Source organism: Deltaproteobacteria bacterium, from assembly GCA_029210625.1.
In the GTDB taxonomy this organism is placed as follows: Bacteria; Myxococcota; Myxococcia; order SLRQ01; family SLRQ01; genus JARGFU01.
The window spans coordinates 1-57,112 of record JARGFU010000009.1; the positions used below are offsets into that span (position 1 = coordinate 1).

General features: G+C 71.3%; 52 protein-coding genes (1 of these 52 cut by a window edge). 42 read left to right on the forward strand and 10 right to left on the reverse strand.

The genetic code is table 11. From position 1 onward, the window contains the following. The first annotated feature begins 168 nt into the window (after window positions 1-168). From ccsA to P1V51_09940, 4 genes are read left to right on the forward strand one after another with little or no spacing between them, the layout of a single operon-like run. On the forward strand, window positions 169-990 hold the full coding sequence (gene ccsA, locus P1V51_09925; GenBank protein MDF1563353.1) for a cytochrome c biogenesis protein CcsA: 822 nt from the start codon (window positions 169-171) through the stop codon (window positions 988-990). Window positions 991-1,003: 13 nt separating this feature from the next. Next, window positions 1,004-2,488, forward strand: a complete 1,485-nt coding sequence (gene hemA / locus P1V51_09930) for a glutamyl-tRNA reductase (GenBank protein MDF1563354.1) — start codon at window positions 1,004-1,006, stop codon at window positions 2,486-2,488. Next, window positions 2,485-3,420, forward strand: coding sequence for a hydroxymethylbilane synthase (gene hemC / locus P1V51_09935; protein ID MDF1563355.1), 936 nt, complete (start codon window positions 2,485-2,487; stop codon window positions 3,418-3,420). The genes hemA and hemC overlap by 4 nt, the downstream gene beginning before the upstream one ends. Next, window positions 3,417-4,148 carry a uroporphyrinogen-III synthase gene (locus tag P1V51_09940; GenBank protein MDF1563356.1) on the forward strand — a complete coding sequence of 244 codons (732 nt, stop codon included), beginning with the start codon at window positions 3,417-3,419 and terminating at the stop codon, window positions 4,146-4,148. The genes hemC and P1V51_09940 overlap by 4 nt, the downstream gene beginning before the upstream one ends. A 155-nt stretch (window positions 4,149-4,303) precedes the next feature. Here the strand turns inward: P1V51_09940 and P1V51_09945 are convergent, their stop codons facing one another. Then, window positions 4,304-5,407 (reverse strand): hypothetical protein, encoded by a 1,104-nt coding sequence (locus P1V51_09945; protein ID MDF1563357.1) that lies wholly within the window; start codon window positions 5,405-5,407, stop codon window positions 4,304-4,306. 65 nt (window positions 5,408-5,472) lie between these two features. Beyond that, on the reverse strand, window positions 5,473-5,808 hold the full coding sequence (locus P1V51_09950; protein ID MDF1563358.1) for a DciA family protein: 336 nt from the start codon (window positions 5,806-5,808) through the stop codon (window positions 5,473-5,475). A gap of 187 nt (window positions 5,809-5,995) precedes the next feature. Between P1V51_09950 and P1V51_09955 the strand changes: the two genes are divergently transcribed. After that, a complete protein-coding gene (locus tag P1V51_09955) occupies window positions 5,996-8,236 on the forward strand; it encodes a hypothetical protein (GenBank protein MDF1563359.1) in 2,241 nt (746 codons plus the stop codon). A 172-nt stretch (window positions 8,237-8,408) separates the two neighbouring features. On the opposite strand, the gene P1V51_09960 is transcribed toward P1V51_09955, so the two are convergent. Both P1V51_09960 and P1V51_09965 read right to left on the reverse strand, forming a co-directional pair. Further along, a complete protein-coding gene (locus P1V51_09960) occupies window positions 8,409-9,803 on the reverse strand; it encodes a lysophospholipid acyltransferase family protein (protein MDF1563360.1) in 1,395 nt (464 codons plus the stop codon). 19 nt (window positions 9,804-9,822) lie between these two features. Continuing rightward, window positions 9,823-10,863, reverse strand: a complete 1,041-nt coding sequence (locus P1V51_09965) for an NAD-dependent epimerase/dehydratase family protein (protein MDF1563361.1) — start codon at window positions 10,861-10,863, stop codon at window positions 9,823-9,825. 104 nt (window positions 10,864-10,967) lie between these two features. On the opposite strand from P1V51_09965, the gene mutL reads away from it, so the two are divergent. From mutL to aroA, 6 genes are read left to right on the forward strand one after another with little or no spacing between them, the layout of a single operon-like run. Then, complete coding sequence (gene mutL / locus P1V51_09970) at window positions 10,968-12,815, forward strand: DNA mismatch repair endonuclease MutL (protein ID MDF1563362.1); 1,848 nt, start codon at window positions 10,968-10,970, stop codon at window positions 12,813-12,815. A gap of 10 nt (window positions 12,816-12,825) precedes the next feature. Then, the gene (gene miaA, locus P1V51_09975) at window positions 12,826-13,800 is read left to right on the forward strand and encodes a tRNA (adenosine(37)-N6)-dimethylallyltransferase MiaA (protein ID MDF1563363.1); all 975 of its coding nucleotides are present in this window, start codon (window positions 12,826-12,828) and stop codon (window positions 13,798-13,800) included. 9 nt (window positions 13,801-13,809) lie between these two features. Then, entirely contained in the window at window positions 13,810-14,949 is a 1,140-nt protein-coding gene (locus tag P1V51_09980; protein ID MDF1563364.1) for an Hsp70 family protein, read from the forward strand. Window positions 14,950-15,009: 60 nt separating this feature from the next. Beyond that, entirely contained in the window at window positions 15,010-15,975 is a 966-nt protein-coding gene (locus tag P1V51_09985; GenBank protein MDF1563365.1) for an acetyl-CoA carboxylase carboxyltransferase subunit alpha, read from the forward strand. A gap of 15 nt (window positions 15,976-15,990) precedes the next feature. Continuing rightward, window positions 15,991-17,094 (forward strand): histidinol-phosphate transaminase, encoded by a 1,104-nt coding sequence (gene hisC / locus P1V51_09990; GenBank protein MDF1563366.1) that lies wholly within the window; start codon window positions 15,991-15,993, stop codon window positions 17,092-17,094. After that, window positions 17,091-18,437: a 3-phosphoshikimate 1-carboxyvinyltransferase gene (aroA, locus tag P1V51_09995; GenBank protein MDF1563367.1), complete on the forward strand. Its 1,347-nt coding sequence runs from the start codon at window positions 17,091-17,093 to the stop codon at window positions 18,435-18,437. The genes hisC and aroA overlap by 4 nt, the downstream gene beginning before the upstream one ends. Before the next feature lie 29 nt (window positions 18,438-18,466). On the opposite strand, the gene P1V51_10000 is transcribed toward aroA, so the two are convergent. Then, on the reverse strand, window positions 18,467-19,495 hold the full coding sequence (locus P1V51_10000; GenBank protein MDF1563368.1) for a hypothetical protein: 1,029 nt from the start codon (window positions 19,493-19,495) through the stop codon (window positions 18,467-18,469). A gap of 79 nt (window positions 19,496-19,574) precedes the next feature. On the opposite strand from P1V51_10000, the gene cmk reads away from it, so the two are divergent. The 25 genes from cmk to rsmI all read left to right on the forward strand — a co-directional run bounded on the left by cmk (window position 19,575) and on the right by rsmI (window position 42,841). After that, window positions 19,575-20,249 carry a (d)CMP kinase gene (gene cmk / locus P1V51_10005; GenBank protein MDF1563369.1) on the forward strand — a complete coding sequence of 225 codons (675 nt, stop codon included), beginning with the start codon at window positions 19,575-19,577 and terminating at the stop codon, window positions 20,247-20,249. Window positions 20,250-20,411: 162 nt separating this feature from the next. Continuing rightward, complete coding sequence (locus P1V51_10010; GenBank protein MDF1563370.1) at window positions 20,412-22,208, forward strand: 30S ribosomal protein S1; 1,797 nt, start codon at window positions 20,412-20,414, stop codon at window positions 22,206-22,208. Between the two features lie 238 nt (window positions 22,209-22,446). After that, on the forward strand, window positions 22,447-23,358 hold the full coding sequence (gene sppA, locus P1V51_10015; GenBank protein MDF1563371.1) for a signal peptide peptidase SppA: 912 nt from the start codon (window positions 22,447-22,449) through the stop codon (window positions 23,356-23,358). Then, window positions 23,358-23,666 (forward strand): integration host factor subunit beta, encoded by a 309-nt coding sequence (locus tag P1V51_10020; GenBank protein MDF1563372.1) that lies wholly within the window; start codon window positions 23,358-23,360, stop codon window positions 23,664-23,666. Before sppA ends, P1V51_10020 begins: the two co-directional genes overlap by 1 nt. Further along, window positions 23,663-23,992, forward strand: coding sequence for a hypothetical protein (locus P1V51_10025; protein ID MDF1563373.1), 330 nt, complete (start codon window positions 23,663-23,665; stop codon window positions 23,990-23,992). Before P1V51_10020 ends, P1V51_10025 begins: the two co-directional genes overlap by 4 nt. Next, entirely contained in the window at window positions 23,985-25,169 is a 1,185-nt protein-coding gene (locus tag P1V51_10030; GenBank protein ID MDF1563374.1) for a tetratricopeptide repeat protein, read from the forward strand. Before P1V51_10025 ends, P1V51_10030 begins: the two co-directional genes overlap by 8 nt. A 207-nt stretch (window positions 25,170-25,376) precedes the next feature. Continuing rightward, window positions 25,377-27,077, forward strand: coding sequence for an arginine--tRNA ligase (gene argS, locus P1V51_10035; protein MDF1563375.1), 1,701 nt, complete (start codon window positions 25,377-25,379; stop codon window positions 27,075-27,077). After that, window positions 27,078-27,809 carry an SPOR domain-containing protein gene (locus P1V51_10040; protein MDF1563376.1) on the forward strand — a complete coding sequence of 244 codons (732 nt, stop codon included), beginning with the start codon at window positions 27,078-27,080 and terminating at the stop codon, window positions 27,807-27,809. A gap of 24 nt (window positions 27,810-27,833) precedes the next feature. Beyond that, window positions 27,834-28,196, forward strand: coding sequence for a cupin domain-containing protein (locus P1V51_10045; protein MDF1563377.1), 363 nt, complete (start codon window positions 27,834-27,836; stop codon window positions 28,194-28,196). Further along, on the forward strand, window positions 28,193-28,537 hold the full coding sequence (locus P1V51_10050) for a hypothetical protein (protein MDF1563378.1): 345 nt from the start codon (window positions 28,193-28,195) through the stop codon (window positions 28,535-28,537). Before P1V51_10045 ends, P1V51_10050 begins: the two co-directional genes overlap by 4 nt. Window positions 28,538-28,547: 10 nt before the next feature. Next, window positions 28,548-29,210 (forward strand): RNA pseudouridine synthase, encoded by a 663-nt coding sequence (locus P1V51_10055; protein MDF1563379.1) that lies wholly within the window; start codon window positions 28,548-28,550, stop codon window positions 29,208-29,210. Continuing rightward, window positions 29,207-30,538, forward strand: a complete 1,332-nt coding sequence (locus tag P1V51_10060; GenBank protein ID MDF1563380.1) for an MBL fold metallo-hydrolase — start codon at window positions 29,207-29,209, stop codon at window positions 30,536-30,538. The genes P1V51_10055 and P1V51_10060 overlap by 4 nt, the downstream gene beginning before the upstream one ends. 21 nt (window positions 30,539-30,559) lie before the next feature. Then, a complete protein-coding gene (locus P1V51_10065; GenBank protein MDF1563381.1) occupies window positions 30,560-31,897 on the forward strand; it encodes a DUF5939 domain-containing protein in 1,338 nt (445 codons plus the stop codon). A gap of 135 nt (window positions 31,898-32,032) precedes the next feature. Next, the gene (alr, locus tag P1V51_10070; GenBank protein ID MDF1563382.1) at window positions 32,033-33,229 is read left to right on the forward strand and encodes an alanine racemase; all 1,197 of its coding nucleotides are present in this window, start codon (window positions 32,033-32,035) and stop codon (window positions 33,227-33,229) included. Between the two features lie 145 nt (window positions 33,230-33,374). After that, window positions 33,375-34,157: an ABC transporter permease gene (locus P1V51_10075; protein ID MDF1563383.1), complete on the forward strand. Its 783-nt coding sequence runs from the start codon at window positions 33,375-33,377 to the stop codon at window positions 34,155-34,157. Next, on the forward strand, window positions 34,157-34,906 hold the full coding sequence (locus P1V51_10080) for an ABC transporter ATP-binding protein (protein MDF1563384.1): 750 nt from the start codon (window positions 34,157-34,159) through the stop codon (window positions 34,904-34,906). The genes P1V51_10075 and P1V51_10080 overlap by 1 nt, the downstream gene beginning before the upstream one ends. 6 nt (window positions 34,907-34,912) lie before the next feature. Further along, the gene (locus P1V51_10085) at window positions 34,913-36,499 is read left to right on the forward strand and encodes an MlaD family protein (GenBank protein MDF1563385.1); all 1,587 of its coding nucleotides are present in this window, start codon (window positions 34,913-34,915) and stop codon (window positions 36,497-36,499) included. A 134-nt stretch (window positions 36,500-36,633) separates the two neighbouring features. Next, a complete protein-coding gene (gene rpsP, locus P1V51_10090) occupies window positions 36,634-36,894 on the forward strand; it encodes a 30S ribosomal protein S16 (protein ID MDF1563386.1) in 261 nt (86 codons plus the stop codon). A 106-nt stretch (window positions 36,895-37,000) separates the two neighbouring features. Then, window positions 37,001-37,234 (forward strand): KH domain-containing protein, encoded by a 234-nt coding sequence (locus tag P1V51_10095; protein ID MDF1563387.1) that lies wholly within the window; start codon window positions 37,001-37,003, stop codon window positions 37,232-37,234. A gap of 32 nt (window positions 37,235-37,266) precedes the next feature. Further along, window positions 37,267-37,788: a ribosome maturation factor RimM gene (gene rimM / locus P1V51_10100; protein MDF1563388.1), complete on the forward strand. Its 522-nt coding sequence runs from the start codon at window positions 37,267-37,269 to the stop codon at window positions 37,786-37,788. A 4-nt stretch (window positions 37,789-37,792) separates the two neighbouring features. Then, window positions 37,793-38,545, forward strand: coding sequence for a tRNA (guanosine(37)-N1)-methyltransferase TrmD (gene trmD, locus P1V51_10105; protein MDF1563389.1), 753 nt, complete (start codon window positions 37,793-37,795; stop codon window positions 38,543-38,545). A gap of 71 nt (window positions 38,546-38,616) precedes the next feature. Next, window positions 38,617-39,084 carry a 50S ribosomal protein L19 gene (rplS, locus tag P1V51_10110; protein ID MDF1563390.1) on the forward strand — a complete coding sequence of 156 codons (468 nt, stop codon included), beginning with the start codon at window positions 38,617-38,619 and terminating at the stop codon, window positions 39,082-39,084. A 151-nt stretch (window positions 39,085-39,235) separates the two neighbouring features. Next, complete coding sequence (locus P1V51_10115) at window positions 39,236-41,278, forward strand: hypothetical protein (protein ID MDF1563391.1); 2,043 nt, start codon at window positions 39,236-39,238, stop codon at window positions 41,276-41,278. A 7-nt stretch (window positions 41,279-41,285) separates the two neighbouring features. Continuing rightward, window positions 41,286-41,996 carry a ribonuclease HII gene (locus P1V51_10120; protein MDF1563392.1) on the forward strand — a complete coding sequence of 237 codons (711 nt, stop codon included), beginning with the start codon at window positions 41,286-41,288 and terminating at the stop codon, window positions 41,994-41,996. Next, window positions 41,993-42,841 carry a 16S rRNA (cytidine(1402)-2'-O)-methyltransferase gene (rsmI, locus tag P1V51_10125; GenBank protein ID MDF1563393.1) on the forward strand — a complete coding sequence of 283 codons (849 nt, stop codon included), beginning with the start codon at window positions 41,993-41,995 and terminating at the stop codon, window positions 42,839-42,841. The genes P1V51_10120 and rsmI overlap by 4 nt, the downstream gene beginning before the upstream one ends. 36 nt (window positions 42,842-42,877) lie before the next feature. On the opposite strand, the gene P1V51_10130 is transcribed toward rsmI, so the two are convergent. From P1V51_10130 to P1V51_10140, 3 genes are all read right to left on the reverse strand, one after another. Further along, on the reverse strand, window positions 42,878-44,266 hold the full coding sequence (locus tag P1V51_10130; protein ID MDF1563394.1) for a hypothetical protein: 1,389 nt from the start codon (window positions 44,264-44,266) through the stop codon (window positions 42,878-42,880). A 98-nt stretch (window positions 44,267-44,364) separates the two neighbouring features. Then, window positions 44,365-45,789: a sigma-54 dependent transcriptional regulator gene (locus P1V51_10135; protein ID MDF1563395.1), complete on the reverse strand. Its 1,425-nt coding sequence runs from the start codon at window positions 45,787-45,789 to the stop codon at window positions 44,365-44,367. A gap of 192 nt (window positions 45,790-45,981) precedes the next feature. Continuing rightward, the gene (locus P1V51_10140) at window positions 45,982-48,195 is read right to left on the reverse strand and encodes an ATP-binding protein (GenBank protein MDF1563396.1); all 2,214 of its coding nucleotides are present in this window, start codon (window positions 48,193-48,195) and stop codon (window positions 45,982-45,984) included. 113 nt (window positions 48,196-48,308) lie between these two features. On the opposite strand from P1V51_10140, the gene P1V51_10145 reads away from it, so the two are divergent. From P1V51_10145 to P1V51_10165, 5 genes are all read left to right on the forward strand, one after another. After that, complete coding sequence (locus P1V51_10145; protein ID MDF1563397.1) at window positions 48,309-50,438, forward strand: transglycosylase SLT domain-containing protein; 2,130 nt, start codon at window positions 48,309-48,311, stop codon at window positions 50,436-50,438. Further along, a complete protein-coding gene (selA, locus tag P1V51_10150) occupies window positions 50,438-51,841 on the forward strand; it encodes an L-seryl-tRNA(Sec) selenium transferase (protein ID MDF1563398.1) in 1,404 nt (467 codons plus the stop codon). Before P1V51_10145 ends, selA begins: the two co-directional genes overlap by 1 nt. 85 nt (window positions 51,842-51,926) lie before the next feature. After that, complete coding sequence (locus P1V51_10155) at window positions 51,927-52,517, forward strand: HNH endonuclease (protein ID MDF1563399.1); 591 nt, start codon at window positions 51,927-51,929, stop codon at window positions 52,515-52,517. Between the two features lie 27 nt (window positions 52,518-52,544). After that, window positions 52,545-52,811, forward strand: a complete 267-nt coding sequence (locus tag P1V51_10160; protein ID MDF1563400.1) for a hypothetical protein — start codon at window positions 52,545-52,547, stop codon at window positions 52,809-52,811. Continuing rightward, window positions 52,811-53,773 (forward strand): RluA family pseudouridine synthase, encoded by a 963-nt coding sequence (locus tag P1V51_10165; protein MDF1563401.1) that lies wholly within the window; start codon window positions 52,811-52,813, stop codon window positions 53,771-53,773. The genes P1V51_10160 and P1V51_10165 overlap by 1 nt, the downstream gene beginning before the upstream one ends. Window positions 53,774-53,792: 19 nt before the next feature. Here P1V51_10165 and P1V51_10170 read toward each other — a convergent pair whose 3' ends face one another. Next, entirely contained in the window at window positions 53,793-55,076 is a 1,284-nt protein-coding gene (locus tag P1V51_10170) for a hypothetical protein (protein MDF1563402.1), read from the reverse strand. A gap of 12 nt (window positions 55,077-55,088) precedes the next feature. After that, on the reverse strand, window positions 55,089-56,930 hold the full coding sequence (locus tag P1V51_10175; protein ID MDF1563403.1) for a HEAT repeat domain-containing protein: 1,842 nt from the start codon (window positions 56,928-56,930) through the stop codon (window positions 55,089-55,091). 37 nt (window positions 56,931-56,967) lie between these two features. On the opposite strand from P1V51_10175, the gene P1V51_10180 reads away from it, so the two are divergent. Further along, a protein-coding gene (locus P1V51_10180; GenBank protein MDF1563404.1) for a hypothetical protein crosses the window boundary here: on the forward strand, window positions 56,968-57,112 show its 5' portion. Its footprint extends 683 nt past the window's final position; the window shows 145 of its 828 coding nt (coding positions 1-145); the start codon lies at window positions 56,968-56,970; its stop codon lies beyond the right edge, outside the window.

The following is a 57,112-nucleotide window of genomic DNA, read 5'->3' on the forward strand; positions in this document are numbered from 1 at the left end:
GGCCGCGCCGGCCGCGCCGGCCGCCCCGGCGGTCGAGGCCGCCCCGGCGGTCGAGCCGGCACCGGCGCCCGCGCAGGCCGCCGAGCCCGCCGCCGAGGAGGAGACCGAGGGGAAGAGCGACGCCGATCTCCTCACCGACTTCCTCCTTAAGAACCTGCGCTGATCGTCATGCCGCACCTGCTGCTCAAGCTCTGCACGGTCTTCTACGTGACCTCGGCCTTCGCCTACCTCGGGGTGCTCCTGGCCCCCAAACTGCGGCTGGACCGGCTGGGGATCTGGGCGCTCGGGGGCGGCATCACCCTGCACCTGGCGAGCATCATCGACCGCTGGATCGAGCTCGAACTCACGCCGGTGACCAACTTCCAGGAGGGCCTCTCGGCCTTCGGCCTGGCCCTCTCGGCGGTCTTCCTCTTCATGAACTGGCGCCTGCGGCGGCCGGTGATCGGCGCCTTCGTCACGCCCCTGATCGCGGTGATGATGATCACCGCGCTCCTGGTGCCCTCCGGCGGCGGCGCGATCCCCGAGAGCCTGCGCAGCATCTGGCTGCCCATCCACATCTCGATGGCCTTCCTCGGCGACGCGTCCCTGGCCATTGCCGCCTCGGCCGGCGTCCTCTACCTCCTCCTGGAGCGGAAGATGAAGCGGAAGGAGTTCGGCGGGATCTTCGGGCGGATGCCCTCCCTCGAGACCCTCGACTCCCTCTCCTACAACCTGGTGCGCTTCGGCTTCGTCCTCCTGACCCTGGCCATCCTCACCGGCACCATCTGGGCCGGGCAGCAGTGGAAGAGCTACTTCTCCTGGGAGCCGCGGCAGACCAGCGCGATGGTGGTCTGGGTGATCTTCGCCGCGCTCATCACCTCCCGCTGGATGGTGGGCTGGCAGGGCCGGCGCACCGCCGTCATCACCATCGTCGGCTTCGGTCTGATGCTGGGCTCCTTCCTGATCCTGCGCTTCCTGCAGATCGGCCGGCACTTCGGCAGCTACACCTAGACCCGTCGTATCCATGCAGCTCTTCGTCACCGGTCTCTCGCACAAGACGGCGCCCATCGAGGTGCGCGAGCGGCTCGCCTTCTCGGGAGACGCCCTGGCCCTCGGCCTGGGCGCCCTGCGCAAGCTGCCGGACGTGCGCGAGGCGGTGATGGTCTGCACCTGCAACCGCACCGAGATCTACGGGCTCTCCGGGTCCCCGGAGGAGGCCGCGGCGCAGGTCAGCGACTGGATGGGAGATCACTCGGCGGCGGACCTCTCGGCCCACCTCTACGGCCACACCGGCCGGGACGCGCTGGTGCACCTCTTCCGGGTCGCCTCCTCCCTCGACTCCATGGTCGTGGGCGAGCCGCAGATCCTCGGGCAGGTGAAGAAGTCCTTCTCCGAGGCCCAGCTCCACCGCGCGGCCGGCCCGCGCCTGGAGCGGATCTTCAGCCGGGCCTTCCAGTGCGCCAAGAAGGTGCGCAGCGAGACCGGCATCGGCGAGTCGGCGGTCTCCATGTCCTTCGTGGCGGTGGAGCTCGCCCGCAAGATCTTCCAGGACCTGGTGGGCCGGAAGGTGCTGCTGGTCGGCGCTGGCGAGATGTGCGAGCTGGCCGCCGCTCACATGATGCAGAACGGCGCCAGCGAGGTGGTGGTCGCCAACCGCTCCCACGAGAACGCCCTGGCCCTGGCCGAGCGCTTCGACGGCGAGGCCGCCTCGCTCTCGGAGGTCGAGCGCCTGCTGGGCGAGGTGGACATCGTCCTCTCCTCCACCGCGGCCCCGGGCTACCTCGTCACCAAGGAGCAGATGGCGCGGGCGGTGAAGGCCCGGCGCTACCGCCCGATCCTCGTCATCGACCTGGCCGTGCCCCGGGACATCGATCCCGGCGTCAACTCCCTCTCCAACGTCTACGCCTACGACGTCGACGACATGCAGAAGGTCGTCGAGGACAACCTGCGGCAGCGCAGCGACGAGGCGAACCGGGGCGAGCGGATGGTGCGCCTGGAGGTCGCCGCCTTCCTCGAGCAGGAGCGGGGCCGGGCGGTGCTGCCGGTGGTCGCCGCCTTCCGCCACACCGCCGATCGGATCGCGCGGGAGCAGGCCGAGAAGACCCTGGCCTACCTCGAGCGCGAGGAGCTCTCGGACGAGGGGCGCGCGCGCATCGAGGCGCTGGCCCACGCGGTGGTGAAGCAGGTGCTCCACCAGCCGACGGTGCTCCTGCGCTCCAGCGCCTCCACCGACGACGGAGAGCAGCTCGCCGCGACCCTGGTGAAGCTCTTCGGGCTGGACGTCCAGAAGATCAACGACGAGATCACCGAGGAGAAGGCCCGCCGCCGGGAGGAGCGCCTCGCCGCCCTCCAGGCCGAGGCCGCCGAGGCGAAGGTCACCGAGAAGAAACCATCACGCATCCTGCCACCGAGCCCCCCCGCGGGGGACGAGCGCCCGGCGGCGCAGGAGGAGGGCATCGCCAAGGTGCTCCCCCTGCGGCCGACGGGGAACGATCGAGGAGAGGAATGAGCCGCACCCTGAAGATTGGAACCCGCAAGAGCCCCCTCGCGCTCTGGCAGGCCGAGCACGTCAAGGCCGTCCTGGAGGCCACCCACGCCGATCTGCGGGTCGAGCTGGTGAAGGTCGTCACCAAGGGCGACAAGATCCTCGACGTGCCCCTGGCCAAGGTCGGCGGCAAGGCCCTCTTCGTGAAGGAGATCGAGGATCAGCTCCTCAACGGCGAGATCGATCTGGCCGTGCACTCGATGAAGGACGTGCCCACGGTCCTGCCCGAGGGGCTGGGCCTGGTGGCGACCTCGCTGCGCGCCGATCCCCGGGACGCCTTCGTGGCCCGGGACCCGGCCGCCACCCCCACCGTCGCCTCCCTGCCCGAAGGGGCCCGGGTGGGCACCAGCAGCCTGCGCCGCTCGGTGCAGCTCCTCTCGGAGCGCCCGGACCTGGTGATCGTCCCGGTGCGCGGCAACGTCGGCACCCGCCTCTCGAAGCTCGAGGCCGACGATCTCGCCTGCGTGATCCTCGCCTGCGCCGGCCTCGACCGCCTGGAGGAGGGCGACAAGATCACCGAGCGCATCGCGCCGGAGACCATGCTGCCGGCCATCGGCCAGGCCGCCCTCGGCCTCGAGGCCCGCCTCGACGACGACGTCACCCGCGAGCTGATCGCGGTCCTCCACGACGAGGAGACCCACGACTGCGTCGCCGCCGAGCGGGCCTTCCTGACCCGCCTGGAGGGCAGCTGCCAGGTGCCCATCGGGGGCTACGCCCTCATCGAGGAGGGCAGGCTCTGGATGCGCTCCCTGGTCGGCACCCTCGACGGCTCGAAGATCCTCCGGGCAGAGGCGAGGGGCGATCGCGCCGACGCCGAGGCCCTCGGCGTCTCGCTGGCGGAGAAGCTCCTCTCGGAGGGCGCCGACGCCATCCTGGCGGAGATCTTCGACACTTGAGCCGGAGGGGGGTGGTGCTCACCGGCCGCAAGGCCGGGGAGGCCCGCGACCTGCTCGAGGCCGCGGGCCTGGAGGTCCACCACCTGCCCGCCATCGCCCTCTGCCCGCCCGCCGATCCGGGGGCCCTCTCCCGGGCCGTGGCCGAGCAGTCGGAGCACGACGATCTGGTCTTCACCTCCGCCGCGGCGGTGACCGCCTTCGTCGAGGCCGCCGAGGCCCTCGGAGTGCCGACCTTCGGCAGCGCCCGGATCGTCGCGGTGGGAATGGCGACCGCCCGGGCCCTCGAGGCTGCCGGCGCCGAGGTCGCCCTGGTGGGGGAGGGTGGAGGTGCCGAGCTGGCCGCCGCCTATCCCGAGGGGAGCCTGGTGGGGCGGAGGATCCTGCTTCCCCGGGCCGAGGCCGGGAGGGAGGAGTTTCCCGAGGCCGCCCGGGCGGCCGGGGCCGAGGTCACGGTCGTGGCGGCCTACTGCACGCTGCCTCGCCCGGAGGTGGGGGAGGCGATCGGTGAGCTGATCGCTTCGGGGGGAGTGAAGGCGGTCTGCTTCGCTTCGCCTTCGGCGGTGGAGGCCGTCGCGGCGGGGCTCTCGGAGTCATCCTGGGAGAGCTTCACCGCCGTGGCGATCGGGGAGACCACCGCGTCGGCGCTGCGGGCGATCGGGGTCGAGCCGGTGGTCGCTGGCGAGCCGTCGGGGACCGGGCTCGCGGAGGCAGTCCTCTCCCTGAGCTGAGTGCTCCTGGGAGAGGCCGTGTACGTGTACGTGGACGTGTACGTCCACGACCTGATCACGCAGGCTCCCTGCGCTGACTCCAGGAGAACTTGCCGTGCACGTACACGTACACGTACACGTCCACGTACACGGCTTTTCCTACGGCTCGCTCTGCCCTAGGGAAGGGCTCCCTGCGGCGAGAACAGAGTCACCGAGTCCGGGAACACCGGAACGGTGTACGTCGCCAACGTCTCGACGGTCCCGTTCAGGGTGTGCTTCAGGGTCAGGGTCCGGGTCCCGGCCTTGATGTTGATGGCCGCGAAGACGCCGTCGATGTTGGTGGCGCTGCGGCGGACATCGGGGTTCTCGTTGCCGTCGGTGAAGGCCAGCCGGCCCTCGACGCCCGCCTCGCTGTCCACGATGCGGCTCGCGTCCATCCCGTCGATCTCGACGATGATGTTGGCCATCTCCCGCCGGTTGCAGGCGGAGATGGTGCCGGCCAGGGCGGCCCGGCCCACGCCGTCGGTGAGATCGTCGGCGCCGTCGATGCCGGCGCTGATGCCCGCGGTCTGGGGGAAGACCTGATAGGTCGAGACGGCGATCACGGTGGCCGGCTCCTCGATGGCCTGCAGGCCGGCGGGATCCGCCGCGGCCCGATCGGCCCGCAGGACGACCCCGTACTCGTAGGTGTCGGCGAACTCGCCGGTGGCGTCGGTGACCTTCACGATCAGGGTGGTGTTGGTCGGGACCACCTCGGCGCCGAGGTCGAAGGCGCCGCCGTTGCTGCAGTTCAGGCCGGTGAAGGCGCTGTCGACGTCGGAGGTCGCGGTGCCCAGGGGGGTGCCGGTGGCGCCGTCGGACATCCGGTAGACGGTGACGACGAGGCCGCCGGAGGTGTCGAGGTCGAGGCCGAAGACGTCCACGCAGCCCCGGAAGTTCACCATCGCCGGGCCGGCGGGGGTGGCGGGGGTGGCGTAGCAGCTCACGTCCGGCACCTCGAAGTCGCCCGAGCCGGGGATGGCCAGGGACTCGAAGGTGCACATCCCGTCGCCGCCGCGATCGGCCAGGTTGCAGATCGTGCCGCCCCGATCCTCCTCGCAGACCGAGCGGGCCTTGCAGTGGAAGTGCTCGGTGCAGCTGGTCTCGGCGCCGGCGGTGCATTCGTCGCCGCCGTCGGGGGTGCCGCCGCCGCCGTCGGTGCCCCCGCCGCCACCGTCACAGGCGGGCAGGAGGAGGAGACCGGAGAGCAGGGCGAGGGAGAAGAGCCGGGCGAGCTTCATGACCACTCCTTGGCAGTGGAAGTCGTGCAAAGTTGGCGCACTTTGCTCGGGAGAGGGCGATCTGGTCAAGGGCCGTCCACGGGTCCGGGGATCACCCGGAGCTCCAGGGACCTCACCTTGCCCTCGCCGAGCACCCCGGCCAGCCGCTCGAGGATCGCCTCCTCGTGGCGGCGGATCTCGGCGGCCCAGGACTCGGCCTCCACCCGCAGGACCAGCGTCTTGCCCTCCAGGCGCAGGGGGCGGGCCCGCTGACGCAGGCGGGCGTCGGCCACCTGGGCCCAGGCGAGGCCCAGGCCCAGCGGGGTGCCGCCCAGGCTGCGGGCCAGGCTGCCGAGGGCCTCACCGGCCGCGACGTTCTGGCGGATCCGGTCGGGCCGGTTGGTCTTGCGTCGGGAGCTCATCTGCGATCGAAGGGGGTCATGGCGCGGTGCGTCGGAAACCGGGAGCTTACGTCACCGGAGGCCGCTTGACACCCGCATTTTCAGCGTGGGAACAATGCGCCACTTCGTCGCGGTGATCACCGCGCAAGGTATTCAATTCTGGATCGAAACTCCGGTCTCACAACGCAGGGCCGGAAGAGGAGGGACGATGCGTAGGCTTCAGACTCTTGCTCTCATTCCGGTGATGGCCTTCGGGCTGCTGCTGACCGCCTGCCCGGGTGAGCCCGGCGATCCGGATGGGGGAACCCCGGACGGCAGCACCGTGTGCAATCTCGGCGAAGAGAACTGCTGCACCCGGAACCGCGACTGCTCGCACCTGACCACGAGCACCTACACCGCGGTCTGCGGGGAGAACGACGCCTGCGAGTTCCTCTGCAACGTCGCCTCCGACTGCGCCGGCGCCGACTTCGAGCCCGTGGCCTGCGCCGCCGGCGACTGCGTCTGCGACCTGGGCACCTGCACCCTGCCTTCCTGCTCCAACGACGCCGACTGCGGCGGCACCGGCCTCTGCGTCGGCGGCTCCTGCGAGGCCGGCGAGGCCGCGCCCGACGGCTGCGTGCTCGCCCCGAACCCGATCTTCACCCAGACCGGCGCCACCGTGCAGCTCTACGGCTACGCCACCAAGGGCGGCGAGTTCGTGGTCTCCGACGGCACCTGGAGCTACGCCTCGGGTGACACCGCCATCGCCGACGTGAGCGCGGCGGGCGTGGTCACCGGCGGCGCCTCCGCCGGCACCGCCCAGATCACCGCCACCATCACCGGCAGCGGCGGCACGGGCACCTGCACCGTGGCCGTGAACAACTACGTGACCGCCGGCGCCGACGAGGTGCAGGTCGCCGTCTTCGACGAGCTCTCCCGCACCCCGGTGGAGGGCGCCGTGGTCGTGGTCGAGGATGCGTCCAACGGCACCGAGGTCGGCCAGGGCGCCACCGCCACCGACGGCTCGGTGACCCTCTCGGGCATCACCGCCGCCAGCATCAACGTCCACGTCTTCACCGAGGTGGACGCGACCTCCGCCATGGCGCCGAACGGCTACGCCTACATCTCGGCCATGAGCATCAGCGACAAGGACGTCGCCGTCTACCTGCCCCGCAACGCCAACGGCTCCAAGGCCGGCGGCTACCAGGGTGAGATGACCGTCCAGGACTTCATGGCCATCAGCGGCGACGACGTCCACGTCATGCTGGCCGGCGTCTCCCTGCCCGGCAACTTCATCGACCTCGACCTCGAGGTGCTCATCGGCGAGATGATCCCGACCCACGTGGTCTTCGGCAGCCTCCTCGACGACACCCTCCCGCTCCCCTCCGGCCTCGTGCTGGGCGTGGGCTCCGAGTTCTTCAAGGCCGACTACAAGCCCCTGGGTCACCCCGGCACCCGCACCGCCTGGGCCCTCGGCGGCAACCTGCCCATCCAGGACGTGACCAACGTGCTCGGCCCGGTCGTCGGCGGCGGCACCTCCGACCTGCCCATCGGCCAGCTCCTCGGCGCGCTGCTCCCGCTCTTCAACGGCTTCAACTCCGCCGTCGAGCCGGGCGTGGCCATCTCCGAGTACGACCGCGTCGCCGGCACCGATCCGGACGGCAACCCGATCATGGTCCCGGACTTCGGGCAGTTCCCGCAGCAGGACGTGAACCTCGACACCAAGCTCGCGCTCAAGGGTGAGGTCTCGATCCCGAACCTGCCGCAGCTCCCCGACGGCACCTACCTCGACGGCACCGTGATCCTCGCGGGCGTGCTGGTCGACGGCCAGGGCCTCGTGCCCCTGGGCATCACCGCCGGCCTCGACGTGGCCGACGCCACCACCCAGACCCCCAACGGCATCGTCAACGACGAGGGCGACGACGCGACCCCGGGCAAGGCCATCATCCGGATGGCCCCGCAGCACGGTGGCATCGAGGGCAGCCGCTACGTCCTGGTGGCCCTCTCCCTGGGCTTCGACAGCATGGGCACCACCGGCGGCGGCACCCAGGCCCTCTCCGGCGCCGTGCACTTCTTCGACGGCCTCAGCTGGGAGGAGAACATCTCGCTGGGCTCGAGCTTCCTGACCTTCGCCGACTCGGCCACCTACGATGCCGGCACCCGCGCCTACACCCCGGCCTCCGTCACCGGCGCCGACTTCTACCGCCTGGCGGTGGACGGCACCGACGACCGGACCTGGATCATCTACCACGACGGCACCACCGCCATGACGCTGGTCGATCCGGCCGGCTACACCTGCGGCGCCGGCGCCTGTGAGGACCGGGCCATCGCGGGCGCGAACCTCGACGCCCAGGCCGTCGGCAGCGGCGGCGTGAGCGCCAGCGACCTCTTCGGCTGGAACGGCACCAACCTCGACGGCCTCGTCGAGACGGTGCAGAGCTTCAGCACCATCGACGTGACCGTGCCTTGATCTAGGCCGGACGCTCGACGAGTTTCAGGGCGCTCTCCTTCGGGGGGGCGCCCTTTCTCGTTTCGGGCTACGAGCTTTGAGCTTTGAGCCCTTGGCTCGAGGGATCAGCTCCGGTGACCCGGTGATCCAAGCTCACAGCTCCAAGCTCACAGATCAAAGCTCGCAGCCGAAATCAGAAGTAGGGGTTGCCCCGGCCCTCGTTCAGCTCGTCGATCATCAGCTGGATCCGGTCCCGGACGCCCTCGGCGAGGTGGTTCACCTTGAGCCGGCTCTTCGCGTCCTCGGGGGTCGCGCCGTCCAGCTCGAGGGGCTCGCCGATCTTGATCTTCCACTTGCTCGGCAGGGGCACGAGCCCGAGGGGGCCCAGCAGCGGGAAGGTCGGGGTCACCGGCACGAAGGGCAGGCCGAAGGGCCGCGCGACGGCGGTGGTCTTGCACAGGATGGGGTGGGCGTCGTCGGCGCCGACGATCGCCACCGGGATCAGCGGGGTGTTCGTGCGCAGGGCCAGCTTGACGAAGCCGCCGCGGCCGAAGCGCTCGAGCTGGAAGCGGCGGCGGTAGAGCTTGCCCAGGCCCCGCAGGCCCTCGGGGAAGACCCCGACCACCGCGCCGGTCTCGAGCAGCCGCTCGGCGTTCTCGGGGCAGGCCCGCACGCCGCCGAAGCGGTTGAGGAAGGTGCCCACGAAGGGGAAGTGGAAGACGAAGTCCTCCAGCAGGGGCCGGAAGGGGCGGGCCTCGGGGTGCTCGAGGCGCAGCGCGGTCGCGAGGATCAGGCTGTCCCAGGGCACCGCGCCGGAGTGGTTGGCCACCAGGAGGCAGCGCCCCGTGGCCGGCACGTTCTCCATCCCCTCGAGCTCCACCCGGAAGTACCGCCGGTAGAGGGTCTCGAGGGGCCCGGCCAGGCTCTCGGCCAGCGCGGGATCCATCCCGAAGGGATCGAAGTCGGTCTGCGGGGCCACCTCGGCGCGGGAACCCGTCCGGCGCCGGGAGGTGTTCACCACCCGCCGCCCCACCTCCGAGAGGTCGGTGATGGCCGCCTGCAGATCGGCGGTGAGGGAGGGCCCCACCAGCGCCCTCACCGAGCGCTCGACCGTCCCCACGGTGCGGACGATCTCCTCGCCCATCTCCAGGGCCGCCACGCCCGCGCCCGCGGCCCGGATCGCGGCCGTGAGCCGGTCCAGGGCCTCGCCCCAGTCGCTGACGTCCGTGAAGTCCTCCGTCTGCCGCTGGGTCCTCGGATCATTCGCGGTCGAGAACGAAGGCCGCTTCGCCTCGTCCACGTCCACGTCCACGTCCACGTGCACGGGTTCTCCCGGATCCCGCTCGACCCCGACCTCGGCTTCCGCCTCGGCCTCCGCCTCGGCCTCCGCCTCCGCGGCCTCTCCCCGCTCGTACCCGGGCACCCCGAACTCATCGTGCGCGATCGCCGGCTCGATCTCGGCCTCGAGCTCGAGCTCGGGCTCGACCGCCTCCACCGGAAGCTCCACCTCCGGCGCGACCTCCACCGGACGCGCCGCCGCCCCCCTGCGGAAGGGATCGTTGCCCAGGACGCTGTTGCGCTTCGCCATGGCTACTTCCAGTGCTCCTTCAGGACTCGGCCCGGACCAGATCGCCGAGCTTCCGTCCGCCGGCGAAGGCGATCAGGGCGTCGCGGGTGGAGTAGCGGGGCCGGAAGCCCATCTCCTCCCGGGCGCGCCGGCCGTCGGCGACACAGACGTACTTCAAGAGGTTCACGAAGGTCGGCGGCGTGCTGACCAGCTGGGCCAGCCAGAGGGTCCTCACCCAGCCCCGGGCCAGGGGACCGGGCAGGGGCATGCCCACCCGGCCGCAGGCCTTGAGGGCCGCCGAGAGGGGAAGCACTCCGTCCCCCGAGAGGTTGAAGGCGCCGTCGTGATCCCGGTGGACCGCCAGCGCGAGGGCGTCGGTCACGTCGGTCTCGTGCACCAGCTGGATCAGCGGATCGAAGCCGAGGACCGTCAGGGGGGTGGGGAAGGTGAGGTAGCGGGTGATCCAGTTGCGCACGGTGGGGCCGACCACCGGCGCGAAGCGGAGGGAGGTGCAGACGGTGTCCGGGTGCTCCTGCTTGAAGCGCTGGAGCTGCCGCTCGTTCTCGATCCGATCGCCCACGTAGCGCGATCCCTGCAGGCCTCGCAGGGGCGCGTCCTCGGAGAGGTAGTTCGGGTTCTTGGAGTGGGGGCCGTAGACCAGGGTCGAGGAGAGCAGGACGAACTTGCGGACCCGGTGCTCGGCGCAGGCGTTGAGCACGTGCACCGTCCCGATCGCCTCGACCTCGTGGGCCCAGGCCGAGTGGTGGCTCGGGGAGGAGAGGAGGGCGAGGTGCACCACGGTGTCGATGGCGTGGTTCTGCAGGTGGATCAGCAGCTCGGAGCCCGCGCTCGGGCGGGTGAGGTCGACGGCGCGGTAGAGGATCTTCTCGTCGTGGATGTGCGGTGCGCGGTGATCGATCGCGAGGATCAGCTCACAGCGCTCGCTGCCCACCAGGCGCTCGAGGAGGGCGCGGCCGAAGAAGCCAGCGGCGCCGATCACCGCCACCCGGCTGCGCTCGGGGCGCACCAGCTCGCTCGCCGAAGAACCGGCGGTGCTGCCATTTCCGGTCTCTGGGCTCATCGCGAAGGAGTCCTCCCTCTCCCAGCCCGGGGAAATAGAACAAGGGCTGCCGCCGGTCAAACCCGCTTGCCGCTCCGCGCACCGGGAGCGTACCTTGCAACGCCGTGAAAGAGCAGCGAGCCAGCGACGGGCGCGTGAAGCGCCTCCCCGACGAGGTCGTCAACACCATCGCCGCCGGCGAGGTGGTCGAGCGGCCGGCCTCGGTGGTCAAGGAGCTGATCGAGAACAGCCTGGACGCGGGGGCCACCGAGATCGAGGTCGTCCTCGAGGCGGGGGGCACCGAGCGGATCACGGTGATCGACGACGGCTGCGGGATGGGCTTCGAGGACGCCCGGGCCTGTCTCGACCGCCACGCGACCTCGAAGATCCGGGACGCGGAGGGGCTCTTCGCCCTGAAGACCCTGGGCTTCCGGGGCGAGGCCCTGCCGAGCATCGCGGCGGTCTCCCGCTTCAAGCTCGTCAGCCGCCTCGAGGGCGCGGTCGAGGGGGTGCGGGTCGAGGTCGAGGGGGGCGAGCTGAAGCGCCACGAGGCCGCCGCCGCGGCCCCGGGGACCCGCATCGACGTCGAGGAGCTCTTCGTCAGCGTCCCGGCCCGGCGGAAGTTCCTGCGGCGCCCCTCCACCGAGCTCGGCCACGTCAGCGAGACCGTGGGGCGCCTGGCCCTGGCCCACCCCGAGGTGGGCTTCACCCTGCGCCACGAGGGAAGGGTGCTCCTGGCGACGCCCCCCGGCGCCGACCCCCTGGAGCGGCTGCTGGCGGTGCTGGGCAAGGACGCCCGGGGTCAGCTCTTCCCCTTCGCGGGGGAGCACCACGACATCCGGGTGCGGGGCCACTTCGGCGCCCCCTCCCTCACCCGGCGCAGCGCCGGCCAGGGGATCCACCTCTTCGTGAACGGCCGCTGGGTGCGGGATCGGCAGGTGGGCCACGCCATCGGGCGAGCCTTCGCCAGCCTGGTCGATCGCGGCCGCTCCCCGGTGGCGGTGGTCTTCCTGGAGATCCCGCCCGAGGCCGTCGACGTGAACGTCCACCCCCAGAAGCTGGAGGTGCGCTTCTCGGAGGGCCGGCGGGTCTACGACGCCATCCTGCGGGTGCTCGGCCCCGCCGTGGCCGCCGCGCCCTGGGCCGGCGGCGCGACCCGCAGCTACGCCCTGGGGGCGGAGGCCCGGGCCGGGACCCCCGCCGGCGCCGGCCAGGCCTACGAGGAGCACCGGGCCCGGGTCCTCGCGGCCCTCGAGCGCTTCGGCAGCGGCCGCCCGGCCGCGGCCCGGGAGGGCGGCGCGCCCCTCTTCGAACCTCGCCCGGGCGCCGGCGCCGGGGAGGAGGCCGCGCCCCTGCCGCCGGGGAGCTCCGCCGCCGAGGGCTTCTTCGACAACCTGCGGGTCGTGGGGCAGGTCGCCCGCAGCTACATCGTCTGCGAGGGCCCCGAGGGCCTGGTGGTGATCGACCAGCACGCCGCCCACGAGCGCCTGGAGTTCGAGCGCCTGCGGCAGCGCTGGAAGGAGGGCAGCGTGGCCGTGCAGCGCCTGCTCGTGCCCCGGACCCTCGAGCTGGGGGTCGGCGAGATGGCGCGCCTCGAGCCGCACCTCGGCGCCCTGGAGGAGGCCGGCTTCGACGCCTCGTCCCTGGGCGAGGAGACCCTGGCGGTGCGGGCCGTCCCGGCGGCCCTGGCCGACCGGCGGATCGACGAGGTGCTGCGCGACTTCCTCGACGAGCTGGGGGAGGGGGGCGAGGCCGGCGCGGCCCTCGCCATCGAGCGGGCGTTGGACCGCCTCCTGGCGACGGTGGCCTGCCACTCGGTGGTGCGCGCCGGCGATCCCATGAGCCGCGAGGAGATGGAGGCCCTGGTGGTGCAGATGGACCGGGTGCCCCGGGGCGCCAACTGCCCCCACGGCCGCCCCGTGGCCTTCACCCTCTCGCACCCGGAGCTGGAGCGGCGCTTCGATCGCCGCTAGGGCCGCCCCCGTGTCCGCCGCGCGAGAGCCCCGGTCCCCGATCGTCGTCCTGGCCGGACCGACGGCGAGCGGCAAGTCCTCGCTGGCCCTCCTCCTGGCGGAGCGCCTCGGCGCGGAGCTGCTCTCGGTCGACTCCCAGCAGGTCTACCGGGGCATGGACATCGGCACCGCCAAGCCCAGCGCCGAGGAGCAGGCGAGGGTGCCCCACCACGGCATCGATCTGGTCGAGCCCGACACCCAGCTCACCGCCGCCGACTTCGTGGCCCTGGCCGACGAGGCCATCGAGGGGATCGCCGCCCGCGGCGGCCGGACGCTGGTCGTGGGGGGGACCGGCCTGTGGGTGCGGGCGCTCCTGCGGGGCCTGGCGCCGGCGCCGCCGCGGGACGAGGCCCTGCGCGCCGAGCTGGAGGCGACCCTCGAGCGCGAGGGCTCGCCGGCCCTCCACCGCCGCCTCTTGTCCCAGGATCCCGAGACCGCGGCGCGCCTCCACCCCAACGATCACGTCCGGATCATCCGGGCCCTGGAGGTGGCGGCCTCGAGCGGCGAGCCGATCTCCCGCCACCAGGCCCGGCACGGCTTCCGGGACTTCCGCTACCGCCACCGCTACCTGGCGTTGCGCCTGCCCCGGGAGCTGCACCGGGCGCGGATCCGCCGGCGGGTGGAGGAGATGCTGGCGGCGGGCTGGAAGGCGGAGGTGGAGCGCCTGCTGGCGGCGGGCCACGGGGCGCGGCTCCGCAGGGTGCTCGGCTACGCCCAGCTCGTCGATCACCTCGAGGGGAGGCTGGCCGGGGGCGAGCTGGTCGACCGGACCACCTCCCGGACCTGGGCCTACGCCAAGCGCCAGCTGACCTGGCTCCAGGGCGAGCCGGGGGTGGAGTGGCTCGCGCCCGAGCCCCCCGACGCCGCGGGGCTCGAGGCCCTCGCCGGGAGGCTGGCGCCCGAGCTCGAGGCCTGGTTCGTTGGGTCGGCCCCCGAGCGATGCTAGAGTCGCCGCGTGACGACGCGCGTTGCCCTCGACCTCGGAACCACCAACACCTCCGCCGCCGTCGTCTGGAAGGAGCGGAGCCGGCTGGTGCCGGTCCGCAACCGGGCGACCTCGATCCCCACCGCGGTGGCCGTGGATCCGCAGGGCCGCTGGCTGGTGGGGCGAGAGGCCCGGGCCCAGCTCATCTCCCGGCCGGCCGACACGGTCGTGGGCCTGAAGACCTTCCTGGGGCGGGACCACACCTCCACCGCCTTCCGGCAGGCGCAGCAGGCCGTGCCCTACGAGATCCTGGACGCCGGGGGGAAGGTGAGCGCCCGGGTGGGCGGCAGCGTGGTGGGCCTGGTCGAGATCGCCGCGATGGTGCTCCACGAGACGAAGGACCAGGTGCAGAACACCCTCGGGCAGAAGCTCGACGCCGCGATCATGCCGGTGCCCGACTACTTCACCCAGAGCCAGCGCGACGCCTTCGCCCTCTCGGCCCGGACGGCGGGCTTCAAGGACACCCGGGTGGTCGACGAGTCCGCCGCGGTCACGGCGCTGGTCGAGTGCGCCGGCCGGGGCCGGGACACCCGCCTGGTCTTCCTCTACGGGCTGGGCGGGGGCGCCTTCACGGCCACGGTGCTCGAGCGCACCAGCGGGGGGCACTACGAGATCGTCGCCTCCACCGGTGAGGATCTGGGCGGCCAGCTCTTCGACCGGGAGATCGCCCGCCACCTCTATCACCGCTTCCTCCAGTCCCGGGGGATCCCCGCCCTCGAGGATCCGGTGGGCCTGCAGCGGATCCTCGACGCCGCCGAGGGCGCCAAGTTGGCCCTCGACGCGGCCGAGCAGACCGCGGTCTCGGTGCCCTACCTCCTGGCGGACGCCAACGGGCAGCCGATCGATCTGGTCGACCAGCTCGGCCGGCCGGAGCTGATCGATCTGAGCGGCGATCTGGTGCGGCGCACCCTGAAGATCAGCGAGTCGGCGCTGCGCGCCGCCGGCGTGGTCCGCAGCCAGATCGACGCCGTCTACCTCTACGGGCGGCCCTGCGGGGCGCAGGAGGTCGCGGCCGCCACCTTCCGCTTCTTCGAGCAGACGCCCATCCGGCTGCCGGTCGGCGCGCCGGCGCTCGGGGCCGCGATCCTCGCCAAGCGCGAGGCGTTCTAGCCGCACTGCGTCGTAGACCCGGGTGGCCACGGGCCGGCTTCCGGTGTAATCACCGCTGCGATGGCCGGCGCCCGCACCATGCCCCTGGAGTTCGAGAAGCCCCTCGTGGAGCTCGAGCAGAAGATCGAGGAGCTCCGTCAGCTCTCCGAGAGCGGAACGATGGACTTCGAGTCCGAGATCCGGAAGCTCGAGAAGAAGGCGGCGAAGCTGCAGAAGGAGATCTACGCCGATCTCGACCGCTGGCAGATCGTCCAGCTCTCCCGGCACTCGGCGCGGCCCTTCACCCTCGACTACGTCGGGCACCTCTGCACCGACTTCGTCGAGATCCACGGCGACCGCCGCTTCGCCGATGATCCCTCGATGATCACCGGCTTCGCCTTCTTCCGGAACGAGCCGGTCTGCGTGATCGGTCACCAGAAGGGGCGCACCACCAAGGAGAACATGGTGCGCAACTTCGGGATGTCCCGGCCCGAGGGCTACCGCAAGGCGGCCCGGGTGATGCAGCTGGCCGAGCGCTTCGGCCGGCCGATCCTCACCTTCGTCGACACCCCCGGGGCCTACCCCGGGATCGGCGCCGAGGAGCGGGGACAGGCCGAGGCGGTGGCCGAGAACCTCGAGCTGATGGCGGGCCTGAAGGTGCCCATCGTCAGCGTGGTGATCGGGGAGGGCGGCTCGGGGGGCGCCCTGGCGATCGCCGTGGCCGACCGCCTCCTGATGCTCGAGTACAGCACCTTCAGCGTGATCACCCCCGAGGCCTGCTCGTCGATCCTCTACCGGGATCCGGGGCAGGCGAAGAAGGCCGCCGAGTCGCTGAAGCTGACCGCGCGCGACCTCGACGGCTTCGGCATCTGCGACGAGGTGCTGCCCGAGCCCTCGGGCGGCGCCCACCGCGACCCCCTCGCCATCGCGAAGACCGTCGGCGACGCGCTGAAGAAGCACCTGACCTCCCTCCAGGAGCTGCCCCTCGAGCAGCTCCTCGAGACGCGCTTCGAGAAGTACCGGAGCATGGGCGAGTTCATCAGCTGACCGAAGGAGGTCGCCATGGCCCTCGTCTCCGAGAACATCGAGACCCTCTTCCCCTACGTCCCCGGTAAGCCCATCGAGGAGACCGAGCGGGAGCTGGGCATCTCGGGCGTCGCGAAGCTGGCCTCGAACGAGAACGCCCTGGGGCCCTCGCCGAAGGCGGTCGCCGCCGTCCAGGAGGGCGTGCGCAGCGCTCACCTCTACCCCGACGGGAGCTGCTACTACCTCAAGAACCGCCTGGCCGAGCACCTGGACGTCTCCCCCGAGGAGCTGGTCGTGGGCAACGGCTCGAACGAGGTGATCGTCCTCCTGGTCCGCACCTTCCTCCAGCGCGCGGGCAGCGGCGCGGTGGACCACGAGGCGATCATCTCGGACGGCAGCTTCATCGTCTATCGCCTCGCCCTCCAGGCCCACGGCGTGAAGACCGTGCGGGTGCCCCTCGGCGCGGACCGGCGCTTCGACCTCGACGCGATGGCCGCCGCCATCACGCCGGCCACCCGGATGATCTTCATCGCCAACCCGAACAACCCGACCGGCACCTACGTCGGGCGGGCGGCGATGGAGGCCTTCCTGAAGAAGGTGCCCGAGGAGGTCATCGTCGTCCTCGACGAGGCCTACACCGAGTACGTCGAGAAGGAGGACTACCCCGACGGCCTGCAGCTGCGAAAGCTGCACCCCCGGGTGGTGGTGCTGCGCACCTTCTCCAAGATCCACGGCCTCGCCGCCCTGCGGGTCGGCTACGGGGTGATGTCCGCCGAGCTGGCGTCCTACCTCAACCGGGTGCGCGACCCCTTCAACGTCGGCGCCCTCGGCCAGCTCGCCGCCCGGGCGGCCCTCGACGATCCCGAGCACGCCAGCAAGAGCCGGGCGCTGAACAGCGCCGAGCTCGCGCGCCTCGAGGCGGCCCTGCCCGGCCTGGGCGTGACCGTCACCCCCAGCGTCTGCAACTTCGTCCTCTGCGACTTCGGCCGGGAGGGGAAGGGGGTCTACGAGGCGCTCCTCCACGAGGGGATCATCGTCCGGCCGATGGCGGGCTACGGCTTCACCGAGAGCGCGAGGATCACCGTCGGGCTCCCCGGAGAGAACGAGCGCCTGCTGGCCGCCCTGAAGAAGGTCCTGTGAGCAGCAGCCCCGCGCAGCGCCTGAAGGTCGAGCCCGCGCAGGCCCCCCTGCACGGCGAGCTGCGCCTGCCCGGGGACAAGTCCATCGCCCACCGCGCGCTGATCCTGGCGGCGCTGGCCACCGGCGAGAGCACGGTCGCCGGGCTGCCCGACGGCGAGGACGTGGCCTCGACCCGGCGGGTCCTCCAGGGGATGGGCGTCGAGATCCTCGAGGACGGGCCGGGGGTGCTGCGGATCGAGGGCGTCGAGATCGGCGGCCTGCGTCCCGGACCCGCGCCCCTCGACTGCGGCAACTCCGGGACGAGCGTCCGGCTGCTCGCCGGCGCCGTGGCCCAGGGGGAGGGGACCTTCGTCTTCACCGGGGACGTCTCGCTCTCCCGGCGCCCGATGGAGCGCATCGCCGCGCCGCTGCGGGCGATGGGGGTGCAGGTCGAGCCCGGCCCGGGCGGCGGGCTCCCCCTTCAGGTGAGCGGCCCGGTCCGGCAGGCCCTGGACCACACCTGCCCGGTGGCCTCGGCCCAGGTGAAGTCGGCGGTGCTCCTGGCCGGCCTCGCCGCGCCCGGACGGACGATCTTCCGGGCCCCGGCGGCCTCCCGGAACCACACCGAGCGGATGCTCCGCTCCATGGGCTGGCCGGTGGAGGAGAGCGAGGAGGGCCGCGTGGTCTCCCTCGTGGGGCAGGCCGGGATCCTGCGGCCCCTGGACCTGAAGGTCCCGGGGGATCCCTCCTCGGCGGCCTTCCACCTGGTCGCGGCCTCCCTGCTCCCCGGCAGCGAGCTCAACCTGGAGGGCGTCCTCGCCAACCGAGGGCGCCTGAGCTTCCTGGACTGGCTGGTGCGGATGGGGGCGCCGGTCGAGGCGCGCAACGAGTCGGACGCCGCCGGCGAGCCGGTGGCCACCCTGCGGGCGAGCTTCGCGGGCGGCCTCTCGGCCGTCGAGATCCACGCCGGGGCCCTGCCCTCGGTGATCGACGAGGTCCCGATCCTGGCGGTGGCCGCCGCCCACGCGGAAGGGACGACCGTCTTCCGGGGCGCGGGGGAGCTGCGGCACAAGGAGTCGGACCGCCTGCAGGCGGTGATCGACCTGCTCGGCACCGCGGGGATCGCGGCCCACGCCGAGGGCGACGATCTCTTCGTCGAGGGTGAACCCGGCCTGCGGGAGCGGGCCCCGACCGGGACCTACGAGGCCCGCGGTGACCACCGCCTCGCCATGGCCGCCACCGTCCTCGCCCTCACCACCGGCGGCGGCGAGGTGAGCGGCGCCGAGTCGATCGCCGTCTCCTATCCCGCCTTTGTCAGCGACCTGTCACGCCTGGGCGCGCAGCTCGAAGCTCACGGCTCGTAGCTCACAGCCCGCGGCGGCGGACGCCGCCGCTACTCCAGCGCCGCGCAGTCCAGGGGCGAGAGCTTCTCGACGCCGCTGATCTCGAAGGGCGTGTAGGCCGTCTGCCCGCGCTCGCGGCTGGTGTAGTACCAGACCCGCTTCAGCTCGCACTTGCCCTCGGGGCTGCGGGTGCCCAGCAGGGCCGGGAGGCTCTGGCGCTCGGCCCCGCTCTTGGCCTCGATCCAGAGGGCCGGCTGCTCGGGGAAGGTGAAGCGCTTGATCGAGCTCATGGGATCGCGGCGGTAGTAGGCCGCCTTCAGCTCGTCCTTGAAGCGCGCGAGGGAGGCCTGATCCGCGTCGGGGAAGAGGCGGGGGAGGGCCTTGCGGCGGCTCAGATCCTCGTAGCGCTTCTGGTGGTAGGCCCCCAGGCGGGTGATGAGGGCCATCATCTCGCCGTTCTCGGGGTCGAGGGCGCGCACCTGCAGGAGGCTCACGTGGACCGCCGGCGGGACGGCCTCCTCGCGCGAGACGGCGAGGTCGAACTGCTCGTTGGCCTGCCGCAGCCAGGCCGCGGTGGCCCGGCTGCGCTCGGCCTCGAGGTTCTTCCGGGCGCTGGCCAGCTTCTTGATGGGCGGGCTCTGGTCGGCCTCGGAGAAGGCCTTCACGTAGGAGGCCGAGAGCTTCTCGGCCTCGTCGAGGCGGCGCAGCAGGTCGGCGTACTTCTCGAAGCGCTCCTTGCCGCCCTGGAAGAGGCCCAGGTTCCAGGTGCCGGTCGCCAGCTCGTCGGCGGTGGTCACCAGCTCGGCGTAGAAGTTCAGCTGGGGGTCCAGCCACTTGCGCAGCCGGGCGACCCGGTCCCGGGTGGCCCGGGTGTAGGCGTCGCTCTCGGAGAGGAAGCCCATCTGGACCCGCCGGCCCAGCTCCTGGTGGATCAGATCCAGGGACAGCTTCAGGTTCGCCAGATCACCGATCTTCTGGTGCTTCTCGACGGACTTCCAGTGGAGCTCGATCTCCTGGATCGAGTCCGCGCCTCTGGCGGGTCCGGCGCCGAAGAGGAGCGCCAGGACCGCCACCCTCATGAGCAGAGTCCCTCTCATAGCCCCTCGAAGTTAGATCGTGAGCGGGGAGGGGCTCAAGTTCGTGCTAGATCTACGACCCATGGCCACCTTCATCCTCGCCATCGACGGGCCCGCCGGCGCGGGCAAGAGCACCGTGGCCCGGCGCTGCGCCCAGGCCCTCGGCTACTGCCTCGTGGACACCGGCGCCATCTACCGGGCGGTGGCCCTGCGGGCCGATCGGGCCGGGGTGGCCTTCGAGGACGAGGCCGGGGTGGCCTCGGGCCTCTCGGACCTGGCCCTGCGCTTCGAGCTGCAGGGGGAGACGAACCACGTCTTCCTGGAGGGCGAGGACGTCTCCCGGGACATCCGGACGCCCCGGATCTCCATGGGCGCCTCGACGGTCAGCGCCCACCCGGCGGTGAGGGCCGGCCTGCTCGAGCTCCAGCGCCGCCTGGCCCGGGAGACCGATCTGCCCGGCTCGGTCCTGGAGGGCCGGGACATCGGCACCGTGGTCTTCCCGGACGCCGACCTGAAGATCTTCCTCACCGCCAGCCCCGAGGCCCGGGCCGAGCGCCGCTACCTGGAGCTGAAGGCCCGGGGGGAGGCCACCACCTTCGAGGACGTCCTGGAGGAGCAGCGGCGGCGGGACGCCCAGGACAGCGGCCGGGAGGTCGCGCCCCTGAGGGAGGCCGAGGACGCGGTGCGGGTCGACACCACCGGTCTGGGCATCGACGAGGTCGTCGGCCGGATCGTCGAGCTGGCCCGGTCCGCTTGACCTTGGGGGGGCGTCCCCATAGGTTGCGCCCTCCAATACGAGCCCCGGGACGTCCCGGTGCTTGGCCCCGGGTCGAGTCGATTCCCTGCTCGACCGGGAAGAATCAACCAAGGGGACTGCAGTTGCATTCGTAGAGGAATACGTATGACTACGGCCGACAACATGTCGCCTGATCAGGCGGCGGCCACCGAGGGCAGCGAAGACTTCGCTGCCATGTTCGAAGCCTCCCTCAAGCAGACCGAAGAGATCAAAGAGGGAGAGATCGTCAAGGGCAGGGTGATCCAGATCACCAAGGACTTCGCGATCATCGATATCGGCTTCAAGAGCGAGGGGCACGTCTCTCTCTCCGAGTTCCGTGATGCCGAGGGGAACGTCTCGATCGAGGAGGGGAACGAGGTCGAGGTGCTCGTCGAGTCCCTCGAGGGTCGCGACGACGTCATCGCCCTCTCCAAGGAGAAGGCCGACAAGATGAAGGTCTGGGACGAGATCTCCGCTGCCTGCGAGCGTGACGAGATCATCCAGGGCGTCATCATCGGACGCGTCAAGGGCGGCCTCTCGGTCGACATCGGCGTGAAGGCCTTCCTCCCCGGTTCCCAGGTCGATCTGCGGCCCGTGCGGAACCTGGAGAAGATGATCGGCCAGACCTACGACTTCAAGGTCATCAAGTTCAACAAGCGTCGGGGCAACATCGTGCTCTCGCGGCGCGTCCTGCTGGAGAAGGAGCGCGAGGCCCAGAAGGCCGTCACGCTGACCCGGATCCAGGAGAACGCGATCATGGAGGGCGTGGTCAAGAACCTCACCGACTACGGTGCGTTCATCGACCTCGGCGGCATCGACGGCCTGCTCCACATCACCGACATGAGCTGGGGCCGGGTGGGTCACCCCTCCGAGCTCTTCAACGTCGGCGACGCGGTCAACGTGATGATCCTCAAGTTCGACGCCGACTCCGAGCGCGTCAGCCTGGGCCTCAAGCAGATCCAGGAGGATCCGTGGCTCAAGGCCGACGAGAGCTACCCGCCGGGCACCCGCGTTCGGGGCAAGGTGGTCAGCCTCACCGACTACGGCGCCTTCATCGAGCTCGAGCAGGGCATCGAGGGCCTGGTGCACGTCTCCGAGATGAGCTGGACCAAGCGGGTGAAGCACCCCTCCAAGCTCGTCAACGTCGGCGACGAGGTCGAGGCCATGGTGCTCGACATCGACACCGAGCAGAAGCGCATCAGCCTCGGCATGAAGCAGCTCGAGGCCAACCCCTGGACCCTCCTCGAGGACAAGTACCCCATCGGGTCGGTCATCAAGGGCCAGGTGCGCAACGTCACCGACTTCGGCGTCTTCGTGGGCGTCGAGGCGGGCATCGACGGTCTGGTGCACGTCTCCGACGTCTCCTGGACCCACCGGGTGAAGCACCCCGGCGAGCTCTACAACAAGGGTGACGTGGTCGAGGCCGTCGTCCTCCACATCGACGTGGAGAACGAGCGCTTCTCGCTGGGCATCAAGCAGCTCCACCCGGATCCCTGGGATACGCTCCCCGAGCGCTTCCCCGTGGGCAGCCGGATCAAGGGCAAGGTCACCAAGGTCACCGACTTCGGCGCCTTCGTGGAGATCGAGCCTGGCATCGAGGGCCTGGTGCACATCTCCGAGATGCGCGAGGGCGAGCGAGTCGAGGATCCGAGCGAGGTCGTCAAGGACGGCGAGGAAGTCTTCGTGAAGATCATCGACATGGACTCCATGGAGCGCCGGATCGGCCTCTCCATCAAGGCCCTCCAGGCCGCCGGTGAGGAGGAGTACCAGGAGTTCCTCGAGAGCCAGGGCAAGGCCACCGCCAGCCTCGGCGACCTCATGGGCGCCAAGTTCGGCGGCCTGACCCCCTCCGACGCCCCGGCCGAGGAGGCCGCCGCGGACGAGGAGAGCGAGGAGGCCCCGGCCGACGAGGCTCCCGCCGAGGAGTCCGACGACGAGTAGCGGCCCGCCCCACGGGTCCTTCAGCGCCGGCGCCGGGAGGCGCCGGCGTCACGAAGAGAGGACGGCCCGCTCGCCCGACCTCCGCCAGCGCGGAGGGGAGGCGGACGGGCCGTTTCTCGTCGGGGCCGGGGGGCGACCCGCCGCAGCGGGGCGGGTGGCGCTCCCCCCCCAAGGCGCGATAGGAAAACGGTTCGCTTCCCGCGGCGACGCCAAGAAGGGGAGCACGGAAGGAAGCTGAATGGACAAGCGTGCCATCGTCGTGCTCGGGGTGATCTTCGGAGGCCTCTTCCTGGTCTTCTTCGGGTTCCTCGCCCTCGCCATGGTCTCGGGGCCCGGCACCGGTCCCTCCCTGGGCTCCGGCCCGCGGATCGGCGTCATCGAGGTGACCGACGCCATCATGGACTCGAAGCAGACCCTCGAGGATCTCAAGGCCTTCCGGGAGGACAAGGCCATCAAGGCCATCCTGGTCCGGATCGACTCTCCCGGCGGCGCCGTGGCGCCCAGCCAGGAGATCCACGACGCCATCCTCGGCGCCCGCAAGGAGAAGAAGGTGGTCGTCTCGATGGCGAACACCGCCGCCTCCGGGGGCTACTACATCGCGGTCGCCGCCGACGAGATCATCGCCAACCCCGGGACCGTGACCGGCTCCATCGGCGTCATCTCCCAGTTCACCATCGTCAAGGACCTGGTCGAGTGGGCCAAGGTCGACGTCGAGACCATCAAGTCCGGCGCCCTCAAGGACGCGGGCTCGCCCTTCCGCGAGATGAGCGAGGAGGAGCGCAGCTACTGGCAGGCCCTGGTGATGGACATCTACGAGCAGTTCGTGGGCGCCGTGGCCGCCGGGAGGAAGATGGATCCCGAGAAGGTCCGCGCCATCGCCGACGGCCGCGTCCTCACCGGCAAGCAGGCCAAGGAGGCGGGGCTGGTCGACGCCCTGGGCGGCTTCGACTTCGCGGTGGAGCGCACCGCCGAGCTGGCCGGCCTCGAGGGCAAGCCCCGGCTGGTCTACCCCGAGAAGGACGAGCAGGAGGTGCTGCGCGAGCTGCTCGCCGGCGGCGCCCGCTCCATGACGAAGGCCGCGCTCTCCGAGCTGGAGCTGAAGCTCCGCGATCACGGCCGTGGTCCCAACCTCATGCTCCTGGCCCGCTGATGACGAAGAGCGAGCTCATCGCCCGGGTGGCCGCGGCCTCGCCGCACCTCGCCAAGAAGGACATCGAGGCCTCGGTGAACGCGGTCTTCGCCGCCATGACCGAGGCCCTCTGCCAGGACGACCGCATCGAGATCCGGGGCTTCGGCTCCTTCGCGGTGAAGCGCCGGCCCGCCCGCGAGGGGCGCAACCCCCGCACCGGCAAGAAGGTCTTCGTGCCCACCCGCCGGATCGCGGTCTTCACCCCGGGCAAGGCGGTGCGGCTGCGTCTCAACGACGAGGACGACTTGGAAGGAGGAGACGAGCGATGAAGAAGGTCCCCACCATCATCGGGCTGGTCGTCGGGGTGCTGGTCGGCGCCTACCTGGTCGCCTTCGCGCTCTTCAACCGGGACGTGGTCCTGGTGGACCTCACGCCCTTCCCGACGGTCGAGGTCCCCATCTACGGGGTGGCGGCCCTCGGCGTGCTGGGTGGCGCCATCGTGATGGGGGTGGTGACCCTCCTCACGGCCTTCCGGGGCGCTCGCCTCCGCAAGGGGATGCGCCAGCGCATCCAGAGCCTCACCGAGGAGGTCAACCGGCTCCGGAACCTCCCCCTGCAGGGTGAGGCCGGCCAGGAGCCCGGGAAGGATGCCTGAGGAGACCCTCTTCTGGATCGCCACCGGGGTGGTGGCGGCGCTCGGGGTCGCCAGCCTCGCCCTCTGGGGGCGGATCAGCGGCGGCCGTCAGCGGGCGGTGGACGAGAAGCAGGCCTACCTCAAGGGCGTGCACTACCTGCTGGTCGATGACACCGACGCGGCCATCGAGGCCCTGACCCGGGTGGTCGAGGTGAACACCGAGACCATCGACACCTACTTCGCCCTCGGAGTGCTCTTCCGGCGCAAGGGGGAGCTGGAGCGGGCCACCCGCATCCACCAGAACATCCTGCTGCGGCCCGGGATCTCTCCGCGGATCGAGGCGCAGGCCCACTGCGAGCTGGCCGAGGACTACCGCGCCTCGGGCCTGCAGGAGGAGTCGGCCGCCGCCTACGAGAAGGCCGAGAAGGTGGCGCCCAAGGGCTGGGACCGCCTGCCGGAGGTCCTCGAGGGGCTGCGGGACGTGCGCATCCTCCAGGGACGCCTCGAGGCCGCCGTCGAGGTGCAGCGCCGCCGGATGCGGCTGGTCGACGGCGACGAGCGCGGGGTGCTCGCCCACCTCCTGGCCGCCCTCGGGGCGCGGCTGGCGGGGGAGGGGGCCACCGAGGAGGCCCGCCGCTTCCTGAAGGAGGCCCTCAAGGCCGACGCCGACTGCGTCGAGGCTCACCTGGAGATGGGGCGCTTCGCCGCGAAGCAGCTCGCCGACCGGAAGCTGGCGCAGAAGCACCTCGAGCGGGCGATCGATCTGCAGCCCGAGGTCATCGTGCTGGCCTATCCCATCCTGGCCGACCTCCACTTCGAGGGAGGGGACTTCGAGGCCTTCGGCGCCTTCCTGCAGGCCGCGGTCGGCCGCCACCCCGACGACCCCCACCTGCGGCTGGCCCTGGCCCGGCACCTCCGGGCCCGGAAGCTGAACGACCGGGCGGTGGAGGAGCTGCGGCTGGCCCTCGACCTCGATCCGGACTTCCGGGCCGCCCGGCAGGAGCTGGGCCGGATCCTCCTGGAGGAGGACAAGGGGCGAGAGCTGCGGGAGCAGTTCGCGGCCATCCTCGAGGGGGCACCTCCGAAGGCCTCGGACTTCACCTGCGCGCGCTGCGGGCAGCCGGTCGGGGCGCTGCTCTTCCGCTGCCCCCGCTGCCAGGCCTTCGGGACGATCCGCTGGAGGGCGGCGACGGCCTGAGCGCGCCGCCCCCGTTGCCGTCCCCGTCCTCGTCCCCGTCTTTTCCCGGGGAACCCGGGATGGGACGCATTTCTTGACGGATCCGGATCCCGTTGCAGGATGAGTGTGCCGAGGTAGGCAAAGGGTGCCGTCAGGATCCGGCGGTCCCCCGAACTCCTACCCCCGACGACATCGAGAGAGACGGAAGGCGAGAACGTGCAAGAGCGAGTGAGAGAGCTGGTCGAGGCGGCCCTGAAGGCGGCCGTGGAGGCCGGAGAGCTGGACCTGGGCGAGGCCGGGCTGGCGGGGGCTCCCCCCGTGACCCTGGAGGCTCCCCGCCGTCCCGAGCACGGGGACTTCGCCACCAACATCGCGATGAGCCTGGCCCGCGTGGCCCGGAAGAAGCCCCGGGAGATCGCCGAGGTGCTGGCCGCGCGCCTGAAGGAGACCGAGCTCTCCGAGGTCGACGTGGCCGGACCGGGCTTCATCAACCTGCGCCTCCCGCCCGCCGCCTGGGGGAGGGCCCTGGGCGCCGTCCACGAGGCCGGCGACGCCTTCGGCCACACCGAGGGCGGCGCGGGCAAGCGGGTGCTGGTCGAGTACGTCAGCGCGAACCCCACCGGCCCGATGCACGTCGGCCACGGCCGCGGGGCCGTCACCGGCGACGTCGTCGCGACGCTCCTCACCTGGGCGGGCTACGAGGTCGGCCGCGAGTTCTACGTGAACGACGCCGGCAACCAGATCAAGAACCTCGTGGCCAGCGTCCACGCCCGCTACCTCGAGCTGCTCGGCGAGACGGTCGAGTTCCCCGAGGACGGCTACCCGGGCGACTACATCATGGACTGCGCGAAGGCTCTCCACGCGAAGGAGGGTGAGCGCTTCCGGGAGGCCGACGAGGCCGCCCTGGCCGAGGTGCGGGCCTTCAGCGTCGAGTACATGCTCGACTGGATCCACGAGGATCTCGCGGCCTTCGGCATCGTCTTCGACGACTTCGCCTCCGAGCTCTCGATCTTCGAGCGGGGCCTGGTGAAGGAAGCCCTCGAGGAGCTGCGGGGGAAGGGCCTGCTCCAGGACGAGCCCGACGGCGCGGTGCTCTTCCGGGCCACCGAGTTCGGGGACGACAAGGACCGCGCGGTGCTCAAGCGCGACGGGACCCACACCTACCTGGCCGCCGATCTGGCCTACCACCGCGACAAGCTCAAGCGGGGCAACGACTGGCTGATCAACATCTGGGGCGCCGACCACGCGGGCTACGTCAGCCGGATGAAGGCCTCGATCCAGGCCCTCGGCCGCGATCCCGAGGCCCTCACCGTCGTGCTGGTCCAGATGGTCAACCTCACCCGGGACGGCGAGCCGGTGCGGATGGGCAAGCGCTCGGGCACCTTCGTCCCCCTGCGGGAGGTCATCGACGAGGTCGGCCGCGACGCGGCGCGCCTCTTCTTCATCATGCGGCGCTCGGACGCCCAGTTCGACTTCGATCTCGAGCTGGCCAAGAAGAGCTCCCTGGACAACCCGGTCCACTACGTGAAGTACGGCCACGCCCGCTGCGCCAGCCTCCTGGCGAAGGCCGAGGAGCGGGGCCTGCCCATCCCCGCGGGGGTGCCCGGGGAGGCGGCCCTCGCCGCGCTCGGCCTCCCGGAGGAGGTCGCGCTCTGCCGGGAGATCCTCTCCTTCCCTCAGGTGGTGGCCGGCGCCGCCCAGAACCTCGAGCCCCACCGCATCGTCTACTACCTCCAGGAGACGATCGCGGCCTTTCACAGCTACTACACCCGCACCGGCAAGGACGATCCGATCCTCTCGGACGACCCGGCCAAGCTCGCGGGACGCCTCTTCCTCGTTCAATCCCTCAAGCAGGTCCTCAAGAACGGCCTCCTCATCCTCGGGGTCGAGGCCCCCGAGCGCATGGACTGGTCGGAAGGAGAGCAATAGATGGCAACCTCCAAGAACAACCGCAGGCACGATGTCGACGTGGAGCTCACGCTGGAGCGCGGTCAGGTCACCTCCCTGATCGTCGGCTCGGTGGTCGCCCTGGGGGCCGTCTTCCTGGTGGGCGTGGGCGTCGGACGGCGCCTGGCTCCGGTGCCCGAGGCGGGCGCCGCCAAGACCGAGGCCCGGGAGGGCACCGCCGCGGTGCCGACCCTGACCTTCCACGACACCCTGACCCAGGAGACCGTGGAGGAGGCCGTCGCCGTCGCGCCGGCCGCGCCCGCGCCGGCCGCCAAGCCCGCCCCGGAGAAGGCCGCGCCGAAGCCCGAGAAGGCGCCGGCGCCGAAGGCCGACGCCGAGGCCCTCGCGAAGACCCACGCCTCGGTGGCCGCCACCGTCGCGGCCCTGGCCAAGCCCGCGGCCAAGCCCGAGGCGGAGCCGAAGGCCGTCGAGAAGACCGCCGTGGCCACCGCGAAGGCCGCCACCGACGCCGCCAGCGAGACCCGCTTCTCGGTGCAGGTCGCCTCCTCCCAGAAGGAGGCCGACGTCACCCGGCTGGCCGCCCGCATCAAGGAGGCCGGCTACGAGGCCACCATCGTCCCCGCCGAGATCCCCGGCCGGGGCCGCTGGTACCGCCTGCGGGTGGGCAGCTTCGCCAGCCGCGAGGACGCCGCGATGAAGCAGGCCGAACTGAAGGTCGCCCTCGATCTCTCCGGGATGGTGGTCGCCATCTGAAGCCTCCGGCGGTAGGCTCCGGCCATGATCCGCCGAGTCGAGAAGCCCTGGGGCCACGAGATCATCTGGGCCCACACCGACCGGTACGTCGGGAAGCTGCTCCACATCGACGCCGGACAGCAGCTCTCCTACCAGTACCACGAGCTCAAGGAGGAGACGCTCCGCGTCGAGCGCGGGCGGATGCTCCTGGTCTACGACCACGGGCAGGGTGAGGGCCGGCAGGAGCGGGTGATGGAGGCCGGCGACGTGGTCCACATCCCGCCCGGGATGCGCCACCGGATGATCGCCGAGACCGACGTCGACGTGATCGAGGTCTCGACCCCCGAGCTCGACGACGTCGTCCGCCTCGAGGACGCCTACGGGCGGGAAGGGACGAGCACGCCATGACCCGCATCGCCAGCAGCACCGCAGCCCTCCTCCTCGGCCTCGCCCTCGTGGCCGGCGCGGGGGCCTGCGGCGAGTTCGATCCCGGGGACGAGGTCCTGCTCTTCGAGGTCGTCCCGCAGCAGGTGCCGGTGGGCGCCAGCGCCGAGCTGCGCGGCCAGAACCTGGGCGAGACCCAGGGGGCCGGGTGGGTGACCCTCGCGGGCGCCCCGGCGCCGGTCCAGGCCTGGGCGCCGGACCGCATCCTGGTCGAGGTCCCCCAGGTCGGCCCCGGCGAGGTCCTGGTCGTGGTGAACTGGCCCGACCACCGCACCGAGCCGGTGGCCCTCACCGTCCTGCCCTGAGCCGACGGCCGTGGAGCGGATCGCGCAGGGCGAGGGGTGGGTGGCGGTGGCCAAGCCCTCGGGGCTCCCGGTGGTGCCCACCCGCCAGGATCCAGAGGGGGAGACGGTCCAGCGCCTCCTGGAGGCCGAGCTCGGCCAGAAGGTCTGGGTGGTGCACCGCCTCGACATGCTGACCAGCGGGGTGCTGGTGCTGGCCACCGACCTGGAGGCCCACCGGCGGCTCTCCCTGGCCTTCGAGAAGCGCGAGGTGGAGAAGACCTACCTGGCCCTCTGCCGCCGGCAGGATCCCGACGCGCCCACGGCCGGGCGGATCGATCTGCCCATCGCCGAGAACCCCCTCGGGGGGATGCAGGTGGTGCGCGAGCCCGATCCCACGGTGAAGGCCCGGGCGTCGCAGACCCGCTTCCGCGTCCTGTCGCTCGAGAAGGATCTCGCGGCCATCGAGGCCAGGCCCCGGACCGGGCGGCGGCACCAGATCCGCCTGCACCTGGCCGCCGTGGGCTGGCCGCTCGCGATCGATCCCCTCTACGGCGGGAAGGAGCCCCTGGAGAAGGACGGCGTCCGCTGCGAGCGCCTCACCCTCCACGCCTGGCAGCTCTCCTTGCCCGGGGAGGAGACCCTCGTCTGCCCGCCGCCCCCCGACCTCGCGCCCTTCCTGGGAGGCCTGCCGTGAAGGTAGTCACCGAGAAACGCCGCCATCCTCTGCCCGACGGGGAGGTCACCGTCCACGGCGCCGTGCGGAGCGTGACCGGGGCGATGCTCGAGGCCCGCCTGGGCGGCGCCCGGATCCTCATCGACTGCGGGGTGGCGCAGGGGAGGGACCGGGAGGGGTGGAGCTTCCCCGAGAGCGTGGCCGGGGTCGACGCCGTGGTGCTCACCCACGGGCACAACGATCACGTGGGCAGCCTGCCGGAGCTGATGGCGCTGGGCTACGCGGGACCGATCTTCGCCACCAGGGCCACCCTCCAGATCACCCGGGTGGTGGTGACCGACTCCTTGCGCCTGCAGCGGCGGCGCAACGAGGTCCGCCCCTTCGAGGAGTGGTTCGCGGCCCGCAGCCGGCCGGTGGCGCACGACGCCTGGACCGAGCTGCCGGGGGGCGAGGCCCGCCTCGCCCTGCGGGAGGCCGGGCACATCCTCGGCAGCGCCAGCGTCGAGTTGCGCTCGAGCGCCTCGCGGGTGATCGTCTCGGGAGACCTGGGGCGCCCGGACGTGCCGATCCTGCGGGATCCGAACACCACCTGGGACGACGACGTGCCGGTGAACCTGGTGTTGATGGAGAGCACCTACGGCGACCGGCGGCACCGGGCCATCCCCGACGAGGTCGAGGAGGACCTCCTCGAGATCGTGAGGAAGGTGGAGGCCGCCCGCGGCCGGCTGCTGGTCCCGGCCTTCGCCATCGGCCGCACCCAGCTGCTCCTCTACCACCTCAACAGCCTCCACGAGGCGGGCCGGATCGGTCCGATGCTGGTGGCCCTCGACTCCCCGATGGGGATCGAGATCACCGAGCTGCACCAGGCCCACCGCCGCCTCTTCGATCGGGAGGCCCTCGACCGCCTGCACCGGGGCGACGACCCCCTCGACTTCGACGGACTCTACGGGGTCCGCCGGGCCGAGGACTCCCGGCGCCTGCGGGAGGAGCCCGGACCGATGGTGGTGATCGCGGGCAGCGGGATGTGCACCGGCGGCCGCATCGTGGGCCACCTGGTGGAGCACCTCGACGACGCCTCGACCACCGTGCTCTTCGTGGGCTACCAGGCGGCGGGCACGCCCGGGCGGCGGATCCAGGAGGCCGCCGCCCAGAAGGGGTGGATCCGGCTCGAGGGGCGGGAGGTGCTGGTGCGGGCCCGGATCGCCACCCTGGAGGGCCTCTCGGCCCACGCGGACCAGGCGGAGCTGCAGGCCTGGCTCGCCGCCATCCCGGGGGTCGAGCGGGTGGGGCTCTACCACGGGGATCCCGGCGCCCAGGCGGCCCTCGCCGGCCTCCTCTCTCCGGGCTGAAGCGCTGCTATCCTCCGGGGCATGACCACGCCCCTCCAGACCCGGCTCGGGGTCCTTCGGGACCAGGGTGTCTCCCAGACGATCTGTGACCGGCTCGGTGAGCTGATCGAACAGGGCCCGCCCGAGATCCTGGCCAAGGCGGTGCCGCCGCGGCTGGCGGCGGGGTGGGGGACGGATCCCGAGGAGACCCTCGAGGCCTTCCTGCACGCGACGCGGGTGGGGCTCTTCGATCTGGAGTGGGATCTGCGCTGCCCCAGCTGCACCGGCCCGGTGCAGAACACGACCCACCTGCGCGAGCTGCGCTCGAAGGCGAGCTGTGACCTCTGCCAGATCGACTTCGAGGGCGGCTTCGACGACGCGGTCGAGGTGACCTTCCGCGTGCACCCCGATCTGCGAGACCTCTCCGGCCTCGATCTGGTGCAGGTGGTCCTGGCTCACATCGAGCCCTCGCCGGTGCTGCAGCTGCAGGCCGGGGCGGGGGGCAGGGCCGAGGGCGAGGTGGAGCTGAAGGAGGGGAACTACCACTGGATCGTGCCCGGGCAGATGGCCGCGGTCGGGATGCGGGTCGACGCCGCGGCGCCCGCCGGGGAGGCCGTGATCCGCCTGCGCAGCGACGGGCACCTGATCGATCGCGGCGCCTGGCTGCGGGCGCCGGGCACCTACCGGGTCGTGCTGGAGGCGAGGCCGGAGGCCGACGACGAGATCCTCCTGACCCGGGCCTCGGACGCCCCCTGGATCTCGGCCGCGGAGATCGCCTGCCGCCAGAGCTTCCGGGATCTCTTCTCCTCGGAGCTGATCCGCGCCGACCAGACCTTCTCGGTGAAGAACCTCGCCTTCGTCTTCACCGACATCAAGGGCTCGACCGAGCTCTACGAGCGCCTCGGTGACGCCCGGGCCTTCGAGCTGGTGCGGGAGCACTTCGACATCATCATCGAGCTGGTGAAGCGCCACCGGGGCGCCATCGTGAAGACCATCGGCGACGCGGTGATGGCGACCTTCCAGTCCTCCGAGGACGCCCTGCGCTTCATCTTCGAGATGCACACCGACTTCGACCGCTTCAACGAGGCCGAGGCCGTGCGCGACGACATCATCGTGAAGGTGGGCCTGCACCGGGGCCCCTGCATCGCGGTGAACCTGAACGACCGGATCGACTACTTCGGCCGCAGCGTGAACACCGCGGCCCGGGTCCAGGGGCTCTCGGTGGGGGGGGACATCGTGATCTCCGCCCGGACGGTCGAGGATCCGCGGGTCGAGGCCCTCCTCGGGGACGGGGGCTGGGGGCGAGAGGCCTTCGAGGCGGAGCTGAAGGGGATCGAGGGGAAGGTTCCCCTCCTGCGGCTCGCGCGCGCCGGTTCCTAGGAAAAGCCGTGCACGTCGACGTGCACGTGCACGTGCACGGGTTGGTCTACCGATTGCAGCTCCCGCGTTGACACCCTCTCGAAGGGCCGATACCGACTGCCGAGGTAATCCATCATGTCCGCGACAACACCCCCCGTGTACCCCGCCCCACGCCTCCACCGTCCCACCCGGGTCGAGATCGATCTCGCGGCCCTGCAGCGCAACGCCGTCGCCTGCCACCGGCTGGTGAGCGGCGCGGCGACGGGGGAGGGGGCCCCGCCCCGGACGCTGGTGGTGGTGAAGGCGGACGCCTACGGGCACGGCGCCACCCTGGTCGCCCCGGCCCTCCAGGCCGTCGCCGAGGAGGCCGACATCGCCTTCTTCGGGGTCGCCCTCATCGAGGAGGGGCTGGAGCTGCGCGCCGCCGGGATCGCCCTGCCGATCCTGGTGCTCGGCGGCGCCTTCGGCCAGGAGGGGCTGGTCGATGCGGTGCGCGAGGAGCTGACCCCGGTCGTCTTCCGGCCCGAGCACCTCCGCGACCTCTCCCTGGCGGCGGCCGCCGCGGGGCTGGAGGAGCCCTTCCCGGTGCACCTGAAGATCGACACCGGGATGGGGCGGATCGGGCTGCTCCCCGAGGAGCTGCCCGCCTTCCTCGACCACTTCGCCGACCACCCCCGCCTGCTCCTGGACGGAGTGCTCTCCCACTTCGCCAACGCCGATCTGGCCGACGACGAGGAGACCGAGGCCCAGTTCGAGCGCTTCGCCCGGGCGGTGGACGCCGTGCGCGAGGCCGGCCACCGGCCCCGCTGGATCCACCTGGCCAACAGCGCCGCGACCCTGACCCGGACGGCGCGCGTCGCCGCCGGCGGGCAGCGGGTCTCCCACACCCTCATCCGCCCCGGGCTCGCCCTCTACGGCTACCCTCCCTCCGATCAGGCGCGCTCGGCGGCGAAGCTCGAGCCGGTGCTGCGCTGGAGCACCCGGATCTCGCACCTCAAGCGGGTCGGCAGCGGCTTCAAGGTCTCCTACGGTCAGACCTGGACCTCCCGCCGCGAGAGCCTCATCGCGACCCTCCCGGTGGGCTACGCCGACGGCTACGACCGCCGCAACTCGAACGGCGCGCCGGTGCTGGTCCACGGCCAGCGCTGCCCCGTCATCGGGCGGGTCTGCATGGATCTGATGATGATCGACGTCACCGACGTCCCCGAGGCCGCCGTGGGCGACGAGGTCGTGCTCCTCGGGGCGCAGGGGGAGGGCTTCATCGGCGCCGACGAGCTCGCGGAGCGGGCGGGGACCATCTCCTACGAGGTGCTGTGTGGGGTCGGTCCCCGGGTTCCCCGCGGGGCCAAGTAGCTGCCCCGGGCCAGACCCGTACACGTGTACGTGCACGTCGACGTGTACGGCTTCTCGGGGCTCCCCGCTGGACTTCCTCTTTCTGCTATCTTCGGCGGTCCGGGGTCCGCGAGGGGCGGACCTCCCCAGAGGGTAGAGTCACGCAGTGAGAGCCATCCGGGCATTCTTCGAGTCCATCGGTCAGTCGGTGCTCTCCTTCTTCACGGCGCTGGGGGGGATGATGGTGCTCCTCTTCCAGACCCTGGTCTGGGGTCTCCGGCCGCCCTACCGCTTCTCCCTCTTCTTCATCCAGGCCGAGTCCATCGGCGTGGGCTCCCTCTTCATCGTCGCCCTGACCGGCCTCTTCACCGGGATGGTCTTCGCCGAGCAGTCGAACTACGCCTTCGGGCTCTTCGGCGCCGAGGGGCTGACCGGCGCGACCGTGACCCTCTCCCTGACCCGCGAGCTGGCGCCGGTGCTCACCGCCCTGATGGTCACCGGCCGCTCGGGCTCCGCGATGACCTCCGAGCTGGGCACCATGCGGGTCACCGAGCAGATCGACGCGCTGACCACCATGGCGGTGAACCCGATCCAGTACCTGGTGGTGCCCCGGATCACGGCCTCCACCCTGATGGTGCCGGCCCTCTGCATGGTCTTCAACGTGGTCGGGGTGATGGGCGCCTACGGGGTGAGCGTGGTCTTCGGAGACCAGAGCGCCGGCACCTTCATCGACCGGACCCGCTACCTGGTCGACCCCATCGACATCTGGTCCGGCGCGGTGAAGGCCACGGTCTTCGGCACCGTCATCGCGCTCATCGCCTGTTTCCGGGGCTTCTACGCCTCGGGCGGCTCCAAGGGCGTGGGGCTGGCCACCACCGAGGCTGTGGTGACGGCCTCCATCGCCATCTTCATCCTCGACTACTTCCTCACGGTCCTCCTCCTCATCTGATGCCCGAGCCCATCATCAAGATCCGGGGGCTCCACAAGTCCTTCGGGGACCACCACGTCCTGCGGGGCATCGATCTCGACATCGAGGCCGGCAGCACCGTGGTCATCCTCGGGGCCTCGGGCTCGGGCAAGAGCGTGCTGATGAAGCACATGATCGGCCTGCTCAAGCCCGACGCGGGCCAGGTCCTCGTGGACGACGAGGACATCGTGAGCATGGGCGAGTCCGAGCTGCAGCGGGTCCGCCAGAAATTCGGGATGGTCTTCCAGCAGGCGGCCCTCTTCGACTCGATGACCGTCTTCGACAACGTCGCCTTCCCCCTGCGCGAGCACAGCCGCCGGATGCCCTTGAAGGAGGTCCGGGAGAGGGTCGCCGAGAAGCTCGGCGCCGTGGGCCTCTCGGGCACCGAGGAGAAGCTCCCCGCTGAGCTCTCCGGCGGCATGCGCAAGCGGGTCGGCCTGGCCCGGGGCCTGGTCCTCGATCCCAAGATCGTCCTCTACGACGAGCCCACCACGGGGCTCGATCCCCTCACCACCGACGACGTGGACGAGATGATCCTCGAGGCCCGCAGGGCCTTCGAGGTGACCAGCGTGGTCATCTCCCACGACATCGCCAGCGCCTTCAAGGTGGCGACCAAGCTGGCGGTCCTCTACCATGGGGAAATCGTCGCGGAGGGGAACCAGGACGAGCTTCGAGCCCATCCTCATCCTCATGTGCAGGAGTTCCTGGGCATGTGGTTCTCCAAGAACTGACACCTCATGCAGAACTTCTGGTCACCTCTGAAAGTCGGCGTGCTCACCATGGGCGCGCTCCTCTCGGCGATCTACGGCATCGCCGAGGTCACCAAGAGCAGCCTCGACGACGACAACTCCTACGTGCTCACCGCGGTCTTCCAGGACGCCTCGGGGCTGCGCACCAAGAGCAGGGTGCAGATCGCCGGCATCGAGGTCGGACAGATCGACGACATCCGCCTCGAGGGCGCCCGCGCGCGGGTCTACCTGCGGGTGAAGAAAGAGGTGCCCCTCCACCTCGACGCCCGCGCCAGCAAGCGCAGCGAGGGCTTCATCGGCGACATGGCCCTCGACCTCTGGCCGGGCACCGAGGAGAAGGCCCTGCTCAAGCACGGGGACGAGATCAAGGACGTGCAGTCCATGGGCGACATGGACAAGGTCTTCGCCACCCTCGGGGACATCACCGAGGACATCCAGGCGATGACCTCCAACCTGCGCACTCTGCTGGCCGGCGACGACGTCGGCGGCATCAAGAAGATCATCGACGAGATCGGGCTGCTCACCGAGAAGGTGAACGAGACCATCGGCGAGGCCGGCGTGAAGCTGAAGGCCATCCTGGAGGACGTCCAGGAGGTCACCGGCTCGGTCACCGACCTGGCCGACGAGGAGGCGAAGACGGTCAGCAGCATCCTGCGCAACGTCGACAAGGTCTCCCAGCAGATGCAGGCCGCCATCACCGACGTCCAGGACGTCCTGGCCACGGTGAAGGGGGTCCTGGGGACCTCCGAGGGGGAGCTCAAGGACGGGGTCGCGGGCATCCGCCAGAGCCTGGAGAAGGTGAACAGCTCCCTCGATCAGCTCAACTCGGTCACCACCAAGATCTCGGAGGGGGAGGGGACCATCGGCCGGCTGGTCACCGACGACACCCTCATCCGCGAGATCGAGGAGACCGTCGGCGACGCCGCCGACTTCGTGGACCGCCTGATCAAGCTGCAGACCGAGGTCAGCCTGATCTCCGAGTTCCACACCCGCAAGGCCTCCAGCCGGGAGAACCTGGGCCTGCGCCTGATCCCCTCCGAGGACAAGTGGTACGAGGTGGCGGTGATCAGCCCGCCCCGGGGCATCCCCGAGATCGAGACCACGGACGTCATCGACGAGAACGGGAACGTCACCACCACCACCCTGCGCACCACCAAGAACGGGATCGGCTTCAACCTCCTCTTCGCCCACCGCTGGCGGATGAAGGGCTGGTCGGTCACCGGCAAGTTCGGCCTCATCGAGACCACCGGCGGCCTGGCCGGCGACGTGGGCCTCTTCGGGGAGCACCTGCGCCTCTCGGTGGAGGCCTACGAGTTCACCAGCATGGACCGGAAGTACCCGCGGGTGCGGGCCTTCGCCACGATCTCCTTCCTCAAGCACCTCTACGTCACCGGCGGCGTGGACGATGCCCTGAACCCCACGACCGTCGCTCCGGCGGGGGTCGGCGGGGCGGACGCGGCCCGCTTCGAGCTGCCCGCCCGGGACTTCTTCGTGGGCGCGGGCTTCTACTTCACCGACGAGGACCTCAAGACCCTCCTCACCACGGTCGGGGTCCCGAGCATGGGGGGTGGGTAGAAATACCTACTCCGGAACCAAAGTGCTTGATCTTTGGGTTCCCCCCACATAAATACGCGTGCTTCGACCCGCCCGTGGCAGCTGTGCCGACGGGGCGCGCGCGAATTCCCGCAAGATTTCACGAGAGGTAATCCATGGCGACTGTCCTTCGACTGGCCCGTGCCGGTGCCAAGAAGAAGCCCTTCTACCACGTGGTGGCGGCCGATACCCGGTCTCCCCGCGACGGCCGTTTCATCGAGAAGATCGGGACCTACGACCCCTCCAACAAGGAGAGCGGCGTGAACTTCAAGGCCGATCGCGTCGATCACTGGCTCTCCGTCGGCGCTCGTCAGAGCCCGACCGTGGCCGGTCTGATCAAAGCCTGGAAGAAGCAGGCCGCTTCTTCCGAGGCCTGAAGCTCTCGATCGCGGTACGTGTGAGGGCCTCGAGCAGCGAGGCCCTCGCGGCGTTCCTCCGCTCGACCGACGACCCCGCTCTATGAACAGCGGAGCCACCACGCCCGTGCTCGAGGAACTGGTGACGCAGATCGCCTGCGCCCTGGTCGACGAGGTCGATCAGGTCCAGGTGAACGTCATCCAGGGCGAGCAGACCTCGGTGATCGAGCTGAAGGTCGCCAAGAGCGACCTCGGCAAGATCATCGGGCGCAAGGGCCGGACGGCGACCGCCATGCGCACCATCCTCGCCGCCGCCTCCACCAAGCTGCGGCAGCGCACGGTGCTCGAGATCATCGAGTAGGTCTCCTCTTCGCGCCGCTCGAAGGACTCGCGATGCGTGGCACCTCGCAGGATCGGGTCATCCTCGGCACCCTCGGCCGCCCCCACGGCCTGAAGGGCGAGCTGCGCTTCTTCCCCGGGCACCCGGAGTCGGAGCTGCTGGAGTCCCTCGAGGTGGTCCACCTGGGCGAGCGCGGCGAGCGCGGCGTCCTCGGGGCGCGCCCGGCGGGGCGCTTCTGGATCCTCGAGCTGGAGGGGGTGAGGGATCGCGACGCCGCCGAGGCCCTCAAGGGGGTCGAGGTCTGGGTCCCGCGGGACACGCTGCCGGAGCCCGAGGAGGGCGAGACCTACCTCACCGACCTGATCGGCTGCGAGGTGTGCAGCCAGGAGGGTGAGCGCCTCGGCCGGATCACCGGCCTCGAGGTGGGGGGGAGCCAGGCCTTCCTCACCGTGGAGGCCAGCGGAGGGGACTGGCTCCTGCCTGCGGTGGAGGCCTTCCTCGTCGAGCTGGACGAGGCGTCCCGGATCCTGACCGTCTCCCTCCCCGAGGGTCTGGTGGAGAGCCAGAGGGAGTAGGGCGATGCGCTTCGAGATCCTGACCCTCTTCCCCGAGCTGCTCCAGGAGCCCCTCCAGGGGAGCATCCTCGGCCGGGCGGAGACCGCGGGGCACGTGCGCTACGACTTCCGGAACATCCGGGATCACGCGGAGGGGAAGCACCGCATCGTCGACGACTCGCCCTACGGGGGCGGGGCCGGGATGGTGATGAAGCCCGAGCCGCTGGTGGCCGCCATCGAGGCGGCCCGGGGAGGCGGCGAGAGCGCCGCGGGGCAGCGGGTGGTCCTCCTGGGGCCGGCCGGGGCGCCCTTCACCCAGGAGAAGGCCCGGGAGCTCGCCACCCTGGAGCACCTGATCCTCGTCTGCGGCCGCTACGAGGGCGTGGACGAGCGGGTCCGGAGCTTCATCGACGAGGAGATCTCGGTGGGGGACTTCGTCCTCTCCGGGGGCGAGCCTGCCGCCTGGGTGGTGGTGGACGCCGTGACCCGCCTCCTGCCCGGGGTCCTGGGCAACGCCGAGTCCGCGGAGGCCGAGTCCTTCGAGGACGGCTGCCTGGAGCACCCCCACTACACGCGCCCCCCCGTCTTCCGGGGCCTGGAGGTCCCGGAGGTCCTGAAGTCCGGGGATCACGCCAAGATCGCCCGCTATCGCCGGATCGCGTCGCTGCAGCGCACCCGCGCCCGCCGGCCGGACCTCTTCGCCCGCCTCCAGCTAGACCCGAAGGAGGCGGCCCTCCTGGCCGCCGAGGGGCCGGGCGAGGAAGGTGAAGGCGAATGAAGCGAAAAGACTTGAGTTATCGAGCCAATGCCGGTAAACACGCCGGCTCCCAAGCTTTGTAGAGGTACGCCATGCGTCAGAAGGCCATCAACGATATCGAGAGCCGTTGTCTCCGCACCGACATCCCGCGGATCCACCCGGGCGACACCGTCCGCGTCCACCTGCGCATCAGCGAGGGTGACAAGGAGCGCGTCCAGGTCTTCGAGGGCGTCGTCCTCCGCGTGAAGGGCCAGAACGCGCTCGCCACCTTCACCGTGCGCAAGGTCTCCTTCGGCATCGGCGTCGAGCGGATCTTCCCGCTCTACTCCCCGCGGATCGAGAAGGTGGAGATCGCCGCCTCCGGCCGCGTGCGCCGCGCTCGCCTCTACTACCTCCGCGCGCTCTCCGGGAAGAAGGCCCGCCTCAAGGGCACCCAGATCGGCGATCGCGGTCGCGAGCTGCCCGCCTCGCTCGTCTCCAGCTCGGACCCCGAGGCCAGCGTGGCCCCCGAGGCGGTCCCGGCCGCGGACGCCGCTGGCGACGAGGCCTCCGCCGAGTGAGCCGAAGGGCGCCCGGGACCGGGCGCCCACTCCAGCATTTGGCCACGTGAGTCGCGGCCGGGACTTGAGGTAGAGTGAGTCCCGTTCGCCAGCGAAGCGTGCCATGCTGATTCACGAGATCGTACTTCAAGGGGTGCCGGGGAGCCCGGGGATGTCCCGGCTCACCATCGGGCGGGGGCTCACCGTGCTGGTGCCCACGCCGGGGCAGCCGCCGCTCCCGCTGGTCCGGCTGATCGCCCACATCCTCTTCGACGAGAGCGTGGAGCCGCCGCCGGATCTGGTCGCGCCCGGCGCCGAGGCCTCGCGCGCCGGCCTGACCCTCCAGGACGCCGGCGGGCGGGTCTATCGCATCCTCCGGGATCTGAAGCGCGGGAGCGTTCAGCTCCTCGTCCTCGATCCCGCGACCCAGCAGTTCAACCCGGTCTCCACCCGCGCCGCCGAGGTCGGGCAGTACCTCCGCTCGCAGGCGCAGGTGCCCGCGCTCGACCTGATCGAGGGGCTCTTCTCCCTCCAGGCCAGCGACTCGCCCTCGCGGCGCCCCCTGGCGGCGGCCGCCCCGGAGCCAGCCTCCGCGAGCTCGCCCTTCGGCGGGCTCGCCGGCCGCACGGCCACGCCGCCCGGCGGGCTGCCGGCCAAGCGCTCGCTGCCGCCCTCCGACGCCCACTTCCCGGGCTTCACGGGAGGGCTGGACGCGGGGCCCGCGGCGGGCGGCGGGACCGGGCTGGGGATGAGCCGGGAGGAGCTCGAGAAGCGGATCGCCGAGCTGGAGGTCCAGGCCACGGCCCTCGCCGAGGTCGATCAGGTGCAGTTCGAGCTCGACGGGCTGCAGCAGAAGGTCGACGCCATCGACCAGCAGCTCTCCAGCGTGAAGGAGCTCGAGGCCCGCCTCGAGGAGCTCGACCGCCAGCTCGAGCGCTTCGGTGATCTCTCGGCGTTGCCCGAGGACTTCGGCTCCAAGGTGGCAGGCTTCGCCGCCTCCAAGGACCGCCTCGACCGGGCCCTGGAGCGGATCGAGGTCGAGCGGGGCTCCTTCGAGGAGCACGCCGCGGTGCCCGGAGAGCCCCTGCAGCGCAACCGCATCTTCCTGGGTGGCCTGGCCGGCGGGCTCGTCCCCTTCGGCCTCTCCATCGCGGTCGACGTGCGCAGCCTGGCGCTCCTCGCGCCCATCGGGCTGGGGGCCGCCGCCTTCGGGCTGCTGCGCCACTTCGACGGCCAGGAGGATCACGCCGGCCTGGGCCGCCGCATCGCGGCCCTGGACGAGCGGGCGGAGAAGGCCCGGCGCACCTTCGAGCTCGAGACCTCCCTCGTGCGCCGCACCATGGAGCAGGTGGGCGCCGAGTCGCCCGAGGAGCTGGTGGCGCGGCTGGGCAAGCGCGAGCAGGCCCTCCAGGCCCGCCACGCGGCCGACGCGCAGCTCGCGGCGAAGCGAGACAGCCCCGAGGCCCAGGCGAGCATGGCGGAGCGGGGCCGGCACTCCGTGCGGATCGCCGAGCTCGAGGGCAAGCTCGCCGGCGCGGGCGGCTTCGTCCAGGACCCCGCGGATCTGCGCCGGGAGATCGAGGGCCTGAAGGCCGAGCTGGCCCGGATGGAGGGGGGCGGCGTCTCCCTCGAGCTCGGCGGACCGCCCACCGGCGGCTACGGGGCGACTCCCCCGGGGCAGCCCGGCTTCGGCAGCCTGGGCGGCGGCTCCTTCGGCGCGACCTCGCCCCTGATGGGAGGCCCCTCCGAGGCGCCCTCGGCCGAGGTGGCCGCGCCGCCGAACCCCGGGCCCGAGCTGCTCTCCCTGCTCTCGGACGTCCTCCACCGGCCCATCGAGGAGCTCCTCGGCGCGGTGGGGCCGCGACTCTCCCAGTACGTCGCCGCGCTCTCCCAGGGCCGCTGGCGAGGCGCCAGCTTCGTGGGCAAGGCCGACCTCCAGATCGACGAGGCGACCGGCCCCTCCCTCGACTGGGCCTCGCTCTCGCCCGCCGACCGCGACCTGGCCTACCTGGGCCTGCGGCTGACCGTCGCCGAGCTGGCGGTGCGCCAGAGCGCGACCCCCTTCGTCCTCGACGAGCCCCTCCTGGGATCGGCCCCCCAGGGGCTGGTCATGAAGATGCTCGCCGCCCTCGGCGGCGTCACCCAGATCCTCCTCCAGAGCTCGGACCCCGCCTGGCAGCAGGCGGCGACGACGGTCCACCCCCTGGGCAGCTGAGGTGGCGGTGGCGTCGGGCTCCCGGCAGATGGTCCTGCGCCTCGACGCGGCCCCGGGTGAGGAGGGGCCGGTCCTGGGCTGGGGCGAGCGCTGGGCTCGGAGCCGGGGCCTGGAGGCGATCTGCGGGGTCGACGAGGTGGGCCGGGGGCCCCTGGCCGGTCCGGTGGTGGCCGCCGCGGTGGTCCTGCCCCGGCCCCTGGAGGAGGCCCTCTGCGCGGAGGGGCTCGACGACTCCAAGAAGCTCGACGCCCGCCGCCGCGAGCGCCTCGACCGGCGGATCCGGGAGGGAGCGGCCTGGGGCCTCGCCGAGGTCGACGTCGAGACCATCGATCGGATCAACATCCTCCAGGCGAGCCAGCTGGCCATGCGGCGGGCGATCGACGACCTGGCCGGGCGGCACCCCGGGGTCGAGCCCGCCTGCCTCCTGGTGGACGGTCACCTCGTCCTCGAGCCCTCTCCCCTGCCGCGGGCGGTCCAGCGCGCGGTGGTGAAGGGAGACAGCCGCTCGGTGGCCATCGCCGCGGCCTCGGTGGTGGCGAAGGTGCACCGGGACGCCCTGATGGTGACCCTGAACGGCCGCTACCCCGGCTACGATCTGGCGAGGAACAAGGGGTACCCGACCAAGGTGCATCGGGAGGCCCTGGCCGCCCTCGGGCCCACCCCGATCCACCGCCGCAGCTTCAAGGGCGTGCTCCCCGAGGAGGGGGCGAGCGAATGAGCGAGGCCGGACAGGGGATGGGGACCCTCTACCTCCTGGGGACCCCCATCGGGCACCTCGGCGACGTCAGCGACCGCCTGCGGGAGGTGCTCGCCTCGGTCTCGGTGCTCGCCTGCGAGGACACCCGCACCACCCGCAAGCTGCTGGAGCGCTTCCAGATCAAGGGCCCGAAGCTGGTGGCCTTGCCCTCCCACGACGAGGCCCGCCGCGCCGAGCCCCTCCTCGAGGTGCTGCGGGAGGGCCGGGACGTGGGCCTGGTCTCGGAGGCGGGGATGCCGGTGGTCAGCGATCCCGGCGCCCTCCTGGTGGCCGGCGCGGAGGCCCTCGGCGCGCCCGTCGTGGTGGTGCCGGGCCCCAGCGCCGTGACGACCGCCCTGGCGGCGAGCGCCTTCCCGGGGGGCCGCTTCCACTTCCTCGGCTTCCTCCCCCGCAAGGGGAGCGATCGCCGCGAGCTGATCGCCGAGGCCGGCCGGTGGCCGGGGACCCTGGTGCTCTTCGAGGCGCCCGCCCGGCTGAAGAAGACCCTCGGCGATCTGGCCGAGGCCTGGGGTGGGTCGCGGCGGGCCGTGATCTGCCGGGAGCTGACCAAGCTCCACGAGGAGCACCGGCGGGGCACCCTCGCCGAGCTCCGCGACGGGCTCGAGGAGAAGGTCCGCGGGGAGATCACCCTGGTCATCGCGCCCGCCGAGCGGGCCGAGGGACCCTCTCTCGGCCTCGAGGAGGCGCTGGAGCAGGTCCAGGCGAGGGTCGAGGGGGGTGAGCGGCTGAAGGATGCCTGCAAGGCCGTGGCGAGCGAGAGCGGGCTCTCGTCGCGAGAGCTCTACCAGGCGGCGCAGGCCCGCTGACGCTGAGGCGGATGCCGAGGCCGAGGCCAGGGTCGCCTAGAAGTTGACCTCGCCCGTGAGCATGATCCCGAAGAGCGTCGTCTCCTCGACGCGGAAGCGGCGGCCCGGCTGATCGTAGCGGAAGTCGTAGTTCGGGTTCTGCTCGGGGTTGGGGCTAACGTCGGAGGTGGGATCGGTGTCGATGCCCGGCAGCTCGACCAGCCCCGTGTCGTCGAGATCCTTGCCGATCGACTCGCCGGTGAGGAAGTGCTCGGTCTCGTGGCCGTAGGTGGCCAGGACGTGGAACTTCGCGTAGCGCGAGGCCTGGACCCGCACGCCCAGGGTGCCCGAGAGGCGCAGGAACTCGTCGCCGTAGAGGGACTTCTGCAGGGCGTCGGAGAGCTCGTTGAAGACCCGGCCCTCGGAGACGTAGTCGGCGGTGAAGGAGAGCTGGAAGGCCACCCGGACGTAGCGCTCCGGATCGACGTAGGGGAGGAACTCGGCGCCGAAGGTCATGCCGCCCACGTGGGAGGGCATGTAGCCGCCGCGGTTGTTGCCCTCCCGCACCCACTCGTGGCCGATGGGGTCGTTGGTGCAGGTCGTGCCGACCTGGTCGTCGTCGGGATCGAAGTCGGCCAGGTTCGAGGGGTTCTCGCAGTTGTGCCAGGCGTGAGGCACCTGGGGGGAGGGCAGGCGGTAGTGGAAGTCCACGAAGGGATCGACCAGGCCCAGGTTCTTGGAGAGCGCGGTGTAGAAGGTGAAGTAGTTGGTCTTCTCTCCGATGGCCGCGGGGTTGGCGCTGTCGTGGGAGACGTTGGACTGGCTGCGCTTGTCGGCGGTCGGGGCCTGCCAGTCGAAGCCGATGGTCCAGGAGGGATCGTAGCGATCGCGCTCGTCGTTGAGGATTCCCCAGGCCAGGCCGACGTGGAAGTCACCCAGGCCGCCGCGGTAGGAGTTGTTGTCCGAACCCACGAAGGGGTCGAAGTCGAACATCGCGCCGGTGCAGTTCACCGTGTCGATGGTGCCGTTCGGACAGATGCCGTCCTGCTGGAAGATCGTCGACTGCTGGGGCAGCCCGTCGAGATCCGCCGATCGCCAGGTCTGGGTGTCGGCGAAGACGATGGGCAGCATGAAGTTGATCTCGAGATCCTTGTAGAGGCCCGCCCGGGCCCGGATCTGCATCTCGCTGATCACCTGCTTGTGGCGCAGCTCCGTCACGTCGAGGATGCCGCCGCCCTGGAGGTTCTCCCGGGTGATCTTGCTCTGCTTGAGCACCCGGTTCCACCCGAGCTCGAGCTCGAGGTCGAAGGGGTCCTCGCCGTCGGCGGCGTCGGCGACCTCGGTGATCTCGGCGGCCCGGGCAGCGCCCGGGACGGCGAGGGCCGGCGGGATCAGCGCCAGACAGAGTGCGAGAATCAGCGGATGGCGGCTCGGCTGGACGCGCATCGGCACGCTCCCTCCCAAGAAAAATCAAGCAGTTACCGGCAAACCGTAACAGCGCCCGATCTGGCGAGTCAAGGAATCGAAGGGCCGGGAAAACGCCCTCAGGCGGTGCTCTCGTCCCGATCCCGCAGCCCCAGATCCTTCATCTTCAGCTGCAGGCTCTTGCGCGAGATCTTCAGCCGGCGGGCCGCCTGGGTGACGTTGTGGCCGGTGGCCTCGAGGGCCGAGACGATCAGGTCCCGCTCGAGATCCTGGGAGGCGGCGCGGACGATGTCCTTCATCGAGGCCGAGCCGCCGGAGTCGAAGACCTGGCGCAGGGCCTCGAGATCGGGCTGGCCGTCCCGGGGCGCGCCCTCGGCCCGGGCGCGGATCGAGTCGGGCAGATCCGCCGGCCCGATGGTGTCGCCGTCGAGGAAGAGGAAGGTCCGCTCCATCACGTTCTCGAGCTCGCGGATGTTGCCCGGCCAGGGGTAGCGCTGGAGCAGGTCCATCGCCGCGTCGTCGACGCCGCTCACCTCGAGCCCGAGCCGCTCGTTGAAGCGCTCGACGAAGCTGCGGACCAGGAAGGGGATGTCGTCCCGGCGCCCGCGCAGGGGTGGCAGATCGAGGGGCACCACGTTGAGCCGGTAGTAGAGGTCCTCGCGGAAGCGGCCGGCCGCGATCTCGGCCTCGATGTCGCGGTTGGTCGCGGCGATGAGGCGGACGTCGACCTGCAGGGTCTTCACCCCGCCGACCCGCTCGAACTCGCTCTCCTGGATCGCCCGGAGGATCTTCACCTGCATCTCGGGCGGGATCTCGGCGATCTCGTCGAGGAAGAGGGTGCCGCCGTCGGCGAGCTCGAAGCGCCCGGGCTTGGAGGCCACCGCGCCGGTGAAGGCGCCCTTCTCGTGGCCGAAGAGCTCGGCCTCCATCAGCTCCCGGGGGATGGCCGCGCAGTTGATCCGGATGAAGGGCTTCTCCCGGCGGTCCGACTGCTCGTGGAGGGCGCTGGCCACCACCTCCTTGCCGGTGCCGCTCTCACCGGTGATGAGCACGGTGGAGGGGGTCGCGGCGACCCGCTCGATGATCTGGACGATCTTCGCCATCGAGGGGGAGGCGGCGAGGACGCCCAGGGCACCGTCGGGGGAGTCGGCCGGCGAGATCTCGTCCCGGGCGAGGGCCCGCGAGCAGATGGCCTTGTCGATGACCAGGCGCAGGTCGTCCTGATCGAAGGGCTTCTGGAGGTAGTCGAAGGCGCCGGCCTTCATCGCGTCCACCGCGGTGTCCACGGTCCCGTGGGCGGTGATGACGATGACCGGGATCTCCCGGGCCTTGCGCTGGATCTCCCGGAGGAGGGAGAGGCCGTCGAGCTTCGGCATCTTGAGATCGGTGACGATCGCGTCGATGTCGTCGGCCTCGGCCAGCGCCAGCTCCAGCCCCTCCTCTCCGTTCTCGGCGGTGAGGGCCTCGTGACCCTCCTTGCGCAGGAGCGCGGCGAGGACCTTGCGGATGTTGGCTTCGTCGTCGACGACCAGGACTCGGGCCATGGGTCTTTCCTCCAGACGAGCGCACGGTAGCGGTGGGGGTCGGGGGATGTCCATGGGGGCGAGTTGCAGAAGCCGCGTTCACGTCCACGTGCACGTCCACGTACACGGGTTCTCCCGTGTACCTCGGGTAGGGGACGGGCTCCCGGGAAAGGCCGTGTACGTAGACGTGGACGTGTACGTGGACGGGGCTTTTCAGTCCTTCCGCCGAAGCGGCACCACGACCCCCCCGGGCCCCTCGTCGATCTCCTCCTCCTCGACGCTCTCGGTCCCCAGGCGTTCGCCACCGGAGAGCGGCAGCCGGACCACGAACTCGGTGCCCATCCCGGTCCGGGAGAAGACCTCGAGGGTGCCGCCGTGGTTGCGGATGAGGCGCTGGCAGATGGGCAGGCCCAGGCCGGTGCCCCGCTCCTTGGTGGTGAAGAAGGGGATGAAGAGGTTGGCGCGGTCGGTGGCGGAGATGCCGGGGCCGGTGTCGGCGACCCGCAGCTCGATGATGTCGCTGCCGGGGCCGGGCTGATGAGGACCGCCGCCGGGGGCGGGTCGCAGCCGGGTGCGCAGCTCGAGTCTCCCCTCGCCCCCCATGGCCTGCACGGCGTTGAGGGCGAGGTTGATCAGGACCTGCTGGAGCTGCTCGGGGTCCGCCTGGATCGGGGGCAGGCCCTCCTCGAGGGCGAGGCTGATGCCGACGGTCTCGGGGATCTCCCGCTTCTCGAGGAGGCGGAGGGTCTTGCGGACGACCTCGTTGAGGTCGGTGTCGGTGAACTTCGCCTTCAGGGGCCGGGCGTAGTCGAGGAACTGGGAGACGACGCCGTTGAGGCGGTCGGTCTCGTCGATGATGATCTGGAGGAACTCGCCCTCGTCGCCCTTCATGCTCTCGGGATCGAGGTACTGGGCGGCCGCCTTGATGGCCCCGAGGGGGTTGCGGATCTCGTGGGCGAGGCCGGCGGCCATCTCGCCGAGGGCGGCGAGGCGGTCGCGCTCCTTCATCCGCTCGTAGAGCTTCGAGTTCTCGACCAGGGTGGCCAGGACCTCGCTGACCATGATCAGGGCCGCGATCTCGTTGGAGGAGAAGGCCTCGTAGACCCGCTCGTCCCGCAGGTTGAGGAAGCCCACGACCCCGTGGCTGGTGCCCAGGAGGGGCACGGCCACCCCCGAGCCCATCCGCTCCATGGCCTCGAAGGAGCGGGCGAGGCGGGCGACCGCCGGAGGCTCGTGGTGGGTGTCCTCCTCGGTGCGCACCGGCCGCTCCACCTGGCGGAGGCTGGAGCGGGCCTGGGTGAGGGAGAGCTCCAGGGTCTCGCGCAGGACGGCCTTCTTGCCCTCCTGGGCGTTCTCCACCAGGGGCGCCAGGCTGGTGGCGTCGATCCAGCGGGGCGGCTCGGGGCCCCGGTGGGCCACCCTCCGGTAGCCGGTGGCGTCGGCCGAGAGGACGTAGAAGCTGGCGTGGGTGATCCGGTTGGTCTCGTAGATCCGCTCGAGGAGGCGCTCGGCGGCCATCGTGGGATCGATGATGCCGGGCAGCTCCCGGCGCAGGCGGCCGAGGACCCCGGTGAGCTCGTAGCGCTCGGCGAAGAGCCAGGCCATCACCCGCCGCTCGATCCGCGAGCGCAGGGGATCGGAGATCGTCAGGAGGACCAGCGCCGTGAGCAGGAGGTTGAAGAGGAGGATCGGGGGCGAGTCGCCCACGGCCACCACGATGAAGCCGAAGACCAGGGCCAGGAGGAGGGCGAGGCCCGAGAGCACCACGATCCGGCCGAGGAGCTCGTTCAGATCCAGCAGGCGGTGCTGGAGGACCGCCTGGGAGAGGAAGAAGAGGTAGACGACGATGCCGATGTTGCCGATGGCGGCGAAGAGCCCGGAGAGGCCGGGGATGAAGGCCGTGCCGGCGAAGCCCAGGGCGATGATCCCGCCGACGACGACGTAGTTCACCCGGGTGCGCTCGATGCGGCTCTCCGCCAGGTTCCGCTGCTGGTGGGCCAGGTAGAAGAGGGTCAGCAGGGAGCCGAAGGCGAAGGTCGCCACCACCGAGCGGGCGATGAAGCTGCGGACCAGGGGGGAGAAGGCCACCGCGGTCGAGAGGATGGCGCCGCCCAGGAGCGCCCGCTCGAAGCCCTTGCGCATGATCGGCGGCGGCGTGGGGGCGTGGGTGTGGAGAGCGGGGAAGGCCTGGAAGAAGCGGTAGGCCGAGACCGGCATCGCCGCGCCGGAGACGAGGATCAGGCGGGAGAAGATCTCCCCGCCGGTCGCCGCCAGCAGGAAGTCGGTGAGGAGCCAGACCGAGAGGTTGCCCGAGAGCAGGGCGAAGAGCTGGGCGTGGCGCCGCTCGGTGGCTCGCAGGGAGACCGCGACCGCCAGCACGGCGGCGATGAGCGCGGCCATGAAGGCCGACTGTGCTCTCAGGTCCATCGTCCGCCGGCAATGTAGCAGGCAGGCTGGCAGCCGCAACGACCGGGATCACAGCCGGCTGGCACTCCTGTCACGATCCTGACAGGAGGCCGCGTCCTTTGTTATCGAGGTTCATGGTGTCCGTCCCGCAGCGCCTCCTCGCCCCGGTCTCCCTCGGCCTGCTGGGGCTCTGCCTCGGCGCCACCGGGCCTGCCCGCGCCGGGCCGGAGAGCGTCCGGCTCGAGGCGGCGGAGCTGGTCCCGGCGCCGAGCGACGCCTGGGCCGGGGCCGACCCGGCCCTGCAGGGCTGGCTGGAGGTGCGAGCGCTGCGCGAGGCCCTCGCCGCGCCGGGGAGGGCGCCCGCGGGGCTGGCGGCCCGGATCCAGGCGCTGCCGGCGGGGCACCCGGCGAAGGTGGGACTGGTCGTGGCCTGGGTGGAGCGGCACCTCGCCTCGCCGCCGGCCCCGGCCACCCTGGAGGAGGGGCTCTCCCTGGTCGGCGACGCCCTGGGGACCGAGCCCGAGCTCGAGGCCGAGCCGCCCCTGCGGGTGGCGTACGCCCGCCTGCTCGAGGCGGCCGGCCGCGGCCCGGAGGCTCGCCATCAGCGCCTCACCCTCCTGCGCCGGGGTCCGGCCTCGGCGGAGGGGCTCGCCGCCACCGCCGCCGACCCCACGCTGCCCTCCGCGCTGGAGCCCGCCGCCCAGGTCGATCGCCTCGCGGCCCTGGTCGCCGCCAACCACAGCGCCCTGGCCATCCCCGAGGCCCTGCGCCTGCGGGCGAGCCTGGAGCCCGGCGGAGAGGTCGCCTGCCGCCTCTCCCTGATCCTGGGCAAGGCCCACCGCCTGGAGCGCAACTACCGGGAGGCCATCGACGAGCTGGAGGCCTACGGCGAGCGCTGCCCGCAGCGGGCGGATCAGGTGCTGGAGGCCGAGTGGCTCCGCGCCTCGGCCGCCTCCATCGCCCTGCGGGATCCCGCCATCCCGCTCTACCAGCGCCTCATCGAGCGCCACCCGGACGACCCCCGGATCGACGACGCCCTCTTCTTCATCGCCGACCTCCACCTCCTCGCCGGCCGGGACGACGAGGCCGCGCGGGTGCTCGAGACGATCCTGGCGGAGCACCCGCAGGGGAACTTCGCCCTGAAGGCGGCCTGGCGCCTGGCCCGGCGCTGGCTGCGGGTCGGGAGGCCGGGCAAGGCGATGGTGGCCCTCAAGCGCTACGAGAAGCTGGCGGCCCGGCGGGCCTCGGGCTTCGACCTGCGCCGGGCGCGCTACTTCCAGGCCCTGACCCTGCTCTCCCGGGGCGGCAGCAAGGGGAGGGCGGCGGCCCTGCGCCTGCTGCGGCAGGTGATCGACGAGGGGCCCCTGACCTTCCACGGCAGCTTCGCCCGGGCCCTCCTGCGCGAGCACGCGCCGGCGGAGGCGGCCGCGCGCGATCGGCGGCTGCTGGCGACCCCCCGCCCGCCGGGCACCTTCCCCCCGCAGACCGTCTCCCGGGACTTCCTCGAGGGCGAGGCGGTGCGGGTGGGGCGTCGCCTCCTCGCCCTGGGCCTGGAGGCGGAGGCCCGGGAGGTGCTCGGCGAGATCCCCCGGCGGGGGCTGAAGGGCCCCGAGGTCCTCGTGCTGGCCGGGCTGCTCGCGCGGGCCGGTGGCGTCCGGGAGGCGCAGCTCCTCCTGCGCGCGACCCGCGCCGGGCGGGCGGCGCTGGGCAAGCGCCCGACCCGCCGGAACCTCTGGGTCTGGCAGACCGCCTATCCTCGCGCCTACCGCTCGCTGATCGAGGCGGCCTGCGCCCCCGTCGCGGTGCCGCCCGACCTGGTGCAGGCCATCATCCGGGAGGAGAGCGCCCTCGATCCGGGCGCCCGCTCCTGGGCCGGCGCGGTGGGCCTGGCGCAGCTGATGCCGACCACCGCCGGGGACACCGGCCGGCGGATGGGGCTGCCCGAGCCGGTCACGGCCGAGCGGCTCCTCGATCCCGAGCTCAACCTCCGGGTCTCCTGCCGCTACCTCTCGGACCTGCGCAGCCAGGTCGGAGAGGCGCTGCCCCTGATGGTCGCCGCCTACAACGGCGGGGGCCGCAGCGTGCAGGGCTGGCAGGAGGAGCGGGGTGAGCTCCCCCTGGTGCTCTTCCTGGAGACCATGGGCTACGCCGAGACCCGGCGCTACACGCGGCGCGTGCTCGAGACCCTGGCCGCCTACCGCTTCCTCTACGGTGCGGATGGGGAGAGACTCTTCCTGCCGGACGCCCCGGCCCGGAGCGAGTGATGAGCCACGACGATCTCCAGCGGCGCCTGCGGGCGCTCCCCGCGGTGGACGCCCTCAAGGCGCGGCCGGCGGTGCAGGCCCTGGAGGCCGAGCACGGCGCGGCCCTCCTGCTCTCGGTCCTGCGGGAGTGCGTCGAGCGCGCCCGCCAGCGGCTGCGCGAGAGCGACGCGCCCGCCGAGGCGGTGATCGACGCCGAGTGCGGCGACGCGGCCATCGAGGCGGCGCTCGGGCGAGCGCTGGCCCCCACGCTGCCCCCGCTGCACAACGCCACCGGGGTGCTGCTGCACACCAACCTCGGGCGGGCGCCGCTGGCCCTCGAGGCCCGGGAGGCGATGCTCGCGGCGGCGGCCTTCGTGCCCCTGGAGATCGATCTGGGCTCCGGCCGGCGCGGCCCGCGGGCCCCGGGGGTGGTCGCGCACCTGAAGGCGCTCTCGGGGGCCGAGGGCGCGCTGGTGGTGAACAACTGCGCGGCGGCGGTGATGCTGGTCCTGGCCGAGCTGGCCCAGGGGCGGGAGGTGCCCGTCTCCCGGGGCGAGCTGGTCGAGATCGGCGGCGGCTTCCGGGTGCCCGAGGTGATGGAGCGCAGCGGCTGCCAGCTGCGCGAGGTGGGGACGACCAACCGCACGCGCCTCCGGGACCACGCCGCCGCCGTCGGGCCCCGGACCGGGGCGCTGCTCAAGGTCCACCGCTCGAACTTCAGCATCGAGGGCTTCACCGAGGAGGCCTCCCTCGAGGAGCTGGCGGGTCTGGCCCGCGAGACCGGCCTGCCCCTCGTGGTGGACCTGGGCTCGGGCCTCTTCTCGACAGCCGCGCAGGGCACCGTGCTGGAGTCGGAGGCCACGGTGGACGGCTGCATCGCCGGCGGCGCCGATCTGGTCTGCTTCTCGGGCGACAAGCTCCTGGGCGGGCCGCAGGCCGGCATCGTGGTCGGGAAGGGCGCGCTGATCGAGCGCCTGGGCCGCCACCCCCTGATGCGCAGCCTGCGCTGCGACAAGGTCACCCTGGCGGCCCTGGAGGCGACCCTGGCCCTCTACCGCCGCGGCGCCCACGCCCGGGTCCCCCTCCAGCGGATGGTGCGGGCGACGGTGCCGGATCTGGCCGCCCTCGGCGCCTTCCTGCTGGAGCCGCTCTGCGCCGCCGGCCTGGACGCCAGCCTGGAGCCCTGCACCGATCGCGTCGGCGGCGGCAGCTCGCACCGGCTCGCGCTCCCCGGGATGGCGGTGCGCCTGCGGGTGCCGACGCCGGAGCGGGTCTCGGCCCGCCTGCGCCGCGGAGAGGGGGGGCACCCGGGGGTCGTCGCCGTGGTCCGCGAGGACGCCCTCTGGCTGCACCTGCGCACCCTCGAGCCCGAGCTCCCGGTGCTGGAGGCGGTGGCCGCCGCGGTGATCGCCGCGGCGCGCTAGAGGCGCCGGGGCCTCGATCGGGAAAGCCTCGCAGAGGCGGGGACTTGCGGAGCCTCCTTGTCGGATCGCTATAATGTCGGTGTTGATGTTGAACACCGCAGTCCTGGTGCTGAACAAGCACTATCAGCCGATCCATGTGACCACCGTGCGGCGCGCCTTCGTCCTGCTCTACCAGGGGGCGGCCAAGGCCGTGGACGAGCGCTACCAGCTCTACGACTTTCCCTCCTGGTCGGCCCTCTCGGCCCACGAGGACAGCATCGGGACCGTGCGGACCCGGATCCGCGTCCCGCGGGTGGTGCTGCTGCAGGCCTGCGCTGCGCTGCCCCGGCGGCAGGTGCGCTTCTCCCGCCTCAACATCTACCTGCGGGACGGGAACACCTGCCAGTACTGCGGCCGGACCCTGCCCCGGGAGGGCCTGAACCTCGATCACGTGAAGCCGCGCACCCAGGGGGGCGTGACCTCCTGGGAGAACATCGTCTGCTGCTGCATCCGCTGCAACCTGAAGAAGGGCGGCCGGACCCCGGAGCAGGCGGGGATGCGTCTCCTGCGCCGACCCCACAAGCCCCGGTGGTCTCCCCTGATCCGGAAGGGCCTGCGGCCGGGCATCCTGGCCCAGTGGCGGCCCTTCCTCTCCGAGGCGGACGCCGCCTACTGGAACACCGAACTCTTGCCTTGAGCGCCCTTTCGGGCGAGGAATTGACCCATGGCCCTCATCGACACCAAGGAAGCCGCCTGGCGTCGCGCTCGCGCGATCGCCTCGGACATCTCCCTCTACAACGAGAAGAAGGTGGTCGAGGGGATCGAGAACGACGATCTCTTCACCCGCCTCGCCGACGAGATCGAGGAGGGCCGAGAGCACTACAAGAGCGGCATCCACCCGGAGCTCTACGCGAGCACGAACTACTTCGACCGTGCCCTGGTCGACATCGTGATCCGGCCCAAGGGGCACATCAAGTCGAAGATCTGGTAGTGCCTGGACTTCACCGGCTGGAGGTGGAGGCGGCCGAGGCCGGGCAGCGGATCGACCGCCTGCTCGCCGGACGCCTCCCCGGGCTCTCCCGCTCCCGCTGCCAGCAGCTCATCGAGGAGGGGAGGGTGACCCTCGAGGGGGTCGCCGTGGATCGGCCCTCCCGGAAGGTGGACGCCGGGATGACCCTGGAGGTCGAGGTCCCGGAGGTCGTCTCCCCGGACGACGCGCCGGCCGCCCAGGATCTCCCCCTGCCGATCCTCTACCAGGACGGGGCGATCGTGGTCGTGGACAAGCCGGCCGGGATGGCGGTGCACCCGGCGCCGGGCTCGGTCGACGGGACGGTGGTCAACGCCATCCTCTTCCACGTGCCCGACCTGAAGGGGATCGGGGGCGAGCTGCGGCCCGGGGTGGTGCACCGCCTGGACAAGGACACCACCGGGGTCCTCGTCCTGGCCAAGTCGGACGCGGCGCTCCAGGGGCTGCAGGCCCAGTTCAAGGAGCGGACGGTGGAGAAGGTCTACCTCGCCCTGGCCCGCGGGCGCTTCGACGACGACGAGGGGGCGAGCGACGCGCCGCTGGCCCGCCACCCCGTGGACCGCAAGCGCTTCACCGGTCAGCGGACCGGGGGGCGGCCGGACGCCCGGGCGGCCCTGACCCGCTGGCGGGTGCTGCGCCGCTTCACGGGCGCGGCCGAGCTGGAGGTGAGGCCGAAGACCGGGCGGACGCACCAGATCCGGGTGCACCTGGCCGAGGCGGGCCACCCGCTGATCGGCGAGGGGATCTACGACCTCGGGCGGGGCAAGCCGGGGCCGAAGGTCGTCCGGGCGGCGAAGGTGCTCGGGCACCACGCGCTCCACGCGCACCGGCTCTCCTTCGAGCATCCGGAGACGGGTGAACGGATGACCTTCGAGGCGCCGCTGCCGCCGGAGTGGGCGAGGGCCGTCGAGATCCTCTCCGAGTAGCCCGCGAGCCCCTGGGCCCCTAACCCATGGTCACCTTGCGTTTACCCTTCGCGAGCACCCGCACCGGCTGGATGGCCATCACCTTCATGAAGACCTGCAGCAGCTCGGGGTCGAACTTGTGGCGCATCTCGCTCCACATGAGGGTCAGCGCGATCTCGGGGCCGTAGGCGTCGCGGAAGGGGCGGTTCGAGGTGAGGGCGTCGTAGGTGTTCGTGATGGCGAGGATCTTCGAATAGATCGCCAGGTGGGTCTTCGGGATGATCATCTGGATCTGTCCCTTGGAGTCCTTCACCGCGGTGCCGAAGTCCTCGTGGTGCTCGATGGTCGAGACCAGGCGGGAGACCTCGGTGCGCGAGAGGCCGCCCCGGGAGAGGATGTCCTCGACCGCCCGCAGCGGCGCCCGGTTGATCTCGGCCTTCTCGGCCACGGAGAGCGCGCCCCTCTTGCGCATCAGGTCGGGGTCGATCACCGCCATGCCCACGTCGTGGAAGAGGGCGATGAGCCCGAGCTGCTTGAGCTGCGCCTTGGACAGGCCGAGCTCCGAGCCGAAGACGATCGAGATCAGCGCCGTGTTGACCGAGTGGAAGACCAGGTAGTCCTGCTCCCGGTCCATGGTCGTCATCCCCAGGAAGTGGGTGCGCTGCTCGAAGCAGATGTCGACCAGATCCTGGATGAAGCGGTCGGCGGTCCGGAGGGAGATGGTCTTCCCCTCGCGCAGCCGCTCCATGTAGGTCCGCATGTAGAAGATCGCCCGGGCGTAGACGGTGACCGCGTACTTCTTGCGATCGACGGCGTCCTCGTTGTCGTCCTTGAGCTTCTCCTTGATCTTCTTCCACTTGCTGACCTTGATGTTGACCAGCTTGCGGCCCATGACGCCGTCCTCGTCGGCGTCGTCCTCGTTCTTGGCGGAGAAGATCCAGACGAAGTTGCGCAGCTCGTCCATGTTGATGGGGTGCTGGAGCACGAAGCCGCCGACCCCCTTCTCCTGGAACTCGGCGACCAGGGCCCGGACGTTCTCCAGGCTGTTGTAGTCGGTCTTCACCAGCATGTTGTTGAGGTAGAAGGACTCCTTCATCGCCTGGAGGACGAGCTGGTTGTCCGCCGCGATGATGGTGTTGATGGTGTCCTTGAGCACCTCGAGGGGCTTCACGAAGATCGCGTTCTCGGGGTCGTAGAGCTTCACCGAGCGCACGAGCATGTAGAGGGAGGAGACCAGCTGCTTGCCGAGGGACTGCAGCTTGTCGCTGTGCTCCCGTCCGAACTCGTCGATCCGCTCGTCGCTGCCGGATCCGGTGATCTTCATCCCGCCGCTCATCTAGTCCTCTTCCTCCTCACCGAAGAGCTCCTTGCGCACCGCCGCCATGCCTCGCTTGGCCGCCGTGATCACCTCCGGGGCGTTGCCCTTCCGCTCGGCCTCCGCCTGGAGGAGCTGGAAGGAGGGGATGGAGGCCAGCTGGGAGAGGCCGGCGATGGCCAGCTGCTGCTCCTCGGTCTGGGCCTTCTTGAAGAGCCCCTTGGGCTTGAGGAGGTCGGCGAAGTAGGAGAGGGCGCCCGGCTGCTGGGTGGCGCCGAGGGCCCCGTAGACCTGCATGCGCTCCTTCAGGTCGCGCTTCTGGAACTCGTCGGACTTCACCAGCTTCAGGAGGGCCTGGTAGGCCTTCTGCTGGTCGTAGATGGGGAGCAGGCGGGCGGCCTGGATCCGCATCTGGGCGTTGTCGTCGTCGAGGCGCTCGGAGATGAGGGCCCGGCACTCCTCGGTGCGGGAGCGGGCGATGACGCCGAGGGCCTCGAGGCGGACCGCGAGGTTGGGGTTCTTCAGGGCCTGCCCGAACATCTGGATCTTGTTGGGCGCGTCGATGCGGTCGATGATGTACATCATGTCGCGCACGAGCTGGCTGCGCTCGGAGTTCAGCCGCGCGGCGAAGGGCTCGGGGGTCTCCTTGCCGATGGCGACCAGGGCGTCGCAGATGATGACCCGGTTCTCCTGGATCTCGATGGTGTCGAGGATGTCCAGCAGGGGCGGGATGACCGTGGCGTCGAGGACGTAGAGGTAGCGGAAGACCTCCTTGGGGTTCCTCGGCCGGCTCGTGTTCAGGATCTCGCCGATCTTCCGCAGCCGCTCCTCGTCACCCATCCGGCCGACGAAGTACTCGTGGGTCTGGTGGAAGAAGTCCCCGTGGGTGGGGTCGCGCTCGGCGGCCCGGAACTTGGTGAGGATCTGGTTGATGGAGGAGAAGTCCTCCTGGAGGAGCATCGCGTCGAGGAGCTGGAGGAAGACCTCGCGCACCGCCCGCTCGTCGCCCTGCTGCCCCGCCGACTCGGTGACCTTGAAGACGATGTTCACCAGCTTGGGGAGCATCCGCTCGCGCTCGTCGAGCTCGATCTCGGTCTGGAGGCGGGCGGCCAGCTCGTCCTCGCAGGGCTGGCCGGAGATGATGGCGCCGCGGATCTGCTCGACGTCGTCGATCTCCCGGTCGAGATCCTCGGCGGAGAGGCGGGCGAAGCGCAGGTAGTCCTTGGAGTCCGACTTGAGGCGCGAGTAGAGGTAGTTGACGATCTTGTCGACCTCGATCTCGACGTCGTCCTCCTCCATGTCGTCGATCTTGAAGCTGTCGACGACGACGTACTCGATGTCCTCGAACTGCGACTCCCACATCAGGGAGAGGGCGTTCTTGCCGAGGTAGTCGGCCGAGTTCAGGTTGGCCATGCAGATCTGAATCCAGGCCTGGAACTCGGGCATCGTCAGGGTGGGCCGGAAGATCAGCCGGCGCACGCCCTCCCGGTAGAACTTGTAGGGGATCGACTCGTTCTGGAAGGTCTCGCTGAAGACGTGCTGCTTGTTGAAGATGAAGCCCGAGGCCTCCACCGAGACCACCATCGGCCCGTAGGCCTCACCGTAGCGGTGGATCGCCTCCAGCGCCGGCTCGAGATACTCGGGGTGCCGGGCGGTGTTGTGCATGTAGATGCCGATGTTCTTGATGCCCTTCGCGATCTGCGAATAGGCCTCGTGCACGGCCCTGGTCTTGGCCTTCAGCGTGGCCTCGTCCGCCGACTCGGCGTCGACGGAGACCGCCGCCTGCCGCTGGGGCTGGACCGTCGTCTGCTGCTCGTGGAGGTCGACGTCGGAAAAGAGCTTGTCTAGGCTGGAGTCCGCCATGGGTGATCTTCGTCATACTATCCCTTTGACCGGGGCCGTGTCCCGCGAGGGCCGCTCCCGGGCCCGCAGCCGCCTCCCGGTCCTCCTGATCCCTCTCCTCCTCGCCGCCTGCTCGATCGGGCCGAAGCGGGGGCGCCCCTCGGACCAGCCGCCGGCCGTGGCCGAGGACGAGGTGCTGATCC

Coding starts and splice junctions, on each gene's coding strand:
- ccsA (MDF1563353.1), top strand. CDS start 169: ATGCCGCACCTGCTGCTCAAGCTCTGCACGGTCTTCTACGTGACCTCG.
- hemA (MDF1563354.1), top strand. CDS start 1,004: ATGCAGCTCTTCGTCACCGGTCTCTCGCACAAGACGGCGCCCATCGAG.
- hemC (MDF1563355.1), top strand. CDS start 2,485: ATGAGCCGCACCCTGAAGATTGGAACCCGCAAGAGCCCCCTCGCGCTC.
- P1V51_09945 (MDF1563357.1), bottom strand. CDS start 5,407: ATGAAGCTCGCCCGGCTCTTCTCCCTCGCCCTGCTCTCCGGTCTCCTC.
- P1V51_09950 (MDF1563358.1), bottom strand. CDS start 5,808: ATGAGCTCCCGACGCAAGACCAACCGGCCCGACCGGATCCGCCAGAAC.
- P1V51_09955 (MDF1563359.1), top strand. CDS start 5,996: ATGCGTAGGCTTCAGACTCTTGCTCTCATTCCGGTGATGGCCTTCGGG.
- P1V51_09960 (MDF1563360.1), bottom strand. CDS start 9,803: ATGGCGAAGCGCAACAGCGTCCTGGGCAACGATCCCTTCCGCAGGGGG.
- P1V51_09965 (MDF1563361.1), bottom strand. CDS start 10,863: ATGAGCCCAGAGACCGGAAATGGCAGCACCGCCGGTTCTTCGGCGAGC.
- P1V51_09985 (MDF1563365.1), top strand. CDS start 15,010: ATGGCCGGCGCCCGCACCATGCCCCTGGAGTTCGAGAAGCCCCTCGTG.
- hisC (MDF1563366.1), top strand. CDS start 15,991: ATGGCCCTCGTCTCCGAGAACATCGAGACCCTCTTCCCCTACGTCCCC.
- P1V51_10000 (MDF1563368.1), bottom strand. CDS start 19,495: ATGAGGGTGGCGGTCCTGGCGCTCCTCTTCGGCGCCGGACCCGCCAGA.
- cmk (MDF1563369.1), top strand. CDS start 19,575: ATGGCCACCTTCATCCTCGCCATCGACGGGCCCGCCGGCGCGGGCAAG.
- P1V51_10010 (MDF1563370.1), top strand. CDS start 20,412: ATGTCGCCTGATCAGGCGGCGGCCACCGAGGGCAGCGAAGACTTCGCT.
- sppA (MDF1563371.1), top strand. CDS start 22,447: ATGGACAAGCGTGCCATCGTCGTGCTCGGGGTGATCTTCGGAGGCCTC.
- P1V51_10020 (MDF1563372.1), top strand. CDS start 23,358: ATGACGAAGAGCGAGCTCATCGCCCGGGTGGCCGCGGCCTCGCCGCAC.
- P1V51_10025 (MDF1563373.1), top strand. CDS start 23,663: ATGAAGAAGGTCCCCACCATCATCGGGCTGGTCGTCGGGGTGCTGGTC.
- P1V51_10030 (MDF1563374.1), top strand. CDS start 23,985: ATGCCTGAGGAGACCCTCTTCTGGATCGCCACCGGGGTGGTGGCGGCG.
- P1V51_10040 (MDF1563376.1), top strand. CDS start 27,078: ATGGCAACCTCCAAGAACAACCGCAGGCACGATGTCGACGTGGAGCTC.
- P1V51_10045 (MDF1563377.1), top strand. CDS start 27,834: ATGATCCGCCGAGTCGAGAAGCCCTGGGGCCACGAGATCATCTGGGCC.
- P1V51_10050 (MDF1563378.1), top strand. CDS start 28,193: ATGACCCGCATCGCCAGCAGCACCGCAGCCCTCCTCCTCGGCCTCGCC.
- P1V51_10065 (MDF1563381.1), top strand. CDS start 30,560: ATGACCACGCCCCTCCAGACCCGGCTCGGGGTCCTTCGGGACCAGGGT.
- P1V51_10080 (MDF1563384.1), top strand. CDS start 34,157: ATGCCCGAGCCCATCATCAAGATCCGGGGGCTCCACAAGTCCTTCGGG.
- P1V51_10085 (MDF1563385.1), top strand. CDS start 34,913: ATGCAGAACTTCTGGTCACCTCTGAAAGTCGGCGTGCTCACCATGGGC.
- rpsP (MDF1563386.1), top strand. CDS start 36,634: ATGGCGACTGTCCTTCGACTGGCCCGTGCCGGTGCCAAGAAGAAGCCC.
- rimM (MDF1563388.1), top strand. CDS start 37,267: ATGCGTGGCACCTCGCAGGATCGGGTCATCCTCGGCACCCTCGGCCGC.
- trmD (MDF1563389.1), top strand. CDS start 37,793: ATGCGCTTCGAGATCCTGACCCTCTTCCCCGAGCTGCTCCAGGAGCCC.
- rplS (MDF1563390.1), top strand. CDS start 38,617: ATGCGTCAGAAGGCCATCAACGATATCGAGAGCCGTTGTCTCCGCACC.
- P1V51_10115 (MDF1563391.1), top strand. CDS start 39,236: ATGTCCCGGCTCACCATCGGGCGGGGGCTCACCGTGCTGGTGCCCACG.
- rsmI (MDF1563393.1), top strand. CDS start 41,993: ATGAGCGAGGCCGGACAGGGGATGGGGACCCTCTACCTCCTGGGGACC.
- P1V51_10130 (MDF1563394.1), bottom strand. CDS start 44,266: ATGCGCGTCCAGCCGAGCCGCCATCCGCTGATTCTCGCACTCTGTCTG.
- P1V51_10135 (MDF1563395.1), bottom strand. CDS start 45,789: ATGGCCCGAGTCCTGGTCGTCGACGACGAAGCCAACATCCGCAAGGTC.
- P1V51_10140 (MDF1563396.1), bottom strand. CDS start 48,195: ATGGACCTGAGAGCACAGTCGGCCTTCATGGCCGCGCTCATCGCCGCC.
- P1V51_10145 (MDF1563397.1), top strand. CDS start 48,309: ATGGTGTCCGTCCCGCAGCGCCTCCTCGCCCCGGTCTCCCTCGGCCTG.
- selA (MDF1563398.1), top strand. CDS start 50,438: ATGAGCCACGACGATCTCCAGCGGCGCCTGCGGGCGCTCCCCGCGGTG.
- P1V51_10155 (MDF1563399.1), top strand. CDS start 51,927: ATGTTGAACACCGCAGTCCTGGTGCTGAACAAGCACTATCAGCCGATC.
- P1V51_10160 (MDF1563400.1), top strand. CDS start 52,545: ATGGCCCTCATCGACACCAAGGAAGCCGCCTGGCGTCGCGCTCGCGCG.
- P1V51_10170 (MDF1563402.1), bottom strand. CDS start 55,076: ATGAAGATCACCGGATCCGGCAGCGACGAGCGGATCGACGAGTTCGGA.
- P1V51_10175 (MDF1563403.1), bottom strand. CDS start 56,930: ATGGCGGACTCCAGCCTAGACAAGCTCTTTTCCGACGTCGACCTCCAC.